At 63.1% G+C, this 57671-nt stretch carries 56 protein-coding genes (2 of these 56 cut by a window edge); 24 read left to right on the top strand and 32 right to left on the bottom strand.

Annotated elements, in window-relative coordinates:
- Together ABIB36_RS02735 and ABIB36_RS02730 are read left to right on the top strand one after the other, a co-directional pair.
- Window positions 1–1157 carry the 3' portion of a tyrosine-protein kinase domain-containing protein gene (locus tag ABIB36_RS02735; RefSeq protein WP_354559054.1) on the top strand. Its footprint begins 349 nt before the window's first position, so only the last 1157 of its 1506 coding nucleotides appear in the window; its start codon lies beyond the left edge, outside the window; its stop codon occupies window positions 1155–1157.
- An 8-nt stretch (window positions 1158–1165) separates the two neighbouring features.
- Window positions 1166–1828, top strand: coding sequence for a chymotrypsin family serine protease (locus ABIB36_RS02730; protein ID WP_084347150.1), 663 nt, complete (start codon window positions 1166–1168; stop codon window positions 1826–1828).
- Between the two features lie 93 nt (window positions 1829–1921).
- Here ABIB36_RS02730 and ABIB36_RS02725 read toward each other — a convergent pair whose 3' ends face one another.
- The 6 genes from ABIB36_RS02725 to ABIB36_RS02700 all read right to left on the bottom strand — a co-directional run bounded on the left by ABIB36_RS02725 (window position 1922) and on the right by ABIB36_RS02700 (window position 5330).
- Window positions 1922–2491 carry a hypothetical protein gene (locus tag ABIB36_RS02725; protein WP_143542137.1) on the bottom strand — a complete coding sequence of 190 codons (570 nt, stop codon included), beginning with the start codon at window positions 2489–2491 and terminating at the stop codon, window positions 1922–1924.
- On the bottom strand, window positions 2488–3276 hold the full coding sequence (locus ABIB36_RS02720; protein ID WP_354559053.1) for a MerR family transcriptional regulator: 789 nt from the start codon (window positions 3274–3276) through the stop codon (window positions 2488–2490). The genes ABIB36_RS02725 and ABIB36_RS02720 overlap by 4 nt, the downstream gene beginning before the upstream one ends.
- A 68-nt stretch (window positions 3277–3344) precedes the next feature.
- A complete protein-coding gene (locus ABIB36_RS02715; RefSeq protein WP_179142314.1) occupies window positions 3345–3494 on the bottom strand; it encodes a hypothetical protein in 150 nt (49 codons plus the stop codon).
- Between the two features lie 24 nt (window positions 3495–3518).
- Window positions 3519–3908: an STAS domain-containing protein gene (locus ABIB36_RS02710; protein WP_179142315.1), complete on the bottom strand. Its 390-nt coding sequence runs from the start codon at window positions 3906–3908 to the stop codon at window positions 3519–3521.
- A gap of 167 nt (window positions 3909–4075) precedes the next feature.
- Window positions 4076–4507, bottom strand: coding sequence for a PPOX class F420-dependent oxidoreductase (locus tag ABIB36_RS02705; RefSeq protein ID WP_354559052.1), 432 nt, complete (start codon window positions 4505–4507; stop codon window positions 4076–4078).
- A 67-nt stretch (window positions 4508–4574) separates the two neighbouring features.
- Window positions 4575–5330 carry an IclR family transcriptional regulator gene (locus ABIB36_RS02700; protein ID WP_084347154.1) on the bottom strand — a complete coding sequence of 252 codons (756 nt, stop codon included), beginning with the start codon at window positions 5328–5330 and terminating at the stop codon, window positions 4575–4577.
- A 76-nt stretch (window positions 5331–5406) separates the two neighbouring features.
- On the opposite strand from ABIB36_RS02700, the gene ABIB36_RS02695 reads away from it, so the two are divergent.
- Window positions 5407–6351: an acetaldehyde dehydrogenase (acetylating) gene (locus tag ABIB36_RS02695; protein WP_084347155.1), complete on the top strand. Its 945-nt coding sequence runs from the start codon at window positions 5407–5409 to the stop codon at window positions 6349–6351.
- Window positions 6348–7382 (top strand): 4-hydroxy-2-oxovalerate aldolase, encoded by a 1035-nt coding sequence (gene dmpG / locus ABIB36_RS02690; RefSeq protein ID WP_084347156.1) that lies wholly within the window; start codon window positions 6348–6350, stop codon window positions 7380–7382. The genes ABIB36_RS02695 and dmpG overlap by 4 nt, the downstream gene beginning before the upstream one ends.
- Before the next feature lie 71 nt (window positions 7383–7453).
- Here the strand turns inward: dmpG and ABIB36_RS02685 are convergent, their stop codons facing one another.
- Window positions 7454–8044, bottom strand: a complete 591-nt coding sequence (locus ABIB36_RS02685; RefSeq protein ID WP_084347157.1) for a TetR/AcrR family transcriptional regulator — start codon at window positions 8042–8044, stop codon at window positions 7454–7456.
- A 90-nt stretch (window positions 8045–8134) separates the two neighbouring features.
- Between ABIB36_RS02685 and ABIB36_RS02680 the strand changes: the two genes are divergently transcribed.
- Together ABIB36_RS02680 and ABIB36_RS02675 are read left to right on the top strand one after the other, a co-directional pair.
- Window positions 8135–9598 (top strand): flavin-containing monooxygenase, encoded by a 1464-nt coding sequence (locus ABIB36_RS02680; RefSeq protein ID WP_354559051.1) that lies wholly within the window; start codon window positions 8135–8137, stop codon window positions 9596–9598.
- A gap of 5 nt (window positions 9599–9603) precedes the next feature.
- Window positions 9604–10023: a protein-tyrosine phosphatase family protein gene (locus ABIB36_RS02675; protein WP_354559050.1), complete on the top strand. Its 420-nt coding sequence runs from the start codon at window positions 9604–9606 to the stop codon at window positions 10021–10023.
- Window positions 10024–10032: 9 nt separating this feature from the next.
- Here ABIB36_RS02675 and ABIB36_RS02670 read toward each other — a convergent pair whose 3' ends face one another.
- On the bottom strand, window positions 10033–10668 hold the full coding sequence (locus ABIB36_RS02670; protein WP_354559049.1) for a TetR/AcrR family transcriptional regulator: 636 nt from the start codon (window positions 10666–10668) through the stop codon (window positions 10033–10035).
- Window positions 10669–10780: 112 nt separating this feature from the next.
- Between ABIB36_RS02670 and ABIB36_RS02665 the strand changes: the two genes are divergently transcribed.
- Window positions 10781–12238, top strand: coding sequence for an MDR family MFS transporter (locus tag ABIB36_RS02665; RefSeq protein ID WP_354559048.1), 1458 nt, complete (start codon window positions 10781–10783; stop codon window positions 12236–12238).
- 108 nt (window positions 12239–12346) lie between these two features.
- Here the strand turns inward: ABIB36_RS02665 and ABIB36_RS02660 are convergent, their stop codons facing one another.
- The gene (locus ABIB36_RS02660) at window positions 12347–12820 is read right to left on the bottom strand and encodes a hypothetical protein (RefSeq protein ID WP_084347161.1); all 474 of its coding nucleotides are present in this window, start codon (window positions 12818–12820) and stop codon (window positions 12347–12349) included.
- A gap of 145 nt (window positions 12821–12965) precedes the next feature.
- Here ABIB36_RS02660 and ABIB36_RS02655 point away from each other — a divergent pair, with 145 nt between their 5' ends.
- From ABIB36_RS02655 to ABIB36_RS02640, 4 genes are all read left to right on the top strand, one after another.
- Entirely contained in the window at window positions 12966–13265 is a 300-nt protein-coding gene (locus ABIB36_RS02655) for a hypothetical protein (RefSeq protein WP_084347162.1), read from the top strand.
- 74 nt (window positions 13266–13339) lie between these two features.
- A complete protein-coding gene (locus ABIB36_RS02650; protein WP_354559047.1) occupies window positions 13340–13855 on the top strand; it encodes an META domain-containing protein in 516 nt (171 codons plus the stop codon).
- A gap of 104 nt (window positions 13856–13959) precedes the next feature.
- Complete coding sequence (locus ABIB36_RS02645) at window positions 13960–14160, top strand: hypothetical protein (RefSeq protein ID WP_084347164.1); 201 nt, start codon at window positions 13960–13962, stop codon at window positions 14158–14160.
- A 312-nt stretch (window positions 14161–14472) separates the two neighbouring features.
- Entirely contained in the window at window positions 14473–15003 is a 531-nt protein-coding gene (locus ABIB36_RS02640) for a YdcF family protein (RefSeq protein ID WP_502944869.1), read from the top strand.
- Window positions 15004–15008: 5 nt separating this feature from the next.
- Here the strand turns inward: ABIB36_RS02640 and ABIB36_RS02635 are convergent, their stop codons facing one another.
- Window positions 15009–15371 carry a CrcB family protein gene (locus ABIB36_RS02635; RefSeq protein ID WP_084347166.1) on the bottom strand — a complete coding sequence of 121 codons (363 nt, stop codon included), beginning with the start codon at window positions 15369–15371 and terminating at the stop codon, window positions 15009–15011.
- Window positions 15368–15745 carry a fluoride efflux transporter FluC gene (locus ABIB36_RS02630; RefSeq protein WP_084347167.1) on the bottom strand — a complete coding sequence of 126 codons (378 nt, stop codon included), beginning with the start codon at window positions 15743–15745 and terminating at the stop codon, window positions 15368–15370. The genes ABIB36_RS02635 and ABIB36_RS02630 overlap by 4 nt, the downstream gene beginning before the upstream one ends.
- A gap of 151 nt (window positions 15746–15896) precedes the next feature.
- Between ABIB36_RS02630 and ABIB36_RS02625 the strand changes: the two genes are divergently transcribed.
- The 3 genes from ABIB36_RS02625 (at window position 15897) to ABIB36_RS02615 (ending at window position 17786) form a co-directional block, all read left to right on the top strand.
- Complete coding sequence (locus ABIB36_RS02625) at window positions 15897–16235, top strand: STAS domain-containing protein (protein ID WP_256895644.1); 339 nt, start codon at window positions 15897–15899, stop codon at window positions 16233–16235.
- 24 nt (window positions 16236–16259) lie between these two features.
- Window positions 16260–16736 (top strand): ATP-binding protein, encoded by a 477-nt coding sequence (locus ABIB36_RS02620; protein WP_354559045.1) that lies wholly within the window; start codon window positions 16260–16262, stop codon window positions 16734–16736.
- Window positions 16737–16823: 87 nt separating this feature from the next.
- Complete coding sequence (locus tag ABIB36_RS02615) at window positions 16824–17786, top strand: protein kinase family protein (RefSeq protein ID WP_084347169.1); 963 nt, start codon at window positions 16824–16826, stop codon at window positions 17784–17786.
- An 18-nt stretch (window positions 17787–17804) separates the two neighbouring features.
- On the opposite strand, the gene ABIB36_RS02610 is transcribed toward ABIB36_RS02615, so the two are convergent.
- The 3 genes from ABIB36_RS02610 to ABIB36_RS02600 all read right to left on the bottom strand — a co-directional run bounded on the left by ABIB36_RS02610 (window position 17805) and on the right by ABIB36_RS02600 (window position 19167).
- Entirely contained in the window at window positions 17805–18230 is a 426-nt protein-coding gene (locus ABIB36_RS02610) for a hypothetical protein (protein ID WP_354559044.1), read from the bottom strand.
- An 86-nt stretch (window positions 18231–18316) separates the two neighbouring features.
- Window positions 18317–18538 (bottom strand): hypothetical protein, encoded by a 222-nt coding sequence (locus ABIB36_RS02605; protein ID WP_084347170.1) that lies wholly within the window; start codon window positions 18536–18538, stop codon window positions 18317–18319.
- A 125-nt stretch (window positions 18539–18663) separates the two neighbouring features.
- On the bottom strand, window positions 18664–19167 hold the full coding sequence (locus ABIB36_RS02600) for an arsenate reductase/protein-tyrosine-phosphatase family protein (protein WP_354559043.1): 504 nt from the start codon (window positions 19165–19167) through the stop codon (window positions 18664–18666).
- Window positions 19168–19315: 148 nt separating this feature from the next.
- On the opposite strand from ABIB36_RS02600, the gene ABIB36_RS02595 reads away from it, so the two are divergent.
- Window positions 19316–20650, top strand: a complete 1335-nt coding sequence (locus tag ABIB36_RS02595; RefSeq protein WP_256895648.1) for an Hsp70 family protein — start codon at window positions 19316–19318, stop codon at window positions 20648–20650.
- A 1-nt stretch (window position 20651) separates the two neighbouring features.
- Here the strand turns inward: ABIB36_RS02595 and ABIB36_RS02590 are convergent, their stop codons facing one another.
- A complete protein-coding gene (locus ABIB36_RS02590; protein WP_256895649.1) occupies window positions 20652–21575 on the bottom strand; it encodes an endonuclease/exonuclease/phosphatase family protein in 924 nt (307 codons plus the stop codon).
- A 411-nt stretch (window positions 21576–21986) separates the two neighbouring features.
- On the opposite strand from ABIB36_RS02590, the gene ABIB36_RS02585 reads away from it, so the two are divergent.
- Window positions 21987–22997, top strand: coding sequence for a DUF1839 family protein (locus ABIB36_RS02585; RefSeq protein ID WP_502944868.1), 1011 nt, complete (start codon window positions 21987–21989; stop codon window positions 22995–22997).
- 16 nt (window positions 22998–23013) lie between these two features.
- The gene (locus tag ABIB36_RS02580; protein ID WP_354559041.1) at window positions 23014–25428 is read left to right on the top strand and encodes a glycosyl hydrolase 2 galactose-binding domain-containing protein; all 2415 of its coding nucleotides are present in this window, start codon (window positions 23014–23016) and stop codon (window positions 25426–25428) included.
- Here the strand turns inward: ABIB36_RS02580 and ABIB36_RS02575 are convergent.
- From ABIB36_RS02575 to ABIB36_RS02520, 12 genes are all read right to left on the bottom strand, one after another.
- A complete protein-coding gene (locus tag ABIB36_RS02575; protein WP_354559040.1) occupies window positions 25425–26390 on the bottom strand; it encodes a glycosyltransferase family 2 protein in 966 nt (321 codons plus the stop codon). The genes ABIB36_RS02580 and ABIB36_RS02575 overlap by 4 nt on opposite strands.
- Window positions 26387–27241 (bottom strand): glycosyltransferase family 2 protein, encoded by an 855-nt coding sequence (locus ABIB36_RS02570; protein WP_354559039.1) that lies wholly within the window; start codon window positions 27239–27241, stop codon window positions 26387–26389. Before ABIB36_RS02570 ends, ABIB36_RS02575 begins: the two co-directional genes overlap by 4 nt.
- A gap of 225 nt (window positions 27242–27466) precedes the next feature.
- Window positions 27467–29641: a hypothetical protein gene (locus ABIB36_RS02565; protein ID WP_354559038.1), complete on the bottom strand. Its 2175-nt coding sequence runs from the start codon at window positions 29639–29641 to the stop codon at window positions 27467–27469.
- Complete coding sequence (locus ABIB36_RS02560) at window positions 29622–30917, bottom strand: glycosyltransferase (RefSeq protein WP_256895650.1); 1296 nt, start codon at window positions 30915–30917, stop codon at window positions 29622–29624. The genes ABIB36_RS02565 and ABIB36_RS02560 overlap by 20 nt, the downstream gene beginning before the upstream one ends.
- 44 nt (window positions 30918–30961) lie before the next feature.
- Entirely contained in the window at window positions 30962–31888 is a 927-nt protein-coding gene (locus ABIB36_RS02555) for a glycoside hydrolase family 16 protein (protein ID WP_084347177.1), read from the bottom strand.
- Window positions 31885–32601: a hypothetical protein gene (locus tag ABIB36_RS02550; RefSeq protein ID WP_143542139.1), complete on the bottom strand. Its 717-nt coding sequence runs from the start codon at window positions 32599–32601 to the stop codon at window positions 31885–31887. The genes ABIB36_RS02555 and ABIB36_RS02550 overlap by 4 nt, the downstream gene beginning before the upstream one ends.
- Window positions 32602–32606: 5 nt before the next feature.
- The gene (locus tag ABIB36_RS02545; protein ID WP_354559037.1) at window positions 32607–33878 is read right to left on the bottom strand and encodes a hypothetical protein; all 1272 of its coding nucleotides are present in this window, start codon (window positions 33876–33878) and stop codon (window positions 32607–32609) included.
- The gene (locus ABIB36_RS02540; protein ID WP_084347247.1) at window positions 33875–35533 is read right to left on the bottom strand and encodes a lipopolysaccharide biosynthesis protein; all 1659 of its coding nucleotides are present in this window, start codon (window positions 35531–35533) and stop codon (window positions 33875–33877) included. The genes ABIB36_RS02545 and ABIB36_RS02540 overlap by 4 nt, the downstream gene beginning before the upstream one ends.
- Window positions 35530–37326 (bottom strand): alpha/beta fold hydrolase, encoded by a 1797-nt coding sequence (locus ABIB36_RS02535; protein WP_354559036.1) that lies wholly within the window; start codon window positions 37324–37326, stop codon window positions 35530–35532. Before ABIB36_RS02535 ends, ABIB36_RS02540 begins: the two co-directional genes overlap by 4 nt.
- Window positions 37327–37359: 33 nt before the next feature.
- Window positions 37360–38301 carry an amino acid--[acyl-carrier-protein] ligase gene (locus ABIB36_RS02530; RefSeq protein WP_084347181.1) on the bottom strand — a complete coding sequence of 314 codons (942 nt, stop codon included), beginning with the start codon at window positions 38299–38301 and terminating at the stop codon, window positions 37360–37362.
- Entirely contained in the window at window positions 38302–39459 is a 1158-nt protein-coding gene (locus ABIB36_RS02525; protein WP_354559035.1) for an acyl-CoA dehydrogenase family protein, read from the bottom strand. It abuts the gene before it with no gap.
- Window positions 39460–39464: 5 nt separating this feature from the next.
- The gene (locus ABIB36_RS02520; protein WP_084347248.1) at window positions 39465–39722 is read right to left on the bottom strand and encodes an acyl carrier protein; all 258 of its coding nucleotides are present in this window, start codon (window positions 39720–39722) and stop codon (window positions 39465–39467) included.
- A gap of 328 nt (window positions 39723–40050) precedes the next feature.
- Here ABIB36_RS02520 and ABIB36_RS02515 point away from each other — a divergent pair, with 328 nt between their 5' ends.
- Complete coding sequence (locus tag ABIB36_RS02515; protein ID WP_354559034.1) at window positions 40051–41538, top strand: hypothetical protein; 1488 nt, start codon at window positions 40051–40053, stop codon at window positions 41536–41538.
- 107 nt (window positions 41539–41645) lie between these two features.
- The gene (locus ABIB36_RS02510) at window positions 41646–43301 is read left to right on the top strand and encodes a DUF7159 family protein (RefSeq protein ID WP_084347184.1); all 1656 of its coding nucleotides are present in this window, start codon (window positions 41646–41648) and stop codon (window positions 43299–43301) included.
- 8 nt (window positions 43302–43309) lie between these two features.
- Here ABIB36_RS02510 and ABIB36_RS02505 read toward each other — a convergent pair whose 3' ends face one another.
- Window positions 43310–43846 carry an Lrp/AsnC family transcriptional regulator gene (locus ABIB36_RS02505; protein ID WP_354559033.1) on the bottom strand — a complete coding sequence of 179 codons (537 nt, stop codon included), beginning with the start codon at window positions 43844–43846 and terminating at the stop codon, window positions 43310–43312.
- Window positions 43847–43945: 99 nt separating this feature from the next.
- On the opposite strand from ABIB36_RS02505, the gene ald reads away from it, so the two are divergent.
- Window positions 43946–45028, top strand: coding sequence for an alanine dehydrogenase (gene ald, locus ABIB36_RS02500; RefSeq protein ID WP_084347186.1), 1083 nt, complete (start codon window positions 43946–43948; stop codon window positions 45026–45028).
- 13 nt (window positions 45029–45041) lie between these two features.
- Here the strand turns inward: ald and ABIB36_RS02495 are convergent, their stop codons facing one another.
- A complete protein-coding gene (locus ABIB36_RS02495; protein WP_354559032.1) occupies window positions 45042–46325 on the bottom strand; it encodes a YibE/F family protein in 1284 nt (427 codons plus the stop codon).
- Between the two features lie 305 nt (window positions 46326–46630).
- Window positions 46631–47917, bottom strand: coding sequence for a pyridoxal phosphate-dependent aminotransferase (locus ABIB36_RS02490; RefSeq protein ID WP_502944862.1), 1287 nt, complete (start codon window positions 47915–47917; stop codon window positions 46631–46633).
- A 55-nt stretch (window positions 47918–47972) separates the two neighbouring features.
- Between ABIB36_RS02490 and ABIB36_RS02485 the strand changes: the two genes are divergently transcribed.
- Window positions 47973–48680: an SOS response-associated peptidase gene (locus tag ABIB36_RS02485; RefSeq protein ID WP_084347189.1), complete on the top strand. Its 708-nt coding sequence runs from the start codon at window positions 47973–47975 to the stop codon at window positions 48678–48680.
- A 65-nt stretch (window positions 48681–48745) separates the two neighbouring features.
- Window positions 48746–50656: a dipeptidyl-peptidase 5 gene (locus ABIB36_RS02480; RefSeq protein ID WP_354559031.1), complete on the top strand. Its 1911-nt coding sequence runs from the start codon at window positions 48746–48748 to the stop codon at window positions 50654–50656.
- A 95-nt stretch (window positions 50657–50751) separates the two neighbouring features.
- Here ABIB36_RS02480 and ABIB36_RS02475 read toward each other — a convergent pair whose 3' ends face one another.
- Window positions 50752–51690: a hypothetical protein gene (locus tag ABIB36_RS02475; RefSeq protein ID WP_354559030.1), complete on the bottom strand. Its 939-nt coding sequence runs from the start codon at window positions 51688–51690 to the stop codon at window positions 50752–50754.
- A 144-nt stretch (window positions 51691–51834) separates the two neighbouring features.
- Entirely contained in the window at window positions 51835–55212 is a 3378-nt protein-coding gene (locus ABIB36_RS02470) for a (Fe-S)-binding protein (RefSeq protein WP_354559029.1), read from the bottom strand.
- Between the two features lie 552 nt (window positions 55213–55764).
- On the opposite strand from ABIB36_RS02470, the gene ABIB36_RS02465 reads away from it, so the two are divergent.
- Together ABIB36_RS02465 and ABIB36_RS02460 are read left to right on the top strand one after the other, a co-directional pair.
- Window positions 55765–56442: a DUF8020 domain-containing protein gene (locus ABIB36_RS02465; protein WP_084347193.1), complete on the top strand. Its 678-nt coding sequence runs from the start codon at window positions 55765–55767 to the stop codon at window positions 56440–56442.
- A 386-nt stretch (window positions 56443–56828) separates the two neighbouring features.
- Window positions 56829–57671, top strand: partial view of a GNAT family N-acetyltransferase gene (locus tag ABIB36_RS02460; RefSeq protein ID WP_179142317.1) — the 5' portion only. 228 nt of this gene lie beyond the right edge of the window; 843 of the gene's 1071 nt are visible here — the first part of the coding sequence; its start codon is at window positions 56829–56831; its stop codon lies off the right edge, out of view.

The following is a 57671-nucleotide window of genomic DNA, read 5'->3' as shown; positions in this document are numbered from 1 at the left end:
TCGTCGACACCAACCCCGGAACCGCACGCGACGTCGCGAACTCGCTGGGCAACCAGTTGACCATCCTCGTCCGTGAGCTCGAGACTCCCGAAGACGGCGGCGCACCTGCCTCCGGTGTCCGGTTGGTCGAGCAGGCCAAGGAATCCGCTGAACCGGTCAGCCCGAAGACAACTCGTAACCTTGCCCTCGGAGCCGCAGTGGGCCTGCTCCTCGGCATCGCGCTCGCAGTCCTTCGTGACCGCCTCGACAACACCATCAAGACTCGTAAGAAGCTCGAAGCTGCCTCCAACACAGCACTTGTCGGCACCATTCCTTACGACAAGGCGTTCAAGGAATCCGCGATCGTCTCCTTCGGTGCAACACACTCGGTGAGCGCCGAAGGCTTCCGCGAACTGCGTACCAACCTGCAGTTCCTCGAAGTCGACCATCCGCCGCGCGTCATCGTCGTCACCAGTGCAGTGCCCGCCGAAGGCAAGACGACCGTTGCGGTCAACCTCGCGCTCGCTCTCGCCGAAGCAGGCCACCGCGTCGTGCTCGTCGAAGGCGATCTACGACGCCCCCGCGTGTCGAAGTACCTCGGACTCATCGGTTCGGTCGGCCTGTCGACCGTCCTCGCCGGGCAAGCAGACATCACCGATGTCCTCCAGCCCAGCAGCTACGAAGGACTCGACGTCCTCGCATCGGGACCGCTGCCGCCGAACCCGTCGGAACTGCTCGGATCGGAAGCATCACGTCGCGTCATCGAAGAACTGCGTTCACGCTTCGACTACGTGATCATCGACGGTGCACCACTTCTGCCGGTCACCGACTCCGCACTGCTCACCACCCACAGTGACGGTGCGCTGATCGTCGCCCGCTTCGGGCACACCAGCGAAAACGAAGTATCCCGGGCCGTCGGCAATCTCGAGACCATCGGCGCCCACGTTCTCGGCGCGGTCTTCACGATGATGCCCCTCAGCCGCAAGGGCGGCGAAGGCTACTCGTACTACTACGAGACCGACAAAACCATCGCACGCCAGACACCGAGCCCGGTCACTCCGGGAACAGTCTCTACGCAGTGGTCGCCGCCCGAAGGACCAAGTGTGCCCGTCTCGACGCAGAAGGCCGACGTCTCGGCTCCCGCCACCGTCACTTCGGGCCGGCGGCACCGAGAATGAGACGTGCGATGGCCGCAGGAGCGGTGGCTGCTGCGGCCATCGCGTTCGGCACAGGAGCACTCGTCGGGCCGAGCGCCGTCGCAGCACCAGGGGCGATCGTCGGGCCGGGGACGGGATACATCACCACCGGCGGCCTCGACGATCTGACCGCATGCTCCTTCGCCGCAGTCGGATACGACGCGGCGGGCACCCTCGTCGGTCTGACGGCGGGGCACTGCATCCTCTCGCCCGGCCTGCCGGTCACGCTCATCGGTAACCCCGGAGCCGGGCCCGTCGGAACGACCGTCGCCTCGCACTGGGGTCCCGACTACGGAGTCATCGCACTCGACCCCGCAAAAGTGATCCCAGTGTCCTCGGCAGGAGGCGTCACCGTCACCGGCATCGGACAAGCAGTTCCGGGACAACCCGTTTGCAAAACCGGAGTAGCCAGCGGCGTCACCTGCGGCACAATCCGCGAAGTCCGCGGATCCGACCTCGTGACCGATACCCCGACAGTGTGGGCAGACTCAGGAAGCGCACTGGTCAGCGGAACCACCCTCGTCGGCATCGCCAGCCACGCCGACGGAGTGCCCCTGCTGAGCCCCACCGTCTACGCATCGGCGCTCGACTCGGTGAACATGCTCGGTGCACGCGGCGGAACAGGCGCGGGCTTCCGGCCGATCGGTTCCTGAACACGCTGTACCTGTGGTGCTGGGCATGGTGTTCCAGTTGCGTCCGATATGCGCGGGATTCCGCCCGTAGAAGGCGCAAGTGGAACACCATGCTCAAGTGCGGGGTGCCTCGGCCTTCATCAGGGCCACGAAGTCCGCCGGGTCGTCGAGACACAGACTGACGTGGCTGACCGAACCTGCCTGTCGATACTTGGGAATAAGCGCAGGCAACTGTGCGTCGACCTGTCTTCGGAGAGTGATGTCGACCGAGGTGCCATTCGCGTTGGGGAGAAACAGGCGCCCGTCACGAAGGGTCGGCGTGGTCTCGGAGAATCGGCGAATCAACGCTACGGACGCAATGTCGTTGCGGCACAGCGACAACACCGTGTACCCAGACTGACGCAGCACGAGGTGTGTGTCGGTCACATAGTGGGGGTGCACACGATGGATTGCTATCGAGCCCAATAGTGCCACCAACGACCAGATCGACACGACCGCGACAAGTAGTCGGAGCCATGGCCACGGCAGAATCAGGTGCAAGACCACTAGTTCGACAAGCGTTGCCACACCGAAAGCGGCGGGTATCGCGAGGGTGCCCTGGTGTGCAACGAGCGGAACCGCATGCTGCGGAACGTCGGTGTGTCCCCGAACCCACCTCCACAACGACAAGTAAGCGCGCATCATCGACCCTCGTGCGGAACGGCTGTCCACCGCCGCTGAACACGAGCAACAACCTCGCGCTGCGCAGGGTCTTCGATGATGTCCTCGAGTGTCATCGCGGGACGGTTATCGGGTGAATCCTCCGGCAAACCCGCGAACCCGTCGGGGTAGAGCGAAATCAGGCTCTGGGCAACATGATCGATCTCGGCTTCTACCGACGCAGGATCGCGTCCTTCCAGCCCCGTCCATTCCGATATCGCCGACAAATATGAGCTTCGGCGTGCGTCGTCAGCGAGCATGGACACATACGAGGACAGCAACTCATCCGGTGCACGACCCGAGATGGCAAGCAGTTCGAGCATGTCGCGTTCACGTCGAAGGCTGTCGGCCAGAGCCTGATCCGCGGAGTTGTCGATCGCGCTGTCCAGAGCTTCGGCAAGATCGGTCGGGAGTGCAGACAACTCAGTTCCCGATGCGGCGCGTTCGAGCATCACGACCAGCCGAGCATGTCGGGCAGCGAGCTTGGCCTGTTCAGCTTCGATCCCGTCGATCAAGGCAGTGAGATCCTCGACGGCATCACTCTTGTCCTCGCAGCCGGCGCTGACCGACAGCACCGTATCCACGGACCCGAGGGGTACCCCGGCGTCGGCGAGCCAACGAATCCTCATCAAGCGAATCAGATCTTCGAGGCGATACTCCCGGTAACCATTCGGCAGTCTCGGGGGCTCATCCATCAACCCCAGGCGGTGGTAATGCCGCACGGTACGGGGGGTGGTCTCGGCGGCCTCTGCCAACTGACTGATTCTCACGCCATCAGTGTCGACTATGACGCTGCGTCAAGGTCAAGGGTTTCGCGGCCGCAATCCCTGCGGGCGGGTTACAAGATCCGGTGCGGCGAGCGATCCGAGGACGGGCGGGATCGGTCGGCGTCGACGAACATCTGCAGAAACGACGTCGGTCTGGACTCTTCGTTGTCCGATGACCCGTGACCGATGTCGAGGGTGCGGGGAAGATCGTGATCTGTCATGGTGGCCTCCTGATTCGGCTGAACTTATCGGGGGAGAAGTGAGGACGGACGATGGTCGACGAGAAGTGCAGCAGCACCTAGGGATTCGATGACCATCCGCGCCGGGCGGGTGGGGGCGAACACACGCACACTGCCGTCGGACGCCAATGCAGAGGTGATGACAGCATTGACCGCACCGGAGTACATGAACGACACCGCGGACAGGTCGATCAGCACATCCGCACCCGAGGCAGTGAGCTGGCCGAGGTTGTGGGTCAATGCAGTTCGCGAAGACATGTCGAGATCGCCGGATACTCGCAGTACGGCGTAGGAATCCGAGTAGGACTCCACTTCGATCGAGTACCGCGGTGTCTGAACTGTCGAATCCGAGACGCGATCTTCCAATACCTGGCGGGCGATGTCGGTAACAGTCATCTTTCGGCACCTTCCCTCGACGTTGCGTGTTCTACATAGCAACCCTGTCAGGGCAAGATCTCTCCGCTGGAACCTCGCGGTCACGATACGGCCACCGAAAAGTAACGAACCAGTAACGACGTGCTGGTTGTGGCGGCTGAAATGCGCCGACGCCTGTGGCTTCCCGGTCAGCCGATGGATTGTCCGTACACGCGCTCGACTGCGATCTTCAAAAGAACTCGACGGTCGGAGACCATCGTCGCGCGATATTCCTCCCAGTTCGGGTGCTCACCGGAGGCCGCTCGGTAGTAGTCGACCAAGGCGTCCACCTCGTCGCCGTGTGGATCGGTCCCCGGGCCCACCAACGTCGCGGTGCCCTCGGCCGTCGCCCACGACCGCCCGTCAGAGCTGGTCACCTCCAGCGTCGCCCGAGGATCGCGTCGTAGATTGTTGGTCTTGGCGCGGCCATCCGTTACCGAGATGAGCATTTCCCCGGACGCCCGGTCGTAGAACGGCGTGACCGGCGACAGCTGCGGTCGACCGTCGGACTTGATCGTCGCGAGAACCCCGAGCCTGCTCGACGCGAGGAGCTCGTGCGGATCGAACTGCGCTTCGGTCATGAACGAACCCCCGGCTGGTATGGACTCATCTGTACTTCGAGCGTAGACCGCAGAGTGGTAGCCCGCCTCAGTTTCCCCGAGCGGTCGACCCACGGGAGAGGACTCGACTCAGGGACAGTGCGGCCGTACGCACGGCAGGGGCGAGCAACTCGGGCCTGAACTGCGCCTTCGGGACGGACACCGACAGTGCTGCAACCGGTTTGCCTGCCATCGTGACAGGAGCTGCCACGCAACACCCGCCGATCGCGGACTCTTCACGCTCGGATGCGACGCCGGTGCGTCGAACCGAATCGATTTCGAGTGCAAGCCTTTTGGGGTCGGTGATCGAATTCGGAGTACAACGCCGCAGCGGCTGGGCAAGCACCTCTGCCACCACGTCCGGGTCCTCGGATGCGAGCAGCGCCTTACCCACCGCCGTACACGTCAACGGCAGCCGTCCGCCGGTGTGCGAGGGAAACGGCATCGCCGAGCGGCCGTGAATCTTCTCCACGTAGACCGCGTCGAACCGATCTCTGACGGCGAGGTGAACCGTCTGCTCGGTCACGGCGAAGAGATCTTGCATGAACGGGAGCGCCGCCGATCGAAGGCTGTGTTTGATGGCGACACGCTCGCCGAGTTCGAACAGTGCCATTCCGAGCTCGAATTTGCTCCCGGTCCGCGTGAGCCAGCCGAGGTCCGCCAGGCTCACCAGCACGCGGTGGGTGGTGGATCTGGGCAGACCCGTCCGAGCGCAGACCTCGGCGAGAGAAAGTGCCGTTCCACCGGGAAACGAGTACAGCACCAGAGCCGACCTCTCCAACAATGACGACCTGTCCCGTTCCATGGGACAGATCCTATGCACCGGAGCGGAGCGTGGATAGCGTCGATACCAACATCGGACACGCGAAGGCGGGCAATATATGAGCACGAAAGTTGCGGTCATCGGATCGGGCAACATTGGTACCGATCTGGTGATCAAGTTGAAAAGGATCGCCAAGAACGTCGAGATTGCCGTACTGGTGGGCATCGACCCCAATTCCGACGGACTGGCTCGCGCCAGGCGGTTGGGAGTCTCCACCGTCGATTCGGGTGTGCAGGGATTGATCGATCACCCCGATTTCGCCGACATCGAGATCATCTTCGACTCCACGTCCGCCCAGGCGCACATAGCGAACGAGGCAGCACTGCGGCCCTACGGCAAGCGCCTGATCGACCTGACGCCTGCCGCCATCGGCCCATTTGTGGTGCCCGCAGTCAACCTCGACGAGCACCTCGACGCACCGATCGTGAACATGGTGACGTGTGGCGGACAGGCGACCATCCCGATCGTCGCCGCGATTTCCTCGGTCACCGACGTGCACTACGCAGAGATCGTGGCATCGATCGCGTCGAAGTCCGCTGGACCCGGAACACGAGCCAACATCGACGAGTTCACCGAAACCACCTCGGAGGCAATCGAGAAGGTCGGCGGAGCTGCGCACGGTAAGGCGATCATCGTCCTCAACCCCGCCGAGCCGCCGCTGATCATGCGCGACACGGTGCTGGCGCTGGTATCGAACCCTGATCAGGACAAGATCCGTCAGTCGATTCTGGACATGGTCGCGAAGGTTTCGGCATATGTGCCCGGCTACCGGCTCAAGCAGGAAGTCCAGTTCACCCAGCTCGACGACGCGGAATCCGTCGCAACCCTTACCGGTGGCGTCGAAAAGGGCCCAGGCCTGTGGAAGGTGTCGGTGTTCCTCGAGGTCGAAGGCGCCGCTCACTACCTGCCCGCATACGCAGGAAATCTGGACATCATGACCTCCGCTGCTCTTCAGGTCGCGGAGAAGCTGGCTGAGAACAAGACTCTGGAGGCTGCACGATGACTCGCCCCAACGCAAACGACGGCGCCGCGCTCTACATCCAAGATGTGACGCTGCGCGACGGGATGCACGCGATGCGTCACCGGATCACCCCGGAAAACGTCGCCCGGATCGCAAGTGCCCTGGACAGTGCAGGCGTCGACGCCATCGAGGTCACCCACGGTGACGGCCTCGCCGGCCACAGCCTCACCTACGGGCCGGGCAGCAACACCGACTGGGAATGGATCGAAGCCGCAGCCGAGGTCGTTCATCGTGCAAAGCTGACGACGCTGCTGCTCCCAGGCGTGGGCACCGTGAAGGAACTCGAGCATGCATTCAAGCTCGGAGTCACCTCCGTCCGCGTCGCGACACACTGCACCGAGGCCGACGTCTCGGCACAGCACATCGGCAAGGCACGCGAACTGGGCATGGACGTGTCCGGCTTCCTGATGATGTCACACCTGGCTGAGCCTGCGAAGCTCGCCGAGCAGGCCAAGCTGATGGAATCCTATGGGGCGCATTGCGTTTACGTCACCGACTCCGGTGGCCGTCTGACGATGGACGGTGTACGAGCACGAGTGCGCGCATACCGCGACGTCCTCGACCCGGAAACCCAGATCGGCATCCACGCCCACCAGAACCTGTCGCTGTCGGTAGCGAACTCGGTTGTGGCGGTAGAGGAAGGCGTCATGCGTGTCGACGCTTCGCTCGCCGGTCACGGCGCCGGTGCAGGTAACTGCCCGATCGAGCCGTTCGTCGCCGTCGCTGACCTCAACGGTTGGAAGCACGGCTGCGATCTGTTCGGCTTGCAGGATGCCGCTGACGACATCGTGCGTCCGCTCCAGGACCGGCCGGTCCAGGTCGACCGCGAGACGTTGACCCTCGGCTACGCGGGCGTCTACTCGAGCTTCCTGCGTCACGCCGAGTCCGCTGCCAAGCAGTACGGACTCGACACTCGTGCGATCCTGCTCGCCGTCGGCGAACGCGGACTCGTCGGCGGTCAGGAAGACCTGATCACCGATATCGCACTGGATTTGGCTGCCGCTCGCAAGTAGTCTTCACGCAACAAGTACCCCGGGTGTGGTCCGCTACGACAGGGACCGCACCCGGGGTTTCTGCTTTTCGGTCAGGTGGCGATCACGTGTCTGACGATCGTGTGTACGAGGTCTTCGATGGAGATATCGGGATCGAAGGCTCGTTGAACCCCGATCCCCAGACAGAGGCCCACGACGATGTCGGCAGACTTCTCGGGAGTATCGGCCAACTCGACGTCGAGTCTGCGAGCGAAGTCGGCCAACATATAGGCCGCCGCGGCGCGAAGTTGGCGGTTGGACTCCCTGATCTCTTCCTCGATCACGGGATTTACGCGGCCACGCGCGCCGAACTCCATTTCCAGTAGCGCCCAACGGCGGTCGCCGATCGCGTGCTCGCACCACTGGCGAACGGCCGACTCGAACGTATCGACGCTGGTGATGCTCACGGTGAGTTGGGCAGCCTCGGTCAGCTTGTGTGCGCGGATCCCCCGAATGACGTCGCGGCAGAGTTCGTCTTTCCCGCCGAAGTTCGAATAGACGGCGCCCTTCGAGTATCCGGCTTCCTCCGCGATCCGGTCGACGGAGGTATCCGCGTAGCCGCGGTCGAGGAAGTGTTCGGTTGCGACGTCCAGCAGGGCCGCCCGCGTTCTCTCCCGAGACTCCTCGCGGGTCAGTCGCGCCATGCCTTCGCCTCCTTCGATTGACTTTCGGATACCGATGGTATTTCAATGCTCATGGTACTTGAACCGTCTCGATCCGAGGAGCACACGCGAATGACCCACACTCTCGACGGTGAGTACGACGCCGTCATCGTCGGCGCAGGTATGTCCGGCATCGCCGCCTATCGAGCGCTGCGCGAGGAGGGTGTGCAGAGCATTCTGATCATCGAACGAGCCGCCGAGTTCGGTGGCACCTGGCGCGAGAACACCTACCCCGGATGCGAATGCGACGTGCCGTCGCCGATCTACTCGTACACCGATGCCCACAACGCCGACTGGTCGAAACTCTATGCAAACCAACAGGAAATTCAGCGCTACCTCGTCGACACCGCCGAGCACTGGGGCGTGCGCGACGCCGTACGGTTCGGCGTCACCTTCCTCGGCGCGCACTGGGACGACGCGAACGGCCAGTGGAAGATCCGAACCGATGCCGGAGATGTCACGGCAACTCTCGCGATCGGCGCAGCCGGACCGTGGAGCACACCGTCCGTTCCCGATCTCCCCGGCGCGGCCGACTTCGGCGGTGTCACCTTCCACTCCGCACGCTGGCGACACGACGTCGACCTGTCCGGCAAACGCGTCGTCGTCATCGGAACAGGCGCATCCGCAGTGCAATTCGTGCCCGAGATCGTCGACGCCGCCGAACACGTGACGATCTATCAGCGCACGCCGCAGTGGGTACTCCCGAAGCCGAACTACCATCAGCCCACAGCATTCCGTTGGCTACTGCGACGCAGTCCCGCAGTCGCTCGCATCCAGCGCGCCGTCATCTACCGCATCCTCGAACTCGTCGCGTTCGGAACCCGGCACAGCAGAGCAATGAAAATTGCCCACACCATCGGCCGTTGGCAGATCAAACGTCAGATCAGTGATGCCGATCTTCGTGAGATCGTCACTCCCGAATACGTTTTCGGATGCAAACGTCCACTGTTCGCCAACACCTGGTATCCGACACTCGACCGCGCCGACGTCACAGTGCGCCCGAGCGGCGTCGCCCGCCTCACCGAAACCGGAGTCATCGGAACCGACGGCATCGAAGTGCCCGCCGACGTCATCATCTACGGCACCGGCTTCCACATCACGGATATGCCTCTGGCAGAACAAGTATTCGACGCAGACGGGCTGAGCCTGAGCGACCACTGGCGCGGCAGCCCCAAGGTCTACCTCGGAACCACCACCCACGGCTTCCCCAACTTCGCGATCCTGCTGGGCCCAGGACTGGGGACCCTGGCGTCCGCCTTCACCGTCACCGAAACGCAGCTGGGTCTGATCAGGTCCCTCGTGCGCACCACCCGCGAACTCGGTGCGAAAGTATTCGACACCCGTGCCGATGCCGAACAGACCTACAACAACGACCGAACGGACGCCCTCGCCACGACCGTCTACAACATCGGCGGTTGCACCAGCTACTTCATCGACAAAACCGGCACCAACAGCTTCAGCTGGCCCTGGTCCACAGATACCATGCGTCGACGCCTGCGCACCGCCGACCCCGCCGCATACGAATTCACCAGGTAGATCCGATGTGGGACGAGGACGCAGCCGGAGTCATGCCACTGCCGTCGGGACGCCTGATTCGGGGGAGGGGGCTGCGCACAGCGCTGCCGGCCGGACCGCAACCCGAGTTCGGTATCTACCTGACGGGTCGCGACCCGGGACCGTTCGATTGGCCGAGCCGGTGGGTTCGATGGCCCGACTTCTGGCTCCCACTCGACCGAACGCAGTTTGCTGCAGCTCTCGAAGAAGCACTCCACCGAGCGGACGGCGAGCGGGTCGAGATTGCCTGCGGCGGCGGTTACGGCCGAACGGGGACGGCGCTCGCATGTGCAGTCGTGCTCGACGGAATCCCGAACGTCGACGCCGTCCGGTACGTGCGTGACCACTACTCGCACCGGGCCGTCGAAACTTCCTGGCAGCGAAGGTTCGTCGCACGTTGGCGGTGACGCTGGGTTTCAGTCGCGAACCAGGCGCCGAAGATCGGACCGAACTGCGCGATAAACAGTGACGAGATCGGCGGACTCGTCACCCCCGTCGACCACCTCCGCCCAGCGGTCCACCGCGATTCGGAGGGTCAATGCCGCCGTCTCGATGAGTAGGCGAGCGGTAGAAGGTACGTCCAGTTTCGTCGCCACCCTCTCGGCCAGACAGGCCAGCATCACCGCGTCTGCGGCGTAGGCAGCGGATCGCACCTGAGCGTCCGACAGGACGAGTCGTCGAACCCGCAGCAGTCGTTCAGCGCTGCCGTCGGACGCCGTAGCGAATCGAACTACAGAGCGTTCGTAGATGTTCTCGATCGCGTCGAGTGTGATGCGTTCCGATGCCGAAGACTCGAGCCATTCGGTGAACTCGGCCTCGAACTCGATATCAGCGATCAGTACCGATTCCTCTTTGGTTGCAAAAGACCGGAAGAAGGTACTCGGCGACACTCCGGCTCGACGGGCGATGTCGTCGACTGTCGTGGCGGCAGCTCCCTGAAGTTCGAACAGGTCAAGGGCAGCCTCCGATATCTCACGTCGGGTTTCCCTACGCCGTCGTTCGCGCAGGTCGGGGACTGCGCTGATGGCAGCGTCCGTCTTGTGTGCGCCCACTGGCCACCTCCTGTCGTTCCGGCGTCAACTTACCAGCGAGAATCGAATTGACAGTCACTGTCATGCTGCGTGAAACTATCGCAACTGTCGAGACCAACCGGAGAGTTACTTCATGCAGACACAAGACACCGTCCCCGAGGAAGAGCTGTCCTCGGCGAGCAAGATGTTGATCGCCGTCTTGGTAGTCGCTTCCTTCGTGATGATTCTCAACGAGACGATCATGAGCGTCGCGCTGCCCAGGCTCATGGTCGACCTAGCCATCACTGCCACTACCGCGCAGTGGTTGACCACTGGGTTCATGCTCACCATGGCGGTCGTCATCCCGACGACGGGGTACCTGTTTCAGCGTTTCACCCTGCGGCAGATGTTCATCACTGCGATGACCTTGTTCAGCGCCGGAACGTTGCTGGCAGCCTTAGCACCTGGATTCGAACTCCTGTTGGCGGGCAGAGTGATTCAGGCCGGCGGCACCGCCATCATGCTCCCGTTGCTGATCACCACCGTGCTCGGGCTCGTCCCAGTGCACCAGCGCGGCAAGATGATGGGTGTCATCTCGATCGTCATCGCCGTCGCGCCTGCCGTCGGCCCCACAATCTCCGGCATCGTGCTCGACTCGTTCGCCTGGCGCGCGATGTTCTGGTTGGTGCTGCCGATCGCACTCGTTGCGTTCGGGGTGGGAGCGGCACTGGTGAAGAATGTCGGCGCGACGGGCAAGCCCCCGTTCGATGGCCTATCGGTTGTACTGTCCGCGTTCGCATTCGGTGGAATCGTCTACGGCCTCGCCGGCATCGGCCATTCCTCCGAGGGGTCGCCCGTGCCGGTATGGCTACCACTCGTCATCGGCGCTGTTGCACTGGTTGTCTTCGTGCTCCGACAGATATCGCGACAGAAGGAGGGACGCGCCCTCCTCGATCTACGTCCATTCTCCACGCCCGCGTTCAGTATCGGGCTCGGGCTGCTGGCGGTCAGTCTCATGACCCTGTTCGGGGCACTGATCCTCCTGCCGATCTACTTGCAGAACGTGCGTGGACTCGACACTCTCACAACAGGTCTCATGCTGTTGCCGGGCGGCTTGATGATGGGAATCCTCGCTCCGTTCGTCGGTCGAGCATTCGACCGGATCGGCGCCCGACCACTCGTCGTGCCCGGCACCATCGTCGTCAGCGCTGCGTTGTGGCTCATGACCTCGCTCGACGCGGAGTCCCCGCTTGCGATGGCCATCGGCATCCATGTCCTGTTGTCGATCGGTCTCGCGTTGATCATGACGCCACTGATGACGTCGTCGCTGGGATCGCTGTCCAGGGATCTGTATTCGCACGGCAGCGCGATCCTCAATACCGTCCAGCAACTGGCCGGTGCAGCAGGCACCGCACTTTTCGTGACGGTCATGTCCAATACCGCTGCATCGAAACTTGCCGGCGGTGCAGAAGGAATCAGCGCGAGCGAGTCCGGCGTCCAGGCAGCCTTCGTCTGTGGAGGCGGAATATCGCTCGTCGCGGTTGCAGCGTCCTTCTTCGTCCGGCAGACGGAGCAGGAGCCATCCGAAGCCGAACTGGCCGCCGCCCACTGAATTCGCTTCTCGCAGTTTCGACGGCTTCGGTTCGACGGCTTCGGTTCGACGGCGAGATGTGTACTTTCTCGCCGTCGAGGCGAGTGTCGGCTCGCTACCGATATCGGCCTAAGCAGGTGGCTGACTGAGCGAGAATCCGCACTTCTCGGTCGCGTACTTGTTGACCCGATCGCTGGCCGCCATCGCGTCCTGCGCGGTGTCGGCGTCCATCGATGTCGTCGACTTTTCGGTGAAAGCCTCGTACGTCGGCGCATCGGCAGCAGTGCTCGTGGCGACGACGCTGGCATCCTTGAGCTTGGCGAGATCGGGCGAGACATCGGGATCGTTGGCGTCGATCGCCGGGTCGTAATGCTCGCTCAGGCCGTCCGCGTACGTCTTCAACGATGCCTGCATCGCAGGCCAATCGCTCGGGTCTCCGGCCAGGGTGCTCATCGAGGAAGTTTCGAAGTCCGCAATGTCCTGCAGTTGTGCGCAGATATCTACCTCTGGGGCAGCATCTGCACTGTCGTCCGATCCGCAACCGGCCAGCCCCACGGAGACAGCGGCAGCAATGCACAGGACGGGTAAGGACGAAAGCTTCATGCGGGTATGTCTCCAAACGGATCGGGGCGTAGGTCCGCATAACCGTCACAGGAGAGGGTGCCTCTTGTCGAGTCGGACATCCACTTGTTGGGAAATGTCACCACGCCGGATTGAGTACGAGCCGATTCGAACGTATGGTCGAACAATGGCTGCGCGTAGATCGAGAGGAGGTGCAGATTCGCAACGACCGTTCGAGGTGCTCACCCCGTCGGTCAAGGTGTTGATCGACCTGGCGATCCTCTATCCGCAGCCACCGCACCATCATGGCAACTACACCGCGGAGGGGTTCGACGTCAGAAAAGTGGTGCCCGGCGACTTGACGGAATGGTCGATGACAGTCGACGGCGACTGGATCGGCAGAGTCACCTACGAGCTGATGTCCAAGGATCGTAGTGAGACAGTCACGCACTGGGTGCCGAGTCGGGTACTCAAACCGTTGCACTGAACCGGTCGGATGATCCCAGTACAGTGCTTGCGGGCGCGTACTCGGGCCCGTCGAATCTGCCAGGGAGTGCATCGATGACATTCGTTCGAGTCGGCGTAGTACGTAACAGCGTGACGATCGCGCTCGTCCTCGCCTGTCTATCGGCATGCGGTAAGGGCAGTGACTCGTCGGCGACAGTGTCGGAGAGTGCTTCGGTAAGTGCTTCGGAAAGTGCTGGAGCGCAACCGGATACCGACGCGGAGACATTCGAGCAGTTCGAGGCGGCCGAGGTGAGCGGACATGCGCTCGTGCCAGGCACCTCGATGAAGATCTCGATAGCGACCACCGGCGATTCCGTCGCATTCAACGCTGGATGCAACACATTCTTCGGAGCCCTGAACAACGAGGCCGGGGTCATCGACGGACCCGGATCCGAAGCGTCGAACGGTCCGATGGGATCGACGATGATGGCGTGCGACGATGCGCTGATGGAGCAGGACCGCTGGCTGCAGGAATTCCTCGACTCCACACCCGTATGGACACTCGGTGAAGACACCGTGACGTTGAGTTCGCCGGCCGGATCGATCACTGCCACTCGCGTCGAGGGCTGAGCTGCGGCATTTTTCCCCGGCAGCGCAGAGGGTTTGGGGCCCGATCGTTGGGGTATACGCTCCATTCGCGGTAGCCGAAGGTCGGCTACGGGAGGGGTTACATCATGCGGTTCGTCACTCTGATCGTCCTTATATGGCTCGTGGTCGGAGGTATCGCAGTATTCCAACGCGGATACGTCTCCAGTGCACCCGAGAACTGCGCAGGTGTCGGCACGATCGCTCTCACGGTCGTCGCAGGCCCGCTCAACTACGCAGGCGTCAACCCGAAGGTCACGGACTGCAATCTGCCGCAGCCGAGCCAGTAAGTCATTCGCGCGACCGGCTGCCGTTTCGGCGGCCGGTCGGCGCGTGAATGGTCCATTCATGCGGTCGGTTTGCCGTTTCGGCGGCCCACCCATCGCTTCAATGTGACATTCATACGATCTGATGTCTTCGGTGGTCCATTCAAGCGGGGAGCGCGGCCGCCCTACCGCGTGAATGGTCCATTCAAGCGGACGGATGGCCAGTTGACAGCGGCCACCCCGCAGGTGACGTTGGTCGCTGAAAATGCACCGGTCGGCCTCGCTGATTAGGCTCGAGGTGTGATTCGCCGGAGCCCTTTGGTCATTGTTGCCATCATGCTTCCGGTTCTACTTGTCTCGCTGATCGGATTCGGCGGCTACCTGACGTTCACGAGGGCCGCGATCGACCCGGTGACCTCTGCGGACGCGATCATCGTTCTGGGCGGTGAGCACGATGGCCGAGAGGCGTACGGCGTGTCGTTGGCCGAGCAAGGTGTTGCCGACACCGTGGTGCTGTCGGATCCTTACGGTGCCAAGGATCCGGTCATGAAGAAGTACTGCGACAAGAAGACGTCGAAGTACACCGTGCTGTGTGTCGATCCGGTCCCCAGCACGACTCGTGGGGAAGCCATCTTCACCCAGCAGCTTGCGCAGGAACGTGGTTGGAAGCACGTCATCGTCGTGAGCTGGCGTTACCATCTGCCGCGCGCTCGCTTCATTTTCGGTCAATGCTTCGACGGCGAGGTCATCATGCGTCCGGTCCCACGCACCTATGACTTTTCGCTCGTGCAATGGGAATACACCTACCTGTATCAGATTGCGGGCTTCGTCAAAGCCGGCGTGCAGGGTGGATGCGGCAACGTCTGAGTGAGTCAGAGTTTGCTGTAGAGCGTGACACCGGACTTCCACAGTAGGAACCCGAGCATCGCGCAGGCGATCGCACCGACGACATTGGCGGTGAGAAACAGTGCCGCCACTCGAAACCGTCGTCGACGCGCGTACCCGACCGTCAGCAGAGCGACCGAGGACATCGGCGCCAGCGAGGCGAGGAAGCCGAAACCGGCGAGGCCGAGGATCCACTGCGGGGGCGACGCGGCCACGAAGAACCCGAGCACTCCGCAGGAGACCATTGTCAGCAGGAGGACCCGTCGACTGTCGGTGACCGAGCCGGTGATCACGTAATGCGCGAGAGCTCCGCACGCGCCACCGATGGCGACGAGGAGCAGCACGGTCATCCGACGGACTCGTGGGGGCGAGTGATGAGCGCGCCGATGCCGAGCGCTGCGACGGCCACGATGGGTGTCACCACGATGTAGACGACCGAATTCCACGCATTGTCATGCGTGACTCCCTGCAGCGCATAGAAGCTGAACGTGGTGAAACCGCAGGACGTCCCGATGACAAGGGGCCGCAGGATCGGTGCTGCGCGGCCGGACAGATAACCCAACGTGGCGCCGAGTAGTAGGCACCCGACCACGTTGATCGAAAACGTGCTCAGCAGAAGCCATCGTGCGGACTCGCGCCGATCCCAGATTTCGTAGCGGACCATCGCCCCGAGTGCACCGCCGAAGGCGACCGCGGCGGTGGCGGGAAATCTGTCGTAGCTCATCGCATTTCACCCTAGTGTGAATCGGCAGCGACGCCAGGTGAGAGAGCATCCGGCGTCGAGAATCACACCAGATGAAGGGACTTGCGTTCCTCGGGTATGTTTGTCGACTGTGACGCTTGACGAGTCAGGGCTCGGCCCTCAACATTTCGACGTGGCTGTTCAGTGGCGTGGCACTGCGGCCATCGTGACGGTCTCCGGTGAGCTCGATTTGGTGACCGCACCGCAGCTGACGGAATCGGTCGAGTTGGTCTGCGGGAAGCAGCCGACGGCCCTCGTCATCGATCTTTCCAGCGTCGGATTCCTCGCTTCGGCGGGAATGTCGCTGCTGGCCTCCACACATCAGAAACTCGGTGACACGGCAGGGTTTGCCGTGGTCGCGGACGGCCCAGCCACGGGCCGGCCACTGACGCTGGTCGGGCTCGATCAGCTATTCGGAATCTTTGCGACGGTAGAGGAGGCGCTGGATGCGCTTCAGGTGGGTAAATCCTGACGCTTTGGGTATGACGGAGCAATGATGGCAATTGTGTTCGGTGGGAGCGACCCGACGGTCCCTCCTGCCACCGAACCGAACTCCAGCCCGCGACTCGAGGACGTCATGCACCTGGACTTCGACGGGGAAGCGGCCGTGGCAGATCGAGCGTCTGCACTTCGGATCGCGCTGAACCAGTGGCTGACCGGTCTCGACGTGGACCCCAACCGTGTCTACGACGTGGTGTTGGCTACCTATGAGGCGCTGGCCAATTCCGTCGAGCACGCGTACGCCGGAGCATCCGGGCCGGGGACGTTGGATCTGCATGCGCAGTTCGTCCCGGCGACCGGCTCCATCGAAGTGGTCATCTGCGACCACGGTGAGTGGGCTGTCCATGCGCCCGACTCCACCCGTGGACGGGGTGTCCCCCTGATGCATGCGCTCGCCGACACGACAGCCGTGACATCCGATCACGATGGCACAACGGTCCGCCTCATCTGGGACGCACCTGTATCTGTCTGACCGCAGTCGCACTACCCGACTTCGGTCAATGCCATGACATGCACATTGTGAAGTAGCACAATCGCTCCATCGGGACATAGTCCGAGGGTGGAGGCGCAATTGAATGCTTCGCAGGTGCCGGGTGCCGTGGTTGCGGACCGGTATCGATTGCTGCAGCGTCGCCCGTCCATCGGCTGGGGCGCCCGTTGGCGTGCCAAGGACCTGACCTCCGGTCGTGACTTTTCCCTATCGCTGTTCCGCACCACGGTAATCCAGTCCCATGACCCGCGCCCCGACGCGATCAGAAGATTCATCGAGACCGCGCGTGCATACGGTCGAGGAAGACAAGGACAGTTCGACGTCCTGGAGGCGACGCCGTACGTCGCCGTGGTCGAGGAACTCGGGTCTCGCCGTCCCTTCGCTCCACCGATCGAGGCGCCGCCAGACCCCGATGCCGCAGGGCCACGTCGACAGTTGACGTGGGTGCTCGCTGCGGGCGCAGTGATCGGGGCCTTCGGCTTGCTGGGGTGGTTACTGTCCACCACGTTGCTGGCGAACAACCTCGGCGACGTATCCAACGTGGCCGCGGCACCGGAACTGCCGTCGGCGATGCCTACCAAGCCACCGCCGGCACCCGCACCGATTCTGCCGGCCGGCGCCGAGGTGTGGTCCGCGGTACGCAGCCCGGACAACCCAGAAGATGCGAGACTGGCCATCGATGCCAACCCGGCGACCGCATGGTCCACGGACAACTATCGGAGCCCCTTCGGCACGACCAACAATGGAATCGGCCTCCTGGTGAACTTCGCTTATCAGGTGGACTTCGACGAAGTCTGGGTTTCGACCCCGGTGGCCGGGACGACCGTGGAGATCCGGACGCCACCGGAACCGGACGGCACGCTGAGCTCGACGCGTGTCCTCGGGTCCGCTGTCACGGGCCGCGGCGTGACGACCATCCCGACCGAGGTGGTTCCGGGTTCACGTGCGGTGTTGGTGTGGGTGGCCGCGCTTGCTCCCGCCACATCCGGATTCGCGTCCGAGATATCGGAAATCGGATTCACGCCCGCCTGAGGGCGAAGGCAGAACTCCTCAGCGCTTCGGCGTGGTCACTTTCGAGGAGGTTGCGGGTTGCTGTCCGCTGGTGCTGCTGCGAGGTACCTTCGTCGACGACGATTCGGTAGTACTCGCCCCGGGTGTCGCCTTGGCCGTCGTCGTACCTGAAGGTGTGGTTCCCGGGGGAGTCGTGGTGGGCTGGGGAGTGGTGGTGGGCGGGGTTGTCGTTGTGGGCTTGGGCGTCGTGGGGACCGCCACCTTCCACGTCGGCGACGGCGGGACGAGGATGCCGGTGGAGGGTGCGGCGCGCACAGCGGAGCTCAGGTCCGATCGCAGGGCCGGGGGGTGCACCGTGGTGGTCGTATCGGAGAACGCTCCGCCCAGCGCTCCGATGGTCAGTCCGACGGCTACTGCGACACCTGCGATTGCCACCGCCGATACCGCGATGACTTTGTCGCGCATGTAGATCAACCCTCACTCCGGTTCCCGCCGGCCAAGTTTCCGCGGAAATGACCTGCGAACGCTACCGCAGAAAGAGGGAGTGGTGCTCAGCCGGCAGCGGCATCGCCGCGTGCTGCGGTACGGCGGCCTCCACCGAATCGGTGCTCCCATACGCCGCCTACGAGACGGTGACCTTGCCATCGACGCCCGCGGAGGGCCTTACGGTGCACGGTCGTCATGCGGACGGCCCACGTCATCGCTTTGCTGTCGGTCGGAAGCTCGGCTTCGGCGAGTACTTCGTCCTCGGTTCTGACCTGATACATCGGCATGTGTCACATCTTGCATCATGCGACGGCAAATTTCCTATCGGAAAGATACCGGACCGTACGTTTGACCGATACCGCGTATCCGGTGGTCAAGCTAACTGCTCGATGGGATTCAAACGGACCGCGAGTCATATCAACCGAAGTATTTCGGGCAGAGTATCGGCTATTTGCTGTCCGATTTCCTCGTACATCTCGTGCGCCCGCTTGTACGGATCCTCGATGTCCAAGGTCGATACCGAGTGTTTCGCACGGGCGTCGGCGATCTGGTCGAGCGAGGTGGCTTCGGAAGACCGCACCAGCTCTGCAGCCTCGAGCAACGTGAACGTCCGACGCAACCTACGAGGCGCGATGCCCAGCACGGCGTCGCGGTGGCGGCTGGTCATGGTGAGGATCAGGTCCGCTTCCTCCGCCATTCGAGGCGAGATGCGTCGCGCGACGAACCCTTCCTCGTCCCCGCCGAGTTGACGCAGCACGGTGGCCGCGGACTGGTCCATGGGGTGACCGGTCAGCCCATGGGTACCAGCGCTGGAAGCGGTCAACGTCAACCCCCTTTCGGCGGCGTACGCCACGGCCAGACGTTCGGCGGTGGGGGAGCGGCAGATGTTGCCTGTACAAACGAAGAGGATATGCACGGGGTCTACGTTACGGCGATCGCCATCGAGCAACGGCCGCGCTACAGTATTGCCGAGTGGGGGCACCGAGAGTGGATCTTTGTATCTCTTTCTTCGGCGAGTCCCAGTGGCGTGCGCTCGAGACGTGCGCCTCCAAGTGAGGCAGGTCATGACTGAGGTTCTCGGTGTTTCGGTGGGGTCGAGTGCCGTCCGCATGGCTCGTCCCGACTTGCGGATGTACTCGGCAGGCAGGCAGGGTCTCGATTTCTACAGTGACACGGTCGACGCCTACTGGCAGGACTGCGCGGAAGACGTAGCCGCCGAGTCGATCGGTGTGGTCCTCTCCCAGCGCAACGGATGCCCTGAAGTCGAGGCGACCGGCGTCGCCTACCGCGATCAGCAGCAGTTCGGTGAGATTCAGCAGGCGATGGCGAACCAGCGTCTCTACAACTACCGGCTGGTCCCCGAGGCCAGAGCGGCTCTGGCCTACCTGGAAGCGTCAGGCGAGCTGGCCAACTTCGGCACGATCGGGCTGTACGACCTGGGAAGCTCCGGTCTGACCATCAGCGTGATCGATCGCGCGAGCGGTGACGTGTTGCTGGCCGAAAGAACCACCGACATCAGCGGTGACGATTTCGATCGGCTCATCTGCGACAACCAACTCTCCAGGCGCGGGGCCGAGCCACCTCCCGCACTCGGTATCGCAGAGTTCACCAGCCGGTGCCGTATCGCGAAGGAACAACTGTCCGTCAACGGCGCAGTCTGCCTTCCCGGTGACAGCGGCGTCATCCTCATCTCCCGTGAGGCGTTCGAGGCACTCGTCACGGTCCCCATCGAGTATTCGGCACGGTTGCTTCGGGATGTGCTCACTCGATCGCCGCAGTACGTCGATGCCGTGTTCCTGATCGGCGGTGGCGCTCGGATTCCGTTGGTCGAAAACATCATCAGGTCGTGGACCGGACTGCCAGTGGTGACGCCTCGTGATCCCGAGTCCGTCGCAGCCAAGGGTGCAGCCCTGCTCGCGACGCCGGTGGAGAACCTGGCCACCGAGGCCGCATCGTCTTTGGCGCTCACCGGTGCCCCCGAATGGCTGAGCCCGGAGCCCGCCGACAGACCTGTGACGTCCACTCGAAAGGTTCGCGGCGCGGCGCTCGTTGCGGCCGGGCTGGCAGCCATTGCCGCCCTCGGTCTCACCCTCGGGTACGGCAATTCGGACAACTCGACAAGTGCGCCCACAGACAACGTCGAACCTACGACGACCGTGCCGTCGACGACACGTCCCGCGCCGTCCACCACCACGGTGCCCCGGCCGACGCCCCAGCCGGTGGTTCCGGCGCCGGAGCCGGTCGAGACCTACGAGGCACCGCAATACGAGGATCCGACGCCCGCTCCTGCACCACCGCCGGCACCCGAGCCCCCGCCCCTGATACCGGGTCTACCTGGCCTGAAGCTTCCACAGTTCCAGCTACCCCCGCCGCCGGTGTTCGAGCTGCCGAGGTTCTAGTTCACGCGCCCGGCAGCCGAAGTCGGGCGGACACCGCGAGGTGGTCGGAGTCGGGGATCTGGACGGGGTGCACCTCGAGTGCGTCGACCGTATCGCTCGTCACCACGTGGTCGAGCTGCGCCAGCGGACGGTCCGACGGGAAAGTGCGGAACAATCCCGAACCCGCGCGTTCGGCGGCGTCGACGAAGCCCGCGCTCGCCAGATCGCGGAACTGTCGATGGTCGCCCGTGGCGTTGAAGTCCCCGGCCACCAGCACTGTTCCCGGGTAGGACTCCATCGAGGCGCGCATGCGGTCGAGGTCCTTTGCCCACTGCACGGTGTCGCGTGGTGTTGCAGGCGACATGGCATGAAACGCCACCACGGTCACCGCGACGCCGTCGATGACGGTATTCGCCTGAACCGGTACGAAACCGAAGTCGGACAGTCGCGTGCCGTCGGTGAGCGGAGTCCTGCTCCACAAGCCGGTGCCGTCCGAGACGGGCAGCGCGGCGGTGAAGCTGTAGGGCAGCAGATCGTCGATCCCAGCGCGGGTGAGGTCGTCGACCTCGGCGGGGGTGAGTTCTTGTACGGCGAGAAGATCGGCATCGCTCGTACGGATCTCGTCGACGATCGCTGCGGCGTCGGCCTCACCGTGCGCGACGTTGACCGTCAGGACAGTGATGTCCTGCCCGGTGGCGGTCGCGGTGTCCGCGATGAACCGGGGGATCTGGATGCCGACGAGGAGGATCGCGAGCGTTACTGCCGTGACCAGGCCGACGCGCGAGCGTGTCACGGTAAAAAGGATCGCCGCCACGGCGGCGAACACTGCGAAGTAGGGGGCTCCGACGACGAGGGCCACCAGCATGATCTGCGTCACGCCCAGTTGGCGAACGGCCAGCATCGCGATGGTGAAAATCAGGATCGCCCATGCAACTACAAGTGCCATCCCACGTAAGACGCGTCGCACTGTGGCGCCTCCGGTTTTATGAGCCGCACGCGGCAATAGTTGACTGAATCATTGGCTAGACTCACGTTTATGGCCAGCTCAGACGCGGTATGCAAGTGTCGTCATCAGCGGACTGCGCATCAGCATTACCGCAAGGGAAGCGACTGCTCGCTCTGTGATTGCAGCCGTTTCCGACGGCCCGTTGTGTCACGCCTTATCAGTCAGGCCAACCGCCAGCTTCAGCGCCTCAAATAATTGTACAGTCTTCGATTGGACGCTAAACAGACCGATTGTTTAGTATTGAGCCCTCGATCCAGGCAAAATGGGCAATTCGGCTTCGAGCCCTGAGCTTGTCATCCGGCAGGAGGCATAGTGGCGTCAGACAGTTCGGTCATCTCCAGGTATGCCGACGTGGTCGCGTCGGACGGCACTACCGAGGCAGTACGTCGGTCTTCCACCGAACTACGCCTGCTGAGCCTGAACCCCTCGACGTACGAGACTCATTCCATCCACTCCCACGAACGGGTATGGACCGAAACCAACTGCTATGTCGATCTGTGGATCGAACTCCTCCATTCGCTGGGCGCCGACCCGATTCCTGCATTGGCATTCGTGTTGAGCGCCGGTTGCGACGGTCGGCAGTGGGACTTCGTCAAGATGCAGTCCGAGGATCTCCGCGCGCTCTACGGCATCGACGTGCACGAGATGAACGTGTGGCGTCCGATCCTCGACCACATCCGCGAGGGGCTCGAGGACAGTGTGCTCGTCACCGTGGAGGTCGACGGCTTCTGGTTGCCCGACACCTCGGGTACCAGTTACCGCAACAACCACACCAAGACCACCATCGTTCCGAACTCGCTCGACGAGACCGAGAAGGTGCTCGGCTACTTCCACAACCGCGGTTACTTCGAGCTTTCGGGCGCAGATTTCGACGGCGTGTTCAATCTCGCCCCCGCTCCGCATCCCGAGGTCCTGCTTCCGTACGTCGAGCAGATCAGGCTCGGCCGCAACACCATCGCGAGCGGTGCGGGGGACCGCGATCTCGACCTTGCGCGTGCGCACTTCGCGCGGAGGCCGTCGAACAACCCCGTCGACGCGCTTGCTCGACGCGTCATCGCCGATATCCCACTGGTTCAGCGGTCCGGTCCCGACGCATTCCATCTGTGGTCGTTCGGTCTGCTCCGTCAGTGCGGCGCGAGCGCCGAACTCGCCGCCGACCTCTGCGGGTACCTCGAGGCCCGCGGTGTGGCCGGTATCGGCGCGGCCGTGCCTCATTTTCTGCAGGTGGCTCAGGGCGCGAAAGCCGTTCAGTTCCGCATGGCCCGCGCCGCGCGCGGGCGTGCGGTGTCACTCGAAGATCCGCTCGCAGCGATGACCGCGAGCTGGAGTGCAGCGATGGATGTCATCTCGATCGCTCTGTGAGTGCAAGATAACTTAGGTGAGCAGCGATCTCGAGAACTTTCTGGACGGCGCCGAGTGGCAGCTGACTGCAACGGAACCGGGATCGTGTCTGCATCCTGGTGAGCTCGGTGCGGACGCCGAGCGGTGCGTTGCCCTCGTGCCGGGCACCGTCGCCTCGGTGGTGGACCGGCCGGATCTCGACGCGTTCGACTGGTGGTTCACCACCTCGGTGTCCGTGCCCAGCGATATCGCTACGACGCTGACGTTCGAGGGCATCGCAACGAGGGCAACGATCTGGGTCGACGGCGCGGAGGCTGCCCAGGTTCGATCCATGTTCGTACCGACGACCCTCGACATCCCGGCCGGTATCTCCGTCGTCGAGATAGCGGTGCGTGTCGAGTCGATGGACGTCGTCCTCGGCAGTAGAAGACCACGAGGACGCTGGCGATCCTCGCTGGTGGACAAGCAGGGCCTGCGGCACGAACGCACCACCCTGCTCGGCCGCGCCCCCGTGTACGGACCGGTTCCTGCCCCGATCGGCTTGTGGCGTCCGGTGACGCTACGGCCACGATCGCGTGCGCGACACTGTCGGCTCCACACCACGGTCGAGGGGACGGACGGGGTGCTGCGAGTCCGTGCAGATCTCGACGAGACGGTGTCGACTGTCACCGTCGACGTCGGCGATCGGCGGTTCTCCTACGCCGTCGACTCCTCGGATTTCGATGTGTCCGTGACCATCCCGGATGCCCGCCTCTGGTGGCCGCACACGCACGGTGAGCCGGTCCGATATCCCGTGTCCGTCACTCTCGACGAAGATCGTGTGCACAGTGCAATGGTCGGCTTTCGCCGAACCGAGTTGATTCGGCATGGGCGGTCGGTGGACCTGAGCGTCAACGGTGTTCGGGTTTTCGCTCGCGGAGGTTGTTGGACTCCTCTCGATCCGACACGCCTGTGGGTCGAGGAAGAAGTCATGCGCGCGGAACTGCTGCGTATGCGTGACGCGGGACTGAACACGATCCGCATCGTCGGCACGCTGGTGTACGAGCAACGTCAATTCTGGTCCCTCTGCGGCGAATTGGGCATCATGGTATGGCAGGATGTCATGCTCGCCACCACCGATCCGCCGCAGGACCCTGAGTTCGTCGAGGTCCTCGAACGCGAACTCGAAGCACTGTTCGCGAGTATCGGAGGTAACCCGGCGTTGGCCGTCGTCAGTGGTGGCAGTGAGACGCAGCAGCAGCCCACGATGCTGGGAATCACTGCTGCCGATCAACAGATCCCTCTGCTGGACAGTGTGATTCCCGAGATCCTCGAGAACTGTCTCGCCGGCACCGCCTGTGTCACTTCCAGTCCGTCGTCGACGTCCGGTGAACTGCACACCCACGTCGGTGACGGGATTGCGCACTACTTCGGTATCGGAGGCTATCTGCGGCCGATCGCCGACGTGCGCACGGCGCGTGTACGTTTCGCTGCCGAATGCCTGGCGTTCTCGATCCCGCCGGAGCGGCGAGCGGTGGATCGAATGTTCGGCTCCGCCAATGTTTCCGGTCATCATCCCGAGTGGAAGTCCGCGGTGCCACGCGACCGCGGATCGTCCTGGGACTTCGAGGATGTCCGAGATCATTACGTTCGAGCCATCTTCGCGGTCGACCCCCACCTCGTCCGTCGAACCGATGCCGAACTCTATCTCGATTACGGCCGCGCCGCCGTGTGTGAAGCCGTTACTGCATCCTATTCGCATTGGCGCAGAACCGAATCCGAGTGCGGCGGCGCATTGGTACTGACTCTTCGCGACCTGGTCCCGGGAGCCGGTTGGGGGCTACGGGACTCCGCAGGAGACCCGAAGGCTCCGTGGTACAGCCTGGCGCGTATCAGCAGCCCGATCGCGGTGTTCCTCGTCGACGACGGTCTCGACGGTCTGAGCATCGAGATGGTCGACGACACACCGGAGCCGCTGCAGGGAATTCTTCGGGTGTCACTGCACGGCGCGATGGGCCGAATCGGCGAGCCCTATGAACAGCCGATCGAACTCGCGGGACACAGTTCGAAGATGCTTGCTCTCGACCGGGTCATCGGAACGTTCGCCGACGTCAACCACGCGTATCGATTCGGGACCCAGACGTACTCTTCGGTGGTGGCGGAGTTGGTCGACCTCGCAGGCGTTCGAGTCGCCGAGGCAACTCATCTCATCGGTGAGACACAAGTTCGACAGAACGATGTGGGTCTGTCCGCGTGCGTCGAACCAGTGGATTCGGGTCGGTGGTCGCTGACCGTGTCGACGAACTCGGCCGCTCAGTACGTATGCATCGACGTCGGCGGATTCGACACCAGTGACTCGTGGTTCCACCTCGCTGCAGGGGCGAGTAGAACGGTGACCCTGACCGGCGGTGGACCGAAACCGGCAGGGCATGTGCGTGCGCTCAATTCGGTGAAGCGAACGCAGATACGCTAACCGGAGGTACGGCTCAATCGTCCACGTGCATAACCGAATCCGGCTGCGCCGAGGCTGGCGACGACAGCGAGCGCGCCCCACAAGCGGGCCGGGTTTCCCTGTGCCGCCGCAGCGGTTTCGCGTCCGACTGCGCGTGGCAGAATTTTGGCCGTGTACGAACGCTCGGAAGACAGGGCGTCCCCTGGGCCGATGAGACGAGCGATGGCAGCTTTGGAGACCCCCTCGGCGTAGCTCCGCGAGAGAAGATACCGGGGCCGCGTCCGGTCGGCGCTGACGTTGTGGTCGACGGCGATCGACGGGTCGAAGAGGATCTGCGCTTCGGGGTGCGTCTGACGAAGCCTGATGCACAGTTCGGTCTCTTCGCAGCCCAGCGGAATACGCCCGATGCGGCCGATGCCGGAGATGAATCCGCCCAGCTCCACGATCGGTGCGCGACGGAAAGACATGTTGGCGCCCATCAAGTTACGAACCGTCGAGGTGGTCGTGGGCTGGCCACGGTAGGTACAGCCCACGATCCAATCCAGTTCACCCGGTTCTCCCGCGACCGCGGTCGGTAGGAAAGCGGGACGAGAACTGGGCCAGACCGGGTGCGCGGACCCTCCTACCGCGTAGACGGTGGGGTCCGCGTAATGCGCCGAAATCGATGCAATCCATTCGGTCGAGCGTGGTGCGGCGTCGTCGTCGAGGAACACCACGATGTCACCTGACGCGAGGTCCAACGAGGTGTTGCGGGCCCCGGACAAGCCACGCGGATGCGAGTTCTCGACAACGTTCACGGCCGAACTACGCGGCAGAAACTCTGCCCGTGCACGCTCGAACAACCGCTCGTTGTGGTCGATGACGACCAGTAGTTCCTTCGCAGCCGTGGACTGGCCCAACACGGCATCGACTGCCGCCCTGAGGTCGTCCCAGCGATCGAGCGTGTAGGCGCAGACGACGACCGACGAGGTGAGCTTGCTCACGCCGATTTCTTGTGCAGTGGAATCGAATTCAATTCGTCGAAGACCTCGAACGCTTCGAATTCCAGGTCCATGTCGGTACGCGCATCGTTGGTGCTGCGGCCCGGACGTGGGATGGACTCCTTGGCGAGCCGACGTGCACGCAGACGTTCGGTGAACAGCGTGCGGAGAACGCGGAAGCCATCGGAGAACGTGCGGAGGTTGGACTGGCCGTAGATCCGAGCCAGCTCGATGCTCGGCACTTCCTGAATACGAACGTCTGCCTCGGCGAAACGGCAATTGATGATGGTCTCGATCTCGAAGCCATCGCCCCAGAGCATCTCGCCCTCGGCGTGCTCCTGCTCGAGTGCCGGCAGGTCCAGCACCGGAACCAGATCGCGCCAGAATGCGTTGTAGCCGTAGCACAAATCGGAGAATTTGGTCCCGAAAAGCGTGTTCGCAACCAGGTGCAAGCCACCGTTACCGGCGCGACGCAGGGGAGTGATGTCGTGGCTTCCGCCGCCCGCGGTGAAGCGGCTGCCCTTCGCGAAATCGGCACCGGCGAGGAGCGCGTCGACGAATCGTGGGATCTCGTCCGCGTTGGCAGAGCCGTCGGCGTCGAACATCACGATGATGTCGCCGGTTGCGGCTTCGAACCCGCAGGCGAGAGCGTTGCCCTTGCCCTTGCGGGTCTGCTTGATGATGCGGATGTCTCCGCGAATCTCACGAGCGGCGTCGATGGTCCCGTCGACGGAACCGCCGTCGACCAACACGAGTTCGTAATCATGCGAAAGCAGCGGCAGAACGTGCCTCAGATTGGCAGCCTCGTTGAGAGTGGGGATGACGATGCTGATGCGCGGGTTCATGGAGTTCATTGCCATTCCAAACAGGTATTAGTGCGGTGACCGACTTAGGCTTGGAACATCTGCGGCGCGACCCCCGGCGGATCCCACAGACTGGACAAGTACGCGTTCGGTTTTTCGAACGCGACATCCTGTTTTCGACCTGCTTATACCTTAAAAGATGCTTTGTGATTGTCAAGCTGCGCGTAAACAATCCGCGGTGCTGTTTGTGAGACGTTGCTCATACCAATTGAATGTTTAATCCACTGGTCGCTCGAATACGAGGGTGTCAGCGTCCTGTGACCGTAACGACCAGGCAGGATTCGATCTCAACCAACGCTCGAACGTCTCCGCAGCACCCTCCTGCATGAATCCGTAATACTTCATCGACTCGAGCGACTGACGGGTCAAAATCACGTACGACGGCGTGTCGCGCTGCGACGCATCCCAGTCGAAGGCTTCGAGTTGCTCGGCCGTCGGGAACTCGAGCATGTATTCGGGGCCGTAATAGTTCAGGGGCGCGTCGAACAACTCGTTCGCCTCGGCCTGCGCTACGTACTTTGCCGTCGACCTGATCGGGTAGCCGGCGGGATAGAGCAGGGTGAACGTCGAACCTACGGGCGCTTGCGCGACCAGGTCCCGCGTTTGGTCGACCTGCGCACGATTCTCGATGATCAGCGGCCACAAACCGAAGTAACCCTGCAACCCGAAGGTCGCTGCGCCGACGGTCCCCAGAACTGCAGCTGCCATCGCGGCGCGGGTGCCCACTCTGCCCAGGGTGGAACGGGCCGCCGACGGCTCCATGTCGAGGGCGGCGAGCAGCATCGGGGCGACCAGCAACGCACAGCCGGGAATGGCGTACAGGTACACCCGGAAGATCGCTTCGCCGCCGTAGCTCTGCCCGGCGAGCAGAGCGATCGAGCCGAAGGCCATGACCATCGGCGCCCAGAACGTCTTTTTGGTCCGCCAGGCGTACACGATCGATGCCATCGCCAGCGCAAAGACACCCGCCGACAAGGCCCGACACACCAGGGAGGTCACCTGCTTGCCCAGGATTCCCGGCGCCTGAACGTTGCTCGCTGCGTTCTCCACCGGATCGAAACCGGACAGCAGCCCGTACGGGGCGACGATGGACAACCGGGGATAGAGATAACCCAGAAGAATGATCGCCAGCGGAAACATGAGCCACCACGGCTTGGCTCGCCGAGTGACGAGCAGAACTCCGGTGACTGCGAACAGCCAATACGGGGTCAGTTGGTGCGTGGGTACCAGCGCCGCGAACGGGATGATGGCCAGGAACCCCGCAACCCGCAGTTGCATCGAAGCGAGCAGCAACACCATGAAACCCACGGCGAGAACGAAACCGAGTGCCTGCGGGGCGTAGTAGTCCTGTCCGACCCAGTTCACCAATTCCGCGATCATCGCCGCGGTGACCGCGACGCGTCGCCGGAGCTTCAGAACCCGGGCGAGCGAATAGACGAACACCGCAGTGAGGACGTGAATCATCGGTGCGAAGACGTGCGCGAGGGAGAGGATTCCGAAGTTGCTGACCTGACCGAACCACGCAGTGACCACGAAAAAACTGGGCCACTGTGAGTAGATGTCGATTCCATTGGGCGGCAACGCCCCGAACGCCAGAATGTATTCGGTGACTGCGACGTGCTTGTACGTCCACTCGTACACCGGCGCATCGGTCACGAGCGTGACCGTCACGCGCTGCACGAGAATGGCTACGCCGATAGCAGCAACAGCGATACGCAACTGATGACGACGAACCGCCGTCAGAAAAGCGACGACCACCAGGGCCATACAGATGACCAGGATGGGACCGGTGCCTGCGGACAGAAGCCCGAACTGTGAATAGCCGGCGCTCTCGAGCCCTGGCAGGGCGGGCAGCCACAGCACGACGGCCAGCGCCAGCAAGAGGCCGGCGACATTGTGACGGAGGAATTCTCGATCCCACACGATCTCGGCGGCACGCTGTACGCGTCCGCGTATCGACTGACGCGAGAAGGCCTGCCGAGCCCACTCTCGCCACCCCTGCACCTCAGGCCATTCACTGTGCCTGCGATACCAGAGTGCCGAGGATCCGAGCTGCGCCAACGCCACGATCGCGGTGATCCAACGCGGTGACCACTGATAACCCCACATGGCTGCCGTCGTGACGAGAACGAAGGACGCGAGACTCAGGATGGGAACGGCGGCAAGTCGAGCCCGCGGTGGAATGTAGATCCAGGTCAGAATCGCCGATCCCGGCCCGGTGAACACGGTCACCGCGAGAAGAGCAGCACGAATCGGGGCGGGCAGCGGTGCCATCGCCACCAACGCCGCGACGGCGGCAAGAACTGCTACGTCGGCGAATCGGATGCCAGGGCGCGGCGACGTCGACGGTCGATGGGCGACGTCGCGGATATCAGTCGAGGACAGGGACACGGCTCACCGCCGACAACGGTGTACGGACGCGGCCCTCACGTCGGCTCCGACGCAATGCACCCGGACCTTTGGCGATGGACAGCAGTTCCATCCGGCCGATTCCGTCCGGCAGATCCGCGGCGAGATCGTCCGGGGGAGAGGCGACTTTGCTCATCTTCACCGACAGCCGGACGGCGCTACCGAGCCTTCGCACCGCGACGCGTGCCGCGAGAGTCGCGGCCCGTCGATCCGTCGCTACCGTCGTCAACCATGCCCCCAGCCCGAGCCCGTACCCGCGAGCCTGGACCGCAAGCGCGTCCGAATCGGCGCGATGACGATGCCACACGATCGACGCAGGCTCGTAGACCAATTGGTCCCCTGCCATGAGCACGCGGAAGAACATGTCGAGGTCCTCACCACCATTGGTCGGGGACCCGACGCCCAACGCTTCGTCGAATCCACCGAGATCGAACATGCGGTCGCGGGAGACGGCGAAATTCGCGCCCGTGCCGTACATACCGACCTGGAACGGGAACAGTGGAACGTCCGCTGGAGGATGGGCGAGGTCGTAGATCCGAGGCGTCACCGAACTGGCCCAGCCGACGCGTCGATCGAAGTAGGCCTGCGCATGAGTTCGGATCTCCCCGCTCGGGACGATCCCCGATACGCACGTCACCCGATCGCCGCGTCGGAATCCGCGGGCAATGCTCCGAAGCCACAACGAGTCGACGGCCACGTCGTCGTCGGTGAACGCCACGATAGGGTGCCGGGCGGCACGCAGACCGGTATTTCGTGCACGGGACAACCCTGCGATGGGCTCGGACACGACACGAACCCGTGGATCTGCCAGCAATCGAACGTAATCGACGGTGGCGTTCGTCGGCGATGCATTGTCGACGACGACGACCTCGAAGTCCGGGTAGTCCACCGCCAGCACCGAGGCCAACGCCCCGCGCAGATGATCGATCCGATCGCGAGTGCAGATCACCACGGAGACAGCAGGCATGAGCGGGTGCGGAGCCGAGACGGCGGCGGGAGATTCCCCGGGATCTACGACGTCGAGTGTGCGCACGCGCTCGATGAGAGTGTCGACCGAGACACAGCCGTCCAGGATCGGAAGTTCGACGAAGCCCATCGGGTCCATGCCGTGCCGAACGAGAAGCCGTGCACGTGAATAGCCCTCCGCGTCCGACAGGGACAGGGACTCGGGCATCTCGTGCTCGATGTCGACGTCGCCGATCCAGAGTGCGCCGTCCCATTCCGGTGACTGCAATCTTTCGAGTGCGGGGTTCAACACGAGGGGAGATCCTTTCGATACGGCCAGGGTGGTGCCGAAGAGCTTCAGTCGGTTCGGTAACGAACCCAGTCGATGGACATCGTGGCCGGGAACTTCGTCTGTGCAGTGGTCGGTCCCGGCCAGTCTCCTGCGACCGCAACGTTGAACAGGAGATAGAACGGCTTGTCGAACACCCAGTATTCGTCACCGCCGGTCAGATCGGCGGGTGTGATCGTGGAGAGAACGGTCTCGTCCATGCCTGTGACGACCTTGTCCGGCGACCGTTCGACCCAGTAGGTGTGAAAGTCCTCGGACAGCGGTTCGATCGGAATTCCCGAGGTGCCCGACTTCTGACTGTTCAGGCTGTCGGCCTCCGGGGCATGGATACCGGAGTGATAGTTGTCGGCGGCATTGAGGGTCTCGATCACGTCGATTTCGCCCGAGATCGGCCACCCGACGGAATCGATGTCGGTGCCCAGAAGCCAGAACGCCGGATGGAGTCCTTGGCCCGCAGGCATTTTTATGCGAGCTTCGACGCGGCCATAGGTGAACTCGAATTTGTCCTTCGTCGTCACCCGCGCCGAGGTGTATCCGCCGGCAGCGTCCAGTGCGGAGATGTCGAGGTTGCCCGATCCGTCCTGAGCCGAGTTGTCCGTCGAGTCGGTGTAGTCCTGCTTCTCGTTGTTTCCCCACCCGGTTCGGCCGGTGTCGTAACTCCATTTGCTCGAGTCGAGAGCGCTACCACGAGCGGCGTCGAACTCGTCGTAGACGGTGAACTCGCTGCCGTTTCCGCTGGCGTCGGATTCTTCCTTGTCCCCGCTCGGTTGCACCCACAACTCTCGATACGCGACCGTGCCCGACACTGCCACCGTCGCCGCAACTACCGCAGCGCTCAGCAGCCGAGGCCAGAGCTTCTTCTTCGGCGGCGGAGTCGAACCCGATGATGGGAGCCGGGAAACCTCGACGGTTTTCGGGTCTACCTGCTGCGTCATCGATTTTCGAGGGGATTCGAGGTGGCAGCGGAGGCCACGATCTTCATGCGCCGAGCCGTCGCGCGATGCGCTACCGCCAATATCACTGTTCCGGCAAGGATGGAATAGACGACGATTCGCTCGACGGCGCCGATCCCTATTCCGACACTGTGACCGCCGATGTACAACAACGTCGCGGTGAGTCCGATCCCGCCGAGAGTCGTCACGATGATGCCGATCGTGCGGCGCAGTGAGCGGTGACCACCGGCGACGATCAGTCCAAGGCTTCCCACGACGAAGAAGACGGTCGCGCCGAACGAGTGCACGCCGTAGTTCAGGCCCTGGTTCACGACCCCGGCAACAATGCCGCCGAACCCGGCCGCGCACAGGAGAATACCGCCGCGAACGTCGACGACACCGATGACCATCCACGCCGTCGCGGCGACGACAAGACAAAGACCGAACAGTGCAATGGACACGTTCATCAATGGGTACAGCGAGCTGCACGGCCAATTGCCGGTCGGCCCGCAGAACGCGACACCGAGCTCACTGACGAAATTGGTGCGGTAGCTGTAGAGCCCGCGCCAGGACGCGGCAACGACGAACTCCACGAGAAGAATCTGCAGTACCGCCATGCCCGCCCAGTAGCCGATCCTGGCCCACAACGATGCGTCGGGGCCCGTCGTCGGCTTGCCCTGCAGCGCTGCGCGGGCTTGTCGAAGCTGAGTACTCATGGTGGTCACTCCTGGCCGCTGAACATAGCGATGGGATCGGACAATGCTACGTCCAAGGCGGACTGGACGGTCTCGACGTCGAAGACATTGCCGTGGAACGACGCCGACACCTGGAAAGTATCGCGGACGTGCATGGACGTGATCACCACCGAGTCGGGCAGCGCAGGTTCACTGAGCGGATAGAACTGGCTGTTCTCAGGATCCGCGGTCCATGCGATACCGTCCAACTGCCGTATCCGCCCGATGTCGGAGAACGTAAGCCGTGCGTCGGCGTTCACCGGCGCGCTGTCGACCGCGGTGGCAGGTAACGCCGCGCCGGTCCGCAGATACGACAGCGCACTCAATGTCCCTGCCGCGAGCGGACGTCCATTCTCGATCGCGTGGGCGACGGCGCCGTGGACCGCACGTGGGGATGCGGGATCGAGCCCGTGAAAGTCGATCCCGACCGCAAAATTCCCCAGCACCAGATCGCTCGTTGGGAGATAGCGTCTGCAATCGAACAGGAAGGTCAGTGACTGTGCGACGGAAATGCCCTGTGCAGCAATTGCATTCGCGACGGCACCGCATAGCATCGACGCCACCGACAGGTCGGGGGCGTTGTGATCACGCCAGCAGCGAAGTGCCGTCGGAGCGCCTGCCCGTGACGTCGCCGTTGCCATCGCGGGTGATCGAGTCCACGGGTTGCGTCTCGGGACCGCAGTGTTCTCTGCTGTGGTCGCCGTCGAAGCAGAGCGTGAGGCACGTAGCCGTCCGGACAGAACAGCGCCGACCTTGCGCGGATTACGAACCGCCCAACTGCTGAACGCCCGTGGCAGAGGGCTTTTCACAACGGGTGCCGTCGCCCAGGCAGGGAGTGGGGGATCCTCGGAAGGATCGGCCAGATAGGCGTATAGCTCCACCGGCAACAACGCATCGCTCAATCCATGCGACAGATCCAGAAGGAGGTACTCACCGGCAAGGCGGCCGCGCAACGGGACTTCCGCCGACGCCGTCGAGGAGAGTTCGACGAGGGCACCGGCGATACCCGCTGCCGTGATCGGCGGCGCGGATTCCACCTCGGCGCAGACTGCGTCGGGTTCGTACGCCCACTGCCGCGTCGACGGCGTGACACGCAGACCCAGTCGAGCGGCAGGGCCCGCCGAGGCCAGTTTGCGAAGGCGCGCTCGGACACGTTCGATGCCACCGAAATCTGCGGGCCCGAGTCCGCCGATGAGCCGAGAATCCGACCGCAACATATCCATTGCAGTTGCCTTGTACGTGATCGCGTTTCGGCTCACGGCGCACCCCTCTCCGGTGCCGGCCGACGGTAGGGGGCGTGGATACGGCCAGGGTCGAAGATACGAGGCCTGGAATCGATGTGGTGCGCACCGCTGGAGCTGTACTCGCGGGCGTAATCACCGTTCGCGAACTGCTGCGGCCGTTCGGCCAGGACTGTCGGGTACGGGCGTGGCCCGGGCGGGGCGGGAGGGAGCGGATCCTCCGGTGGAGGCGGGCCGTCACGATGCGCCAACAGCCTGATCCATCGAATCAGCGGCACGATCAACACGAGTGCGCCGAATCCTTCGGCCGCCAGGTATGCCCAGCCGACAGCGGCGATGCCGAGTGAGGACGACAGGCTCAGCGAACCGATGATGATGATCGACGTCGCGATCACCTGCACCACGACAGCCAGTCGCATTTTTCGTTGGACACGCGCAAGGCCGTCGTAGAGCGATCCCACGACCGAGAGCGGAATGGTGAACGCGGCAAGTTGGACGATGATCGTGCCGTTCTCGCGGTACTCCGCCCCCACGATCCCCAACCCGAACGGTGCAATGAACGCGAGAAAGAACGAACCCCCCAGCGCCACGACGGCGACCATCGTCATGAAACGTTTGGTCAATCGCGAGAACTGATCCGGATGTGCGGCGACCTCCGCGACGAACGGACCCACGAGGACACTGATCAGGATGTACAGGGCACTGACTATCGACCAGGTCAACGAGAAATACGCGTTGCTCTCGGTGCCCAACGTGGCCACTACGATCATCGGGATCAGCAGCGGAGCGAGTGAACCGAGTGCGGTGATGCCGTAGGCGGATCCGAAGTACGACCACAGCTCTCGACGCGGCGGAAGATTGGGCTCCAACTGATATCGCGGCTCGGTTCGCAGCGCCCGCAGGATGTGGCGAAGAACGACCACCGACGCGATGACCGCTGGGATGGCCCACGCCGCGATGATCGACGTGCTCCGGGCCGTCGCGAACAAAGCAAGAAGCAGACCGAATTTCACGACGGCATGAAAGACGTTCTTCGCTGCAGCCCAGCGTGCGACTCCGAGCCCGGACGACGTCTGATCTTGCAGCGCGAACACCGCGAGTACCGCAACGAACAGTGGGAAAGTGACGATTTCGGCGGTGCTGGTGAACATCTTGTCGACCGGCGCGAAGAGCAGAAACACGCACCCGAGGACGAACGCGAACGCAGTGATCGTCAGGTAACCGCGCACGACGAAAGACCGTGCCAGTCGGCCGGAATCGGGCAGAAACCGCTCGTACATCGACCCGAGGCTCAGGTTGGACAATGTCGAGAGCATGACGGCCGAGGTGATCACCGCGGAGGCGCTGCCGACCTCGGCCACCGGGTACAACCGGCCGGCTGCAGCCCAGAACAGCAACCCGAGGCCGCCGGTGATGACGGTGGACAGCATCAAGGCCAGAGAGTTCAGTGCCAGGTTGCGGTCGGAACTTTTCCCGTCCGCGGCGTCGTCGGGTACCTGCGGGTCGCCTGGTGTCTCGGGTCGATAAGAGATCTGGGCCTGGCTGACCTGCTGAATCGGCATCGTGTGAGACATGAGGCCCATGTCCCAACGAACCGGCTCGAGTGGATACCACTCGAGCCGCTCGAGATTGTGGTGTCGCGGTGGTGCGATCTTCGGGGCGCGGTGTTTCACAGAGGCCGCCACCGCACGGGTACAGGGGGCGCAGGCAAGCCGATCTCCATGTCGAAGGCCTCGTTCACCGCGTCGACGAGCTCTCGGCGAACCGTCTCCCGCAGATCGCGGCTGTACAGCGAGTGATCGCCGACCTCGAAGGACTTGACCGTCGTCGAACCGGATCGGGTGTCGGACTGCTGACGCAGCCGTCGCATTCCCTCCGGGCCGCGGTTGTCCACGAACCATGCAGTGTCCGTCGGAGACAGAAGGACAGTGGTTCGCACGTTCTTCGACTCCAACCTGCGTAGAGAAATCTCCGGAACCTGGATGAGACCGCGTAACCCGAGCCACAACCACATGCGATACGGCATCGAGGGCTGCAGGCTGTTCTTCACGCGGACGCCGACATGGTGCAGGCGATCCAATGCGGACGCGACAAAGCCTTTGTCCTCGTGCACCATCGAGGAACGCTTGACGAACTCGAGCCGTTTGGTCGTCCAGTCGAGGCTGTTCAACAGGACCGCGGAATTCACGCCCAGTTCGGCTGCTGCAAAGCTGGAGTACCAAGAACCCGAGCACATCCCGGACACCACGACGTTGCGCGGTCCGGCTCCTGATTGCTGCACTGCCGTCAGTGCATCCTCGTTGCCTTCTTCGCTGTAGAGCTCGGTGATCTCGTCGTCCGACACCAGCCCGCTTTCGCCGGTGCCGCGGCGATCGAATCGGAGAACCGAAACACCCTGGGCAGCAAGGTAACGGGCCATCTCGACCCACAGACGAACAGGTCCGACTCGGTGTTCGTTCGCGGTCGGGTAGAGAACGAGGGTCGGTCCGCCCGCCGCGCACGACGGGGAGGTGGTCCTGATGGCGAACAGGGCGTTCGGCCCGAGAGATTGCGTCGTCTCGACCACGGTACTTTCGCCGCTACCGAACTCGGCATGATCACGCAGTGTCACCGACACCGGTGCTTCGTTGCCGTCGAAACGATCCGAGAGCCAACGAGCCAGATGGGTGATGTCCGCGGTGGGCAGCACCACCTCGAAATCCGAAGGTTCGAGAAACAGTTCGTGATCGGACAACGTGTGCTCTTCGGCGTTCTGCTTCTCCACCAGGGTCCGAATCGGCTTGGCATCAGCACGTTCCGGGCGGGTGGCGACAAGGACCGGGCACTCGATCGATTCGAGCTTGGAGATATCGAGAGCCGCGAGGTCCGAGGTCACATCCGGGTGCAGCACGGCACCGATCATCGACACCCGAGCATCCTCCTCGGAGTCCTGGGTGACACTGACCGAATACAGGGCACGCTGCTCGCGCAAATAGGACCGACCGCGAACGACCGGGTCCCAGAGGGCAACTGCGGTCAATGGACCGACCTGCGAGAACGCCGCAGCGCTCAGTAACGCACCGGCACGCAACCCGACGAGCGCCACCGCGTCGACCCCGCTCGAGCGCACGAACCCGGCGGCAGTGACGATGCTGCGGGTCCACTTCGCGACGATGTCTGCCGAGTCCTGATCGCCGGCGGAATCTCCGGTGCCGAAGTAGTCGAACCGAAGTACGAGCAGACCCGAATCGCACAGCTTCTGCGCAAGCAGAGTCAAGCCGCGGTAGGAGTCGACCTGCTCCTTGCCCAATGGCGGACACAGGATTACACCGCCCCGTGCGCGCCCGCCCGCGGGTACGTGCACGGTTCCGAACAAGCTTTCCGATTCGGGGCCGAACCACGTCGAGTACTTTCCGCCGGCAGTATGCGGATTCACGTCGACATGAGAGGTGTCCGTGTTCCGCTCTGCCGTACTTCGGGTGCTCACAGGACGATCCCCTCGTTGTTGGTTGTCGTTCGTTCAGCGGGAAATGGAAGCGGGCCACTTTCGACTGTCGAGGCCGTGGGTGCGCAACATCGCCAGTGCGATGCGCTCCATACCGAAGCCGACGCACGCGCTGTGTGCGGGTTCGCCGTCGACCGTGGAAATTCCGAACGTGTGACCGAAATGGTCACGGTGGCAATTGCACGAGACCACCGCGGTGCCGTCGTCGAGATCTCCGTAAAGTTTGACGACCAGTTCGGTCTTGAGGTTCTCGTTGCGCTGGTTCGCGGCCAGCATGCGGCCTGCGCGTCCGAAGAACGGGTCGTTGGCGATGACGGCTTCGGCTTCGAGGCCGAGATCGGCAAGCACCTCCATGCCTCGCACCACCCAGCGTTCGCGGTGTGCGACGGCCTCGTCCGGAGTGCCGACGCGAACGTACTCGTGCATCCGAAATGCTTGCATCCGTGCGGGATCCACCGCCGGCTCGTGCCGGAAGCAGTAGCCGTAGATATCGAGCAACCGGCCGTCTTCCGGAAGTACGCCCGTCATCATCGAGTACGAAGGGTGGCATGCGGCCGAAACGAGCATGGTGCCTGCGGACTCGAGGTGGTGATCCCAGTCCTTGCCTTCGGCGCGGTCCGCGAGCAACGAGGCATGGGCCTTGTTGTCACCGTCGAAGGTGTTGATGGCGCCGGTCAGGTTGGGAAACGAGGCGATGTAATCGGTGCGCTCGAATGCTTCCCGCGGGAAAACCGGCGGGAAGCGGAATCGCGGAGCCGAGAAGCCGTGCTCGGATCGTCCCGCGGCATCGACGACCTCGTCGATTCTGTCGATGATGTCCTCGAATTCACCCGAGCGGCCGTAGAGACCCTCCACCGAGCTGGGTACGAGGAGTTCGGCGGCAACGAGTTCCTCGCGGAATCGTGCTCGCGCAGAATCGAGTTCGGAAATCTCGGTGGGGTTCGCGTGTGCAGTCATTCAGTTACCTTTGTAGACGAGCGCAAGTTGGGAGTTGTGCCCGAGAATGCGCTCGTTGCTGACCATGATGGCGGAGCCGTGCGCGTCCCGCAGGTGACGACCGATGCTCATATCGGAGTCCTGTCGGTAGCCGGAAATGCCGCAGATCTGCAACGCTTTGCCGACGATGTCGATGACGAGTGAGGACGCAGTCACCTTGAGGTTGTTGATTCGCACCGCGAAACCGATAGCACCGAGATCTCCGGGGGAGTCCGCGATGGCCTCGTACTTTGCTGCCGCGCCGAATACCGCGTCGACGAGCTGCTCGTGCACGACATAAAGCTCGGCGAGCCGAAGTGCGCTCGGCGGAGTGACTCCCGGCGTGCGACTGGCAGCCTTGCGAACGGACCTGCGCGCCTTGGCGACTGCCGCATCAGCGATGCCAAGCCACGCGGCACTCCAGAGCACATGCGCGGCAGGCAGCATCGTCTGCGCGGAGATATCGCCGTAGCTGTCACCCAGAATGCTCGACGTCGTGGCAGTTGCCTCGAGTTGGAATCCGGGGCTGCACGTTCCACGGAACCCGAGGGTGTCCCAGTCGCCGGTGCGTTCGAGCACGACGTCCGGCTTCTCGCAGACGACCAACACCTGATCGCTCGGGGGACTGTCCACCGAGCGGCGAGCCGTCGCGAGGACGAACTGTGCGTATTCGCCATAGGAGATCACCGGAGCAGTTTTCGACAAGGCGATCCGATCGCCGTCGTATTCGACCGCGCACCCGCTGGTTCGCACGTCGCCACCGATGTTGATTTCAGTGGTCGCCGAGGCCACCAGCGGACGTTCGACAACGAACCGACGCAGCAACGATTCCATGGCGTCGGACTTCCCGTGCCGGACGATGCTCAGTACCTGGGACTGATGCATCACGAAGATCATGGCCGAAGAGGCGCATTCTGCGCCCAGTGACCGTGCGATATGCGCGAGTTGAGTAAGGGAAAGACCGCCGCCACCGAAGTGCACGGGAATGCCTGCCTCGAGGAGACCGGCTTGGCGAATCGCCTCCATGGACTCGGTCGGGAATCGGGCATCGCGATCGACCTCATCGGCGAACGAACGCACTGTGGTCAGTACCTCGGACATGTTCGAGATGTCGAGGGCGTCCCGGTAAGCGGTGGTCATAGCCCTCAGTCCGTGAGCTGTGCGACGGCTGTGGCGATGGACTCGATGCTGGCGAACGTGGCCTTCTGCAGCATGGCATCGGGGAATTCGATATCGAACTCGTCCTCGAGAGCGATCATGACGTTGACGCTGGCATGCGAGGTGAGGCCGCTGTCGTAGAGATCGGCCGAGTCCTCGATGCCCGACGCTGGTAGTGGAAGCTTCCCGAATTTGTCCAGAACTTCTCGAATCCTGGTCACATCTGCAGCATCGAGCGTCTCCATACGAACCTCCACTGAATCTCGCAACTTTCCGAGACCGGACGGCCTCGTACTGACTGTGGGTTTGCAACACGTCCATGTTTGCAACCCAGCTGTCTCCCCAGACCTTCCCAAACAATATAGTAGATTGTTTTGAAGCGTCGGCTCGAATTGTTCGGCTGCTCTTGGATTGGTTACCTACCAGCGGGTTTCCCTTGGATTCGGATTTCAATCGAGATGAGCATCACCGCTGTATGGGGACTTGCCCTGCCCGTATGCGCCCGAGGTAGGTGGGGTGAAGAAGTACAGTGAGGGCTTCGTCGGGCCCAATAAATGAAGGAACTCAGTGCCGGTGAGTGGAGTCTGCGGCATAGCCGTGGAGCCGAGTGCCGTCCGGATCTCTTACCTGAGAGACGGGCGCCGCATCGAGGATTCGATAGACGCCGAAGGAGCCCATTGGCTCCTCAACGGCAAGCTTGCCGACTGCGGACCGTTCGACGATGTGGTACTCACCGGACGCGATTCGGACGTAGTGGCCTCGCTCTTGGACTCGCTCGACAGTAGTGAAAACTCCACCATTCGAATGGTCGACGAGGGTTCGGCGGTGCTCGCCTACGCGCGCTCGATCGAGAGGCTCGCGACGGCGCGGGCATTACTGGTGCTCGACCTCGGAACGAACGGTACGACCGCGCTCACGTTGGACGTAGCAGCAGGCGATGTCACCCGAAGTCGACGCACTCCGACTCTGTCGGGTGACGCACTCGACGGGGTAGTCGAGAAGATCGTCATGGCCAAGAATATCCTTCCCCCCGCGGAAGGCGTGGAAGGTGAACGCGAATACCGCGTCTTCTTCCGCGACCTCAAAGAGATGCTCAGCACGGCCGCGGGTGTCCGCGCGCCGAACAACGGGCCGGTGTTGATCACTCGCAACGATTTCGACGACGCCGCAGCCCCGCTGATCCTTCAGGCACTCGCGTGGGCGGTCCCGTCGACTCCGGATGCGGTGTTGCTCATCGGTGGTGGCTCGCACATGCCGATCGTGCGGTCACTCGTCGAACGTAGATGGGTCGTCGACGTCGTAGTTCCGGATTCACCGATGTCGGTCATCGCGGAAGGAGCAGCGCTGGAGGCTGCACCGATCGCTCCCACGATGACTCTCGCGACGCTGCTGGCGGAGCATCACGCGAGCACGCCGCCCGCTGTAGTTCCCGAGTCGGTTGTAGTTCCTGAGTCGGCTGTGGTTTCCGAGCCGGCCGAGGCGGAAGCCGCGACGCAGGAGCTGAGGACGTCGGACGCGGAAACGGCCCAGGCGGCGATGGAGACAGCGCCGATGCAGACGGTCCCGGTGGCGCTCGCCCCGGTACTGCCAGCGCCTGTGGACGCGCCCCCTGAGTGGACGGTCCCTGCGGGGACGGCCCAGAACTGGGCAGCCCCGAACTGGTCGGGGCCGATCAAGACCCCACCGGCATCGGTCCCCGCGTCGCAAAGTCCCCGTCGTATGCAGTGGTCGGTGCGAGACGCCGCCTGGTTGGGGGCAGTAGCCACAGTGGTTCTGCTGGTCTGGGCAATCGTCGCGGTACGAGGCAATACCGCCCCGCCGCCCGGGATCGGAATCGATCCCGGCTCGATCCCTGCCGGAAATTCCTCGGTCACCGAGAGTGCGCCTGCGCTGCCGGAGCCGATCCCGATGCCCGAGTCGGAGCCCGTTCCAGAGCCGGTGGACACCTTCGACCCCGTCGAACCAGGCGCCGATCCGGATACCGGCAACGTCGAATACACCGAGGACGGTTTCTACTACGAGGACGGCTATGTCGTCGAAAACGATTCGGATGTGAACTGACCTCGGAGCTGACGGGGCCGCGCCGCACTTCGGCCACACACCCGGTAGCGTGGCCCCTCGGGCGAGTATCGGAGTCCGACCGTCTACCGCGAAGCGAGGCAAGAGAGATGACTGTGTTGTTGGGGGTGTCCATGGGCGCCCACGCCGTGCGTATGGCTCAGCCACGCAACGGGACGGCCAATGCTCGCGTCTCGTCGACCCGTTTGCTCGAAGCCCCTCAGCAGTTGTTCTTCCACAATCAAGTCATCGACACGGTCGACGATCACGTCGAGTACCTGGCCGCCGAGTCGATCAGCGCGCTGGCCGCCGAGTCCGAGCCATCGATGACCACCGGCGTCGCGTACCGGGACGCACATCAGGCAGACACACTGCACCGCGCTCTGGAGAATCAGCACCTACAGAACTACCGCCTCGTGCCCGAGGTCGAGGCAGTCCTCGAATACCTCGTCGTCAGTGGTGAAGCGGCGGGATTCTCGACCGTCGCATTGTTCGACCTGGGAAGTTCGGGTCTGAACGTCAGCGTCGTGAACCTGGCGGCCCGTCGAGTCGTCGTCACGCAACGCTCCAGTGCGTTCAGCGGAGATCTCATCGACGAATTCCTTCGTGACAATCAGCTCGCACGCCTCGGCAAGCCGAGCGATGCTGCCGACATGGACCTGTTCGAGCGTCGGTGCCGTGTGGCCAAGGAACGGCTGTCGAGCAACGACGCGGTCTGCCTGCCCGACGAAAGCGGCATGATCCTGCTCTCGCGGGACAACTTCGAGGCATTGATCGCCGACCACATCGATCAGGCCATCGAGTTCGCGCGCAGTGTTCTCATCGATGCAAACGTTCCGATCGACGCCGTCGTTCTCATCGGTGGTGGGTCGCGCATCCCGCTCGTTCGTGAACGCGTCGGCCCATCTCTGCATTTGCCGGCGATCACTCCGAACGAGCCGGAAACTGTCTCGGCCCGTGGCGCAGCACTCTCGGCACGGCCGGCGGAGTACCCGCAGAATGTGCCGCCCCGGACGATGCCGGCGCGCCCCACTCCAGCAGCGCCGTTCCGGCCGGAACCTGTACCTGTACCCGCGGCCGGATTCGTTGCGCCTCGTCCTGTCGAAACGATTCCCGGCGCAGCGAACTCGCGGAAAAATTTACCTGCTGCAGACACGGGTGCGCGGCCGTTCTACCCGCCGAAAGCCCCGCCCGTGGCTCCTACCGTGGCCGCACCTGCCGTTGCTCCTGTGCCGGACGCGAGGGAAGTCGAGTCGTCTTCGCCCGCCCCGAAACACTTCGCGCTCGAAAAGGTCTACTGGCTGGACGCGGACTACGAAGAAGACGACGGTGAAGACGAAGACGTGCTCAGAAGGCGTCGAATTCGGGCGTGGTCCGTATTCGGAGTTGCTGCTGCAGCGGTGATCGCAGTATCGGGATTCGTCGTGACGCGTCCGAACACGGCCGCTGTCGTCGAGACCGCGGTGACGCAGCCGCCGGCCACGTCGAGCGTGGCAGGAACGCCTTCCCCTCCGGCAGCACCTCCGGTGATTCCCGCTCCGCCCCCGCCGCCGCCTGTGGGGACCATCCCCGAAGCCCCGGTCGTCGAACCCGAAACCGAGATTGTCGAACCGACGCGCCAGCAAGTGACCGAGGATCGAACGACCGAGCAATCTTCCGAGCCGGAGGTCGCACCGCCGCCGCCTCCTCCTCCACCGCCGCTGATCCCCGGCCTGCCGGACTTCACGCTGCCTACCTTGCCGCCGCTCTTCCCGCCCGCTCCCTGATCCAGGTCTCAGGCGACCGGATTCCGCGAGCGAATGTGCTCGAATATCAGAATCGTCTCGGTAGCGGCGACGGCTGGATGGGCACTGAGGTTGTCCACGACGAAGTTGCGTAGTGCAGCGGTGTCCACCGTAGATATGTGGATCAGAAAGTCGTCCGCGCCCGCGATGAAATAGATGTTCAGCGTTTCCTCGAGCGCCGCGATCTGCTCACCGAATTCGTTGATCTTTCGCCGGGCATCCGCCTGCAGGCGGACCGAGATCATGGCCTGGATGCCCTGCCCGAGGGCTTCGGGATCGATTTCGGCATGGAACCCGCGAATCACTCCGCGCTCGACGAGGGAACGCACCCGTCCCAGCGCGGTCGATGGTGCGATACCCGCTGCCGCAGCAAGTGCATTGTTGGGTGTGCGGGCGTTGTGCCGAAGAACGTCGATGAGGATGTGGTCGATGTCGTCGAGTGGCGTCTTTCGAGCATCTGCCGTGTACCGAACATCGTTCGGCTCACGCCCCACTTGCGCGCCACGAGCTGAATTATCAGATCCCATCTGGCCAATCTACAGAATTATGTTCACATCTGTTGGCCCCCTTTCTCTTTATAATTCACAATTGTGGCAATCCGTCGAATCATTATTCAGGAGGCCGCCATGAAGATCGGAATTCCTCGCGAGATCAAGAACAACGAGTACCGGGTGGCCATCACCCCAGCGGGCGTACACGAATTGGTCTCGCACGGACACGAAGTCATCGTCGAATCCGAAGCAGGCGTCGGGTCGTCGTTCTGCGACACCGACTTCAAAGCGGCAGGCGCGCAAATCTTCGCCGAGGCCGCGAAGGTGTGGGACGCGGCCGACCTATTGCTCAAAGTCAAGGAGCCGATCGCCGAGGAGTACGCACTGCTCCGGCGTGATCAGGTCTTGTTCACCTTTCTGCATTTGGCCGCGTCGAAGCCCTGCACCGACGCCTTGCTCGGATCGGGCACCACCGCAATCGCCTACGAGACCGTCACTGCTCCGAACGGATCACTCCCACTGCTGGCGCCGATGAGTGAGGTTGCCGGCCGGCTGGCACCGCAGGCAGGTGCCTATCATTTGATGGCCAGCGGTGGCGGCCGCGGCGTTCTCATGGGGGGAGTGCCCGGGGTGCGTCCGGCGAACGTCGTCGTCATCGGTGCAGGCGTGTCGGGAAGGAACGCCGTCGCCATCGCCCACGGCATGCACGCCGACGTCACGGTGCTGGACCTCGATGTGAAGGCGCTGCGTGCCATCGACGATCTGTATCACGGCAGCGTCAAGACGGTCGCGTCCAGCGCCTTCGAGCTCGAACAGGCCGTTCTTGCCGCCGACATGGTGATCGGGGCGGTACTGGTACCCGGCGCAAGGGCGCCGATGTTGGTCTCCGACAGTCTCGTTCAGCGTATGAAGCACGGTTCGGTGCTCGTCGACATCGCCATCGACCAGGGTGGCTGCTTCGAGAACTCGGTTCCCACTACGCACGCCGACCCGACGTACCGGGTGCACGAGTCGGTGTTCTACTGCGTCGCGAACATGCCGGGCGCTGTCCCACGGACGTCGACGTACGCGTTGACCAACGCGACACTGCCCTACGTCTGCGCGCTCGCCGACAAAGGTTGGGAAGAGGCATGCGAGGCGGACGCAGGCTTGCGTAACGGGCTCAGCACGCACCACGGTGATCTGTTGTCGGAGAGCGTCGCGGCAGCCTTCGCATGACTCTTCGGCTCTCCTAGCGAGAGTGCCTGCCTGCCTTCTTCACAGGCGTCTCCGAAGGCTCCGGCGGTCCTCCCGGCCGGGCGAGCATAGCCGCGATGGCAGTGGTCAGCGGAACGGACAGCGCCAGCGCGATACCGCCGACCGAAGAGCGGACGATCTCGATGGCCACGGCGTCACCGGTCAGAACATCCTGGATGGAGCGGCCGGTGACGCTGAACAGCAGCAGAAGTGGAAGCGCCCCACCGGCATACGCCAGCACCAGGGTGTAGACGGTGCTGGCGATATGGTCACGCCCCACGCGCATCGCGGAGGAGAAGATCTGCCGTCGCGTCGTCGTTGCGTCCGCCGAGGCGATCTCGAATGCAGTCGACGCCTGGGTGATCGTCACGTCGTTGAGGACGCCGAGCGACCCGATGATGAACCCCGCAAGGAGCAGTCCGGTGATGCTGACTTGTTGGATGTAGGCCTGAACGTCGGTGTTCTGTTCCTCCGACAGCCCCGTCAGATGGGTCATCCGAATCGCAACATAGGACAACACAGCCGCCAACGCCATCGACATGAGAGTTCCGAGGAGGGCAGAACTCGTCCGCAGATTGACGCCGTGCGCAAGGTAGAGAACGCCGTACAGAATGACAGCACCGGAGACCAAGGCGACGGGAATCGCAGGTGCGCCGTCGAGAAGTGCAGGAAGCATGAATCCGACGAGCACGCCGAACGCCACGATCAATCCCAGCAGCGCACGAAAGCCACGCCACCTCGCAACGATGCAGATGACGACAGCGAATACACCGACGATGACTGCGAGTGGCAGTCCGCGGGCGTAGTCGTTGAACGAATACTGGGTGGTTCCGGTGGGATCGGTCTGCCGGACCAGCCGAATGCTCTCACCGGTGCGAAGGTCCGGTTGACCGGGGCCCGGTACGACTTCGATCAGGGTCCGCGTGCCTGCATTCGGTCCCGAGTCGATCGTGACGATGCTGCGTTGGCAGTCGTATCCTGCGCTCGCAGGTGGCGTCGGATTACCGGTGAAGACACGTCCGGAAGAGGCGCTGCCGCAGGGCCCGATGTCTTGCGACACAATCGTGCCCGCTTCGCTTTGGACCGCGCGACCGCCGGAGGTATTGAACGGGAGCGGTACGTCGACGTGCTGCTGGCTCGGCCACAGTGCAATTGCACCGCCGATCACACATAGTCCGATCGCGACGAGAAGCCCCACCACTATCCGTGCAGCGACGGGTCCGAGCGGTGCGGGTGTGTTGCTATGTCCGTGCCCATGACCATGACCGTGTGAATCCACGGTGACACAGTATCGGGGAGCGGCGAGCGGTCTGCAGCCTCATCGGATCGGGATGCTGCAATCTGGCTTCCGTTATGGAGCTCGGTGGCGGGGAGCAGGGGGGGCGTCCCCCGCCACCTTCCTGATCGCCCCGGGGGGGTGGGGTACGACCAGTGCTCGGGCACGCGAGGTGCCGTACGCCAATGTACAGATCTATAGCCGACTTGGCAGGAGCATGGAACTGTTTTATATGTCACTTTTCAATTAATTTCCCTACTTTACGGTCAGCTACGGAACTGGAACCCGCAAACCCCGAACCGGTGACCCTATTGCTTGTACGAAGCAAGAAAGTTGCCGAACCGTTCGATCGCCTCCGAAAGATCACGCGCCCACGGAAGCGTGACGATGCGCACATGGTCGTGTCCGGGCCAGTTGAAACCGGTGCCCTGCACCACCAGGATCTTCTCCTGCAACAACAGATCCTGGACAAGCTTCTCGTCGTCGTAAATCTCGTGTACTTCCGGGTCGAGGCGCGGAAATGCGTACAGAGCACCGCGCGGTTTCACACACGAGACGCCGTGGATCTCATTCAACTTTTGCCACGCGACGTCACGCTGCTCGAGCAGTCGGCCGCCGGGAAGAATGAGATCACCGATGCTCTGATGTCCGCCCAGCGCCACCTGAATCGCATGTTGTGCGGGCACATTGGGACACAGTCTGGTCGACGCCAACAGATCGATACCTTCGAGGAATCCGGCCGCATGGGCCTTGGGTCCGGTGATCGCGAGCCACCCTGCCCGGTACCCAGCCACCCGGTACGCCTTGGACAGCCCGTTGTACGTCAAGCACAGCAGATCGGGAGCAAGGCTTGCCAACGACGTGTGTTCGGCGTCGTCGTAGAGGATGCGGTCGTAGATTTCGTCGGCCAACAGTAGGAGCTGATGCTTACGAGCCAGCTCGACGATGCCCCGCAGGATCTCCTTCGAATACACCGCACCGGTCGGGTTGTTCGGGTTGATCACCAACAGCGCCACCGTCTTGGGCGTGATCTTCGATTCGATGTCCGCGAGGTCGGGGTTCCACTCGTTTTCCTCGTCGCAGATGTAGTGCACGGCCTTGCCGCCCGCGAGCGTCGTCATCGCCGTCCACAGTGGGTAATCGGGCGCGGGGATCAGGACCTCGTCACCGTCGTCGAGCAGTGCCTGCATCGTCATCGTGATGAGCTCGGACACGCCGTTACCCAGGTAGATGTCGTCGACGTCGAGTTCGGGGAAGCCAGGTTCGAGCTCGTAGCGCGTGACGATCGCACGCCGGGCCGACAGAATGCCCTTCGACTCCGAGTAGCCCTGCGCATACGGCAACGCGGCGATCATGTCACGGACGATGACGTCGGGCGCCTCGAAACCGAACGGCGCAGGGTTGCCGATGTTGAGCTTGAGAATCCGATGGCCTTCGGCTTCCAGTCGCGCCGCGTGGGCGTGTACCGGGCCGCGGATCTCGTACAGCACGTTCTGCAGCTTGGTCGACTGCTGCAACGTGCGATGTTGACGCGTCTGATGGTTCGCCTGCGGTTGGTTCACCCCTCTATCGTGCCAGGTCGGTGCCCAGCACATCCAGGCATAGTGGACCAGGCCTTTCTTGTCGGTGCGGGATGCGACAATTTTCTTTATGTGCGGACGGTATGCCAGTACCCAGAGCGACAATGACCTGCGGGCAGTCTTCGACATTGCCGAGACCATCGGCGAAGAGCTGCCCCCGGCGTACAACGTCGCGCCCACGCAGACAGTGCGGACCATTCTCGAGCGCGCACCCAAAGACGAGCCCGAGGCCGACGCCGTCCGTCAGTTGCGTTCGGTTCGCTGGGGTCTGATCCCGTCGTGGTCCAAGGACATCAAGATCGGTAGCAGGCTCATCAACGCAAGATCCGAGACGATCACCGAGAAACCGGCGTTCAAGAAAGCAGCAGCCCGTAGGCGGTGCATCGTCCCTGCCGATGGCTACTACGAATGGGAGAAGCGCGACGGCAAAAAAGTGCCATATTTTCTGCACTCCAGCGGGGTTCTGGAGATGGCCGGCTTGTACGAGCTGTGGCGTGACCCGTCGAAGTCCGAGGAGGACCCGGATCGATGGGTCTGGTCGGTCACGGTGTTGACGGCTCCCGCCGCGGACGCACTCGGTCACATTCACGATCGCTCTCCGGTGATCGTGCCGGAGTCCCTTCGGGCCGCTTGGCTGGACCCGGCGATGACCGATCTGGGTTCGGTCCAGGAGATGCTGGCCGCTATCCCCGAACCCAGCTTGGTGCCCTACGAGGTCAGCTCGATGGTCAACAGCGTCAAGAACGACAACCCCGATCTGCTTCAACCGGTCGGCTAGTTCCGTCGTCGCCGACGCGAAGGTGAGCACGGCGACGGGGGAGTGACTCACCTACCCTGGTCGGTGTGACCCCTGCAGCGCTGCCCTTCGGTTCCTGGCCATCCCCGATTTCCGCCGTCGATCTCTCCGCCAGCGGACACCCCGTCGAAGGGGGTCGGTTCGTCGGCGATGAGGTGTGGTGGTCGGAGATGCGGCCGACCGAGGGTGGGCGCACCACAATTTGCCGCATCGAGAACGGTGTCGTCACTTCACTACTGCCCGAGCCTTTCAACGCGCGCACCCGTGTTCACGAATACGGGGGTGGGGCGTGGACCGCGACCGATGACGGTCGGATCGTGTTCTCGGAGTTCTCCGATCAACGCGTCCATATCGGCAAGCCCGGTGAGACGCCGGTGCCGTTGACCCCGGCGCCTGCCGTGGCGGCAGCGGTTCGATACGGCGAACTGTCGATCGTCGGCAACGAAGTGCTGGCGGTTCGCGAAACCCATGACGGGGCGAAGGTTTCCCGCGACATCTGCGCGATCGCACTCGACGGTTCCGGCGTTCGATCGCTGGCCTCGGGATCGGACTTCCTGGCGTACCCGAGGCTCTCGCCGAATGGGAGCACACTGGCGTTCGTCGCCTGGAACCACCCGCAGATGCCCTGGGATGGAACCGAACTCCGAATCGTCGATCTGGCCACCGGAGTGTCTCGAACAATCCTCGGCGGTACCGAGGAATCCGTGCTGCAACCGGAGTGGATCGACGACGAGTCGCTGTACGTCATCAGCGACCGATCCGGATGGTGGAACCTGTACCGGACATCCGTCGACGCAGACGTAGTGGCTTTGCATGCAGCGGATGCGGACTTCGGCGCTCCGCTGTGGCAGCTCGGCGCGCAGTGGTACTCGGTGCTCGACGACGGAAAGCTGTTGACGGTCAGGACCTTCGGCACCGATACACTCGGCATCCTCGATCCGGTCACCGGATCGCTCGACGACATCGACCTCGGCGGGCTCACCTCCATTTCCCTCGGTGGCCGCCGCGGATCGTCCGTGCTGTTGCGCACGGGCGGTGCACACAGTGCCAGCGGGCTGAGGCTGTTGGATCTCGACACCCGCTCGCTGGTGGAAATCCGCTCGGGACGAGAGACGATTCCCGACGCCGACTACCTCCCGCAGGGCGAGTCGATGACCTTCCAGGGCCCACAGCGCGAGGTCCATGCGATCGCCTATGCGCCGCGCAACCCCGACTACCGCGGGCTCGAAGGAGAACTGCCGCCTTACGTGGCTTTTGTGCACGGAGGTCCGACGGCCCACGTCGCGCCCGCACTCAACCCGGTGTTCGCGTACTTCACCAGCCGCGGAATCGGAGTGATCGACGTCAACTACGGCGGATCGAGCGGATACGGGCGGGAGTACCGTAACCGTCTTCGCGGGCAGTGGGGAGTCGTCGACGTCGAGGACACGATTGCGGCAGTGCAAGGGCTTGCCGATGCCGGTCTCGCAGATCCAGCCAGGCTCGCGATCGAAGGCGGGTCGGCAGGCGGGTGGACCGTCCTGGCGGCGCTCACATCCTCGGATGTATTCGCCTGCGGTGCTTCGTACTACGGAGTTGCCGAACTGGAAATGTTCGTCGCCGAAACTCATGACTTCGAATCACGGTACATCGACAGCCTGATCGGACCGCTCCCCGACGCGATCGACCTGTACCGCAGCCGCGCACCGATCAACAACGTCGAAGGATTGTCCTGCCCAGTGCTGTTGCTGCAAGGGCTCTCCGACCCGATCGTCCCGCCGTCACAGGCCGAACGATTCCGGGATGCACTCGTACACAAGGGTATTCCGCACGCATACCTGGCGTACGAGGGTGAATCGCACGGCTTCCGCAAACTGGAGACGCAGGTTCACGCGCGAGAATCCGAACTATCCTTCTACGGTCAAGTGCTCGGCTTCACCCCGCCCGGGATCCCTCAGCTCGAATTGTGGAGGCCCTGAGCGTCGTTCGGGTTGAAGTGCGCACCCTTTTTGGTAACCGGGACCGGTTGTTCGCGTCCGAGCGTGGGGGTGCGCTTTGGAAAAAGGGTGCGCGCTCAGCAGGCTATCGCGGTCGGCGGTGGCGACTTGGCCGCTCGTAGCGCTGCGGCTTCGATTCGTCGACGAATCTCGACCGGCGCGGACAGGTCCGCCCACGTCAGACGGACTACTTGAATTCCGGCGTCGCGTATCGCGTCCTCTCGAAGCTTTTCGCGCCACACCACCTCGTGTGCGGTCGAACCTTCGGGGACTAGTCGTCCGTATTTGATCTTGCCGTCGAACTCACACGCCGTCGTGATGGCTCGAAGGTAGAAGTCGACGCGTGCGATCGATTTACCCTGCACCACAATCGAAGTCTGCAGCTCGGGAAGGTAGCCGAGTTCGGTCAGCGTCACGCGAGTTCGAGATTCCCCGACGCTTTCCGCGCGACCGTTCATGAAGTTGGCCACCCGTAACCCGGCTGCGTTCCCGGAATGAGTCGGGCGGAGATCCAATGCGTTCACCACCTCGGCCGAGGTCAGATTGTGTAACCGGGCGGCTTCGTCGGCTGCGCACACCGCAGGCTCGAAGTTTTCGGAGCGCGCAATATCGGCGATGGTTCGTCCGATGCTCGTCACTCGAATACCGTCGACGTCCACTATCTCGTGTGGGTGGTACGGCGAACAGTGGAGGACGCGAACCGAACTCGTGCGCGCTCCACTTCTTCGATTGCGTGTGACGTGCACTTTCCTCAAAGGAAGACCCCACGCCGACAGGCCATGGACGACGGCCGCCGAGACGTGACTGAGCACGGTGTCGGGGGTACGAGCCGCGCCCAATACTGCCTCGGCGATCACGCGGTGCTTGTCGACGGCACCGAGCGCGTCGAACTCGTCTCGGCTCACGAACGCTCCTGGGCGCAAACGTTTCCACGACTCGGTTCGGCAATAACGCTGTAGTTCGGAGTCGGTGATTCCGCGGGTGAGGGCGTCCTGCCGGCGAACGATTCGGGTCACGTGCTCATAGTCGTCAGCGATCCAGCTCAGGGCAATAGCCTGTGTATGGACCTGTGGATAACGAGAGCGTGCAACCCTTTTCACAAGTAAACCCCCATTCTCTGAGGCGAGAAAGGGGGTGCACTTGCGAAAAATGGTGTTCGGTTACTTCTTTCGGCCCGGAGCCTTCGCGCCCGCTCGGAATCCGAGACCGCCCGGCTTGGCGGCTGGGGGAGCAGGTGCGTCACCGTTCGACGGCTGGGTACTCTCGTCTGCCGATGCTGTCGGCTCCTTGGCCTCGGCGTCGGTAGCCGCTGCAGGCTCAGCTGCAGTAGTCGACTCGGCTTCGCTCGACACTGCGGGCTCGGACTCGTCAGCGGCGGGTGCCTCTGCCTCTGCTGCCGGTGCCTCAGCCTTTACTGCCGGAGCCTCAGCCTTTACTGCCGGAGCAGTCGGCTTGCCCGGTGCCTTGGCGCCTGGCTTCTTGTAGCCGGACTTGACTGCCAGGCCCTTGGCTTTGACGGTCGGCTTCGATTCGACGGCTGCCGAAGACTCGGTCGCTGCCGGTGCCTCGGCCGCTGGTGCCGAAGCCTCGACCGCCGGTGCCTCAGCCGCTGGTGCCTCAGCCTCTGCCGCCGGTGCCTCGACTGCCGGAGCAGCCTCAGCAGCTGGCTTGCCCGGTGCCTTGGCGCCTGGCTTTTTGTAGCCGGACTTGACTGCGAGACCTTTGGCTTTGACGGTCGGCTTCGATTCAGCAGCTGCCGGTTCCTCAGCCGCAACCTCTGCTGCCGGCGCCTCGGTGGCCTCGGTGGCCTCAGCCGGCTTGCCCGGTGCCTTGGCGCCCGGCTTCTTGAAGCCGGACTTCATGGCAAGACCCTTCTGCTTGACGGTCGGCTTGGTCTCCGTCGCTTCTGCCGAGGATGCTGCTGCCGACTCACTTGCCACCGGTGCTGCAGCTTCCGTTGCCGAAGCTTCGGCAGCCGGCGCAGCAGCCTTGGCGCCGGGCGCCTTGCCCTTCACCTGAAGACCCTTGCTACCTGGTGCTTTCGCGCCACCGGCCATACCGAGGCCCTTGGGCTTGGCTGCTGGCGGCGCGGCTTCTGCCTTGGGCGCGGCAGGTGTCGCTGCAGCTCCCGGTGCCTTCGCTCCCGGTGCTTTCGCGAGGCCCTTCATCTTCAGGCCACCGGCCTTGGGCGCCGGAGCTGCCGGTGCGGATGCCGACTCTGCGGGCTCTTCGACGGGCTGGACGCGCTCGGCTTCTTCGACCTCAGCCGCGTCCTCGGTGACGATGTCCGCCTGTGCAGGCTTCTCCCGTGGAATCACCTTGATGTTTTCGCCCAGAACCGAAGACTCGACGCGGGTGATCGACTCGAGCATCAGCTGCGCGACGTCGACGACCTCGACACCTTCGTGTTCGCCACCCTCTTGGCGTGCGGTGACGCCGTCGGTGAGCATGACGCGGCAGAACGGGCAACCGGTCGCGATCTTCTTCGGTTTCATGCTGAGCGCTTCGTCGACCCGCTCGATGTTGATGCGCTTGCCGATGTTCTCTTCCATCCACATGCGAGCGCCACCGGCACCACAGCACATGGACCGTTCGCCGTGTCGCGGCATTTCCTTCAGGTTGGAGCCCGAGGCTGCCATGAGTTCACGGGGTGCGTCGTACACCTTGTTGTGACGTCCGAGGAAGCACGGGTCGTGGTAGGTGATGTCCTGGCTGACCGATGCCACCGGGATCAGCTTCTTCTGCCGTACCAGACGGTTGAGTAGCTGAGTGTGGTGAACGACCTCGTAGTCGCCACCGACCTGCGGGTACTCGTTGCCGAGCGCGTTGAAGCAGTGCGCACAGGTGACGACGATCTTTCGCTGCTTCTGCTCGACGCCGTCGAACAGGTTGTTCAGCGTCTCGATGTTCTGCATCGCGAGCTGCTGGAACAGGAATTCGTTACCTGCGCGGCGTGCGGAGTCGCCGGTGCAGGTCTCGTCGGCGCCGAGGACCAAAAACTTGACTCCCGCAGTGGCGAGAAGCTCTGCGACGGCCTTGGTGGTCTTCTTGGCGCGGTCCTCGTAGGCACCGGCGCAACCGACCCAGAACAGGTACTCGTAGTCCTGGAAGGAATCGGCATCCTGCCCGAAGACGGGGATGTCGAAGTCCATCTCGTTGATCCAGTTGAGGCGGTCCTTGGCGTTCTGGCCCCAGGGGTTGCCCTTGTTCTCCAGGTTCTTGAACAGGCCTGCGAGCTCGGACGGGAACTCCGATTCGATGAGCACCTGGTAGCGACGCATGTCGAGGATGTGGTCGACGTGCTCGATGTCCACGGGGCACTGTTCGACGCACGCGCCGCACTGGGTGCAGCTCCACAGTGTCTCGGGGTCGATGATGCCACCGTCGATGGCCTCGGCGACGAGCTTGCGATCGGCTTCGTCACGGGCTGCCTGCGGAATTGCATCGAGCTTGGCCTGGTCGGGTTTGCCGTCGGCGTCGACGAGTCCGATTTCGTCGCCGGCCATGTCCTTCTTGCCGCCGGCGAGAAGGTATGGGGCTTTCACCTGGCTGTGATCGCGCAGCGACATGATGAGCAGCTTGGGTGAGAGTGGCTTGCCGGTGTTCCAGGCGGGGCACTGCGACTGGCAGCGACCGCACTCGGTGCAGGTGGTGAAGTCGAGCCAGCCCTTCCAGCTGAAGTCCTCGATCTTGCCGGCGCCGAACGCGTCGACGTCGGGATCGGCCTCTTCCATCACGAGGACCTTGCCGCCGGACATCATCGGCTTGGCCGCGCCGAGTGCAGCGGTGCCGTCGTCTTCACGCTTGAAGTAGATGTTGGGGAACGCGGTGAAGCGGTGCCATGCGACGCCCCAGTCGATGTTCTGACCGACGTAGTAGAGCCAGATCATGCCGGACATCAGCTTGATGAAAGCGAAGACCGAGACCATGACGACGCTGGCCGGGAGGATCTTGGCCACGTTCATCGTGAAGAAGTCGGTCCACGGGTTCGCATGGCCGTAGGTGGCGATCTTGCCTGCCTTGACGAAAACCATGCCGAGACCCTCGACGAGAACAACTGCCTCGACGAAGTAGGCAGCGCGGAATCGGGAGCCGGCGAAGCGCGACTGACGCTCGGCCTTGCGGGGGTGATTGAGCTGGCGAATGGTGATGAGCACGAGGATGCCGACGACGGTGCCGATGCCGAGGATCTCGTCCATCAGGTGGTAGATGGCCCAGTTGCCGAAGATGGGCCAGTGGAACTCGGGGTTGAACGTCTGGCCGTATGCCTCGAACCAGAAGATGGCTCCGAGCATGAAACCGACCATGACGAGCCAGTGCGCCCAGCCGACGGTGCGGAACTTGACCATTTTGGTGTGTGCGGCGAACTCGACGATCATCTGCTTGAAGCGAGGGATGATCGGGCGCCAGCGGTCCGGAGCAGGTTGCCCGAGGCGCACGATGTTGAACATCTTCAATCCACCGCGGATGAAGGAGTACCAACACACGAGACTGAGCAGCGCACCGAACGTGCCCAACGAAATCGTCACGGCGTTCATGTAAGCGGCCTTTCGTTATTTAGGCAGCGGGGGAGCTGCCTCGGGTCCAGCCCGACAAGCGTACGACTTTTCAGGTTACTCGCCAGTAATAAGGTCTGTGTACTGACGGGTAACTTAGCAACGCGGAGATCGCTCTGCGCTGGTGGATCGCCGGATCGTTCAACTTTCCGGTGGGCTGGACCGGTCGGTAGCGTCCGTTCTGATGGTCACGTTATGCGTAGGGCGAACGCGGGTGTTCGAGAAGGCAGTCCTAAGTTCGCTCGCAGTGCGCTGACTGGGCGTTCGGATCGACGGTCGCCGACACCCGGTTCTACTCCACATTCGGTACGAAATCGTGTCCTTGACTATGTGTCGGAGGTTCAATTGTGACAATCGAGAACTGTTGCGACTCGAAAAGAACGCGAGACTATAACGATCGGTCGAGTTGTAGGTTATGCTGCTGCCGCACCGACTAACTCGCGGATTCGGTCTTGGGGTGTTTCTGCGTCTGCGGGGCAGCTTTGTTCGACAACAGCCGGGCTCGATTTGCATAGAAACGGAAACAATCTCCAGATGAAACTCAGCAAAATGGTCGTCACATCGGTGTTCGTTGCCGCGGCGATGGGGCTCGCCAGCGGAACAGCCTATGCAGATCCGACTCCGGCGGCGCCCGAGGCGCCCGCACAGGACATCGGCTACGAGTCGAACCTCGAAGATCGCACCATCGTCACCACGATCGATGCGGGTGTCTTCAAGGTCGCCGACGACGGCAAGACCGTCGATGTGCTCGATCAGGCTGAGAACGTCGTCGTCACGCTGCCGCTCAGCTTCAATCTCGGTGGCTTGAGCTTCCCGTACGAGCAGAACGTGGACAACGACGGCAAGACGCTCCGTCTCGTTCCTCAGCTCGATCTGAACAAGGCCTCGGCCAACTCACGCACGCTCGGCGCAACGCAGGTTGCTTCGACCGAGGAAAACCTCGTCGCACAGCAGACCTTCGTGACGCAGCTCGGAATTGCTAGCGCGATCGGTGGATTCACCGGTACGGCAATCGGTGCGATTGCTGGTGCAATCATCGGCGCTCCGACTCTTGCCGGAGTTATTGCAACAATTCCGATCGGTGCAGGCGTCGGTGGAGTTATCGGCACGATCGTTGCCGGTGGACCGACACTCGTCATCGCAGGCATCGACCTGATCAATACTCTGAACGCTGCTCCGGGAACCTCGAAGTACGCAGACAGCGTCAACTGAACACTCTCGACATAACATCAGCCCGCCACCTCCATGGAGGTGGCGGGCTGATGTGCGTTCGAGGTCAGCCGAATCGAATACCGGGGTCCGCCAGTTGGATTCCGTTGATCACGATCGTCACCAGGTAGCCGATAAGGTCGAGTCCGACTCCGATAAGTCCGAGCATGAGTGGATGCCTTCCGTTCGAGTGAAGCGGTACAGGTGTACCTGAAAGTCTCGCTCTGATCATACGATGAATGTTCGTTCAAGCACCACAATGCCGATCGAATTGATCACTGGCAGAGCAGGTGTCGGCCCGCCGTGCGTGTGGACGCCTTCAGCCCAACGTGTCGGTTGTTCGGATGAATGTTTTGGTTTTCTTTGCAAGCTCTTGGTACTTTGCTTTGGTGGATACAGGCGTCACCGCAGTTACGATGCATGTCCACTCCGAGCCCTCGTCCATCGAATCCGAGTGGTCTGCGCTCGCTGACCGTGTCGGGACGGTGTTCTCGTCGCGGCCGAGCTTCGTGGTCAATGTTGCGCGTGCGTTGAAACTCGACTTCGAATTGGTGGCGATTCGTCGAGATGGGCGGTTGGTTGCGTCGGCGGCTTTGTCTCTGGTGCGCCGAGGGCCGTTCACTCTTGCGAAGGTGATCGGCACCGGTTTGGGAGTGCCGATCGAATTTCTCAGCGAGGACCCCGAAGCCTCCGACGCGTTGCTCGACGCCATTGCGTCCCTCGGCTACATGGTGGATGCCGATTCCATGATCACGAACGATCCCACTGTGTGCAGGCTCGCGCAGCACCCGTCGTGGACAGTGGACATGATGGTGCGTGAACGGGTCCCGGTCATCGATCTGGCTGTCGGACAGAGAGCCTCGGATATTCGAAGTGCGAAATCGCTGAAGCGGCTGCGCCAATACCGCAGCGAGGTGCAGCGTCGGTCGTCGTTCCGGGTCGAGGAGATTACCGAGGTCTCGCATCTGGACGCTCGGTGGAACGACATCCTGGAGGTAGCGGTCCGCGGGATCGCCGGCACCACGAAGATCAACTATCTGACTGCGCCGCATGGCGACTTCGCTCGTGACTTCCTACGGAGTGAGGCGCGAGCAGGCAGGCTCTGCATTGCGGGTCTGGTGATCGACGGGCAATGGGCTGCCCACGAGATCGGGCTGCGAACGGGCTCACGGATGGAAGGGTGGCTCACGCACTACGACCCGACAGTCGGACGGTGCCAGCCCGGCCATCAA

Source organism: Rhodococcus sp. UYP9, from assembly GCF_040547235.1.
In the GTDB taxonomy this organism is placed as follows: Bacteria; Actinomycetota; Actinomycetes; order Mycobacteriales; family Mycobacteriaceae; genus Rhodococcoides.
Note: the sequence above shows the minus strand (reverse complement) of the source record. Positions and strands in the feature narration are given on the sequence as shown.

Bases quoted from the DNA above. Each gene is read 5' to 3' on its own strand.
- ABIB36_RS02630 (WP_084347167.1), bottom strand. From the start codon at position 15,745: ATGAGCTACGACAGATTTCCCGCCACCGCCGCGGTCGCCTTCGGCGGT.
- ABIB36_RS02570 (WP_354559039.1), bottom strand. From the start codon at position 27,241: ATGAACTCCATGAACCCGCGCATCAGCATCGTCATCCCCACTCTCAAC.
- ABIB36_RS02640 (WP_502944869.1), top strand. From the start codon at position 14,473: ATGCTTCCGGTTCTACTTGTCTCGCTGATCGGATTCGGCGGCTACCTG.
- ABIB36_RS02485 (WP_084347189.1), top strand. From the start codon at position 47,973: ATGTGCGGACGGTATGCCAGTACCCAGAGCGACAATGACCTGCGGGCA.
- ABIB36_RS02525 (WP_354559035.1), bottom strand. From the start codon at position 39,459: ATGACCACCGCTTACCGGGACGCCCTCGACATCTCGAACATGTCCGAG.
- ABIB36_RS02610 (WP_354559044.1), bottom strand. From the start codon at position 18,230: ATGCGCGACAAAGTCATCGCGGTATCGGCGGTGGCAATCGCAGGTGTC.
- ABIB36_RS02675 (WP_354559050.1), top strand. From the start codon at position 9,604: ATGTGGGACGAGGACGCAGCCGGAGTCATGCCACTGCCGTCGGGACGC.
- ABIB36_RS02650 (WP_354559047.1), top strand. From the start codon at position 13,340: ATGACATTCGTTCGAGTCGGCGTAGTACGTAACAGCGTGACGATCGCG.
- ABIB36_RS02660 (WP_084347161.1), bottom strand. From the start codon at position 12,820: ATGAAGCTTTCGTCCTTACCCGTCCTGTGCATTGCTGCCGCTGTCTCC.
- ABIB36_RS02590 (WP_256895649.1), bottom strand. From the start codon at position 21,575: ATGGCACTTGTAGTTGCATGGGCGATCCTGATTTTCACCATCGCGATG.
- ABIB36_RS02510 (WP_084347184.1), top strand. From the start codon at position 41,646: ATGACTGTGTTGTTGGGGGTGTCCATGGGCGCCCACGCCGTGCGTATG.
- ABIB36_RS02700 (WP_084347154.1), bottom strand. From the start codon at position 5,330: ATGGAACGGGACAGGTCGTCATTGTTGGAGAGGTCGGCTCTGGTGCTG.
- ABIB36_RS02465 (WP_084347193.1), top strand. From the start codon at position 55,765: ATGAAACTCAGCAAAATGGTCGTCACATCGGTGTTCGTTGCCGCGGCG.
- ABIB36_RS02680 (WP_354559051.1), top strand. From the start codon at position 8,135: ATGACCCACACTCTCGACGGTGAGTACGACGCCGTCATCGTCGGCGCA.
- ABIB36_RS02620 (WP_354559045.1), top strand. From the start codon at position 16,260: ATGGCAATTGTGTTCGGTGGGAGCGACCCGACGGTCCCTCCTGCCACC.
- ABIB36_RS02470 (WP_354559029.1), bottom strand. From the start codon at position 55,212: ATGAACGCCGTGACGATTTCGTTGGGCACGTTCGGTGCGCTGCTCAGT.
- ABIB36_RS02520 (WP_084347248.1), bottom strand. From the start codon at position 39,722: ATGGAGACGCTCGATGCTGCAGATGTGACCAGGATTCGAGAAGTTCTG.
- ABIB36_RS02655 (WP_084347162.1), top strand. From the start codon at position 12,966: ATGGCTGCGCGTAGATCGAGAGGAGGTGCAGATTCGCAACGACCGTTC.
- ABIB36_RS02550 (WP_143542139.1), bottom strand. From the start codon at position 32,601: ATGAGTACTCAGCTTCGACAAGCCCGCGCAGCGCTGCAGGGCAAGCCG.
- ABIB36_RS02605 (WP_084347170.1), bottom strand. From the start codon at position 18,538: ATGCCGATGTATCAGGTCAGAACCGAGGACGAAGTACTCGCCGAAGCC.
- ald (WP_084347186.1), top strand. From the start codon at position 43,946: ATGAAGATCGGAATTCCTCGCGAGATCAAGAACAACGAGTACCGGGTG.
- ABIB36_RS02705 (WP_354559052.1), bottom strand. From the start codon at position 4,507: ATGACCGAAGCGCAGTTCGATCCGCACGAGCTCCTCGCGTCGAGCAGG.
- ABIB36_RS02685 (WP_084347157.1), bottom strand. From the start codon at position 8,044: ATGGCGCGACTGACCCGCGAGGAGTCTCGGGAGAGAACGCGGGCGGCC.
- ABIB36_RS02695 (WP_084347155.1), top strand. From the start codon at position 5,407: ATGAGCACGAAAGTTGCGGTCATCGGATCGGGCAACATTGGTACCGAT.
- ABIB36_RS02725 (WP_143542137.1), bottom strand. From the start codon at position 2,491: ATGATGCGCGCTTACTTGTCGTTGTGGAGGTGGGTTCGGGGACACACC.
- ABIB36_RS02715 (WP_179142314.1), bottom strand. From the start codon at position 3,494: ATGACAGATCACGATCTTCCCCGCACCCTCGACATCGGTCACGGGTCA.
- ABIB36_RS02490 (WP_502944862.1), bottom strand. From the start codon at position 47,917: ATGTGCTGGGCACCGACCTGGCACGATAGAGGGGTGAACCAACCGCAG.
- ABIB36_RS02665 (WP_354559048.1), top strand. From the start codon at position 10,781: ATGCAGACACAAGACACCGTCCCCGAGGAAGAGCTGTCCTCGGCGAGC.
- ABIB36_RS02555 (WP_084347177.1), bottom strand. From the start codon at position 31,888: ATGACGCAGCAGGTAGACCCGAAAACCGTCGAGGTTTCCCGGCTCCCA.
- ABIB36_RS02505 (WP_354559033.1), bottom strand. From the start codon at position 43,846: ATGGGATCTGATAATTCAGCTCGTGGCGCGCAAGTGGGGCGTGAGCCG.
- ABIB36_RS02635 (WP_084347166.1), bottom strand. From the start codon at position 15,371: ATGACCGTGCTGCTCCTCGTCGCCATCGGTGGCGCGTGCGGAGCTCTC.
- ABIB36_RS02645 (WP_084347164.1), top strand. From the start codon at position 13,960: ATGCGGTTCGTCACTCTGATCGTCCTTATATGGCTCGTGGTCGGAGGT.
- ABIB36_RS02530 (WP_084347181.1), bottom strand. From the start codon at position 38,301: ATGACTGCACACGCGAACCCCACCGAGATTTCCGAACTCGATTCTGCG.
- ABIB36_RS02595 (WP_256895648.1), top strand. From the start codon at position 19,316: ATGACTGAGGTTCTCGGTGTTTCGGTGGGGTCGAGTGCCGTCCGCATG.
- dmpG (WP_084347156.1), top strand. From the start codon at position 6,348: ATGACTCGCCCCAACGCAAACGACGGCGCCGCGCTCTACATCCAAGAT.
- ABIB36_RS02710 (WP_179142315.1), bottom strand. From the start codon at position 3,908: ATGACTGTTACCGACATCGCCCGCCAGGTATTGGAAGATCGCGTCTCG.
- ABIB36_RS02730 (WP_084347150.1), top strand. From the start codon at position 1,166: ATGGCCGCAGGAGCGGTGGCTGCTGCGGCCATCGCGTTCGGCACAGGA.